The organism is Pseudomonas sp. URIL14HWK12:I6, assembly GCF_000514195.1.
GTDB classification, from domain to species: Bacteria; Pseudomonadota; Gammaproteobacteria; order Pseudomonadales; family Pseudomonadaceae; genus Aquipseudomonas; species Aquipseudomonas putida_A.
The window spans coordinates 1-57,671 of record NZ_AZVL01000022.1 but is presented as its reverse complement, the minus strand read 5'-3'; the positions used below and the strand labels follow the sequence as shown (position 1 = coordinate 57,671).

The 57,671-nt window shown below is 59.7% G+C and carries 42 protein-coding genes, 1 tRNA gene, 1 rRNA gene and 2 pseudogenes (1 of these 46 running past the window's edge); 22 read left to right on the top strand and 24 right to left on the bottom strand.

Features of this window, described 5'->3' with window-relative positions:
• The 5 genes from H043_RS0122860 to H043_RS0122840 all read left to right on the top strand — a co-directional run.
• Nucleotides 1-128: the final stretch of a 4-hydroxyproline epimerase gene (locus H043_RS0122860; protein ID WP_027613818.1), read on the top strand. 799 nt of this gene lie to the left of the window's left edge; the window shows 128 of its 927 coding nt (coding positions 800-927); its start codon lies off the left edge, out of view; it ends in the stop codon at nucleotides 126-128.
• 49 nt (nucleotides 129-177) lie between these two features.
• Nucleotides 178-1,125: a dihydrodipicolinate synthase family protein gene (locus H043_RS0122855; protein ID WP_027613817.1), complete on the top strand. Its 948-nt coding sequence runs from the start codon at nucleotides 178-180 to the stop codon at nucleotides 1,123-1,125.
• Nucleotides 1,126-1,183: 58 nt separating this feature from the next.
• Nucleotides 1,184-2,761, top strand: a complete 1,578-nt coding sequence (locus tag H043_RS0122850; protein ID WP_027613816.1) for an aldehyde dehydrogenase (NADP(+)) — start codon at nucleotides 1,184-1,186, stop codon at nucleotides 2,759-2,761.
• A gap of 2 nt (nucleotides 2,762-2,763) precedes the next feature.
• A complete protein-coding gene (locus H043_RS0122845) occupies nucleotides 2,764-4,029 on the top strand; it encodes an FAD-binding oxidoreductase (protein ID WP_027613815.1) in 1,266 nt (421 codons plus the stop codon).
• Between the two features lie 68 nt (nucleotides 4,030-4,097).
• Nucleotides 4,098-5,060, top strand: a complete 963-nt coding sequence (locus tag H043_RS0122840; protein ID WP_027613814.1) for a Dyp-type peroxidase — start codon at nucleotides 4,098-4,100, stop codon at nucleotides 5,058-5,060.
• A gap of 27 nt (nucleotides 5,061-5,087) precedes the next feature.
• Here the strand turns inward: H043_RS0122840 and H043_RS0122835 are convergent, their stop codons facing one another.
• From H043_RS0122835 to H043_RS29285, 13 genes and pseudogenes are all read right to left on the bottom strand, one after another.
• Complete coding sequence (locus H043_RS0122835; RefSeq protein WP_027613813.1) at nucleotides 5,088-7,076, bottom strand: U32 family peptidase; 1,989 nt, start codon at nucleotides 7,074-7,076, stop codon at nucleotides 5,088-5,090.
• Nucleotides 7,077-7,279: 203 nt separating this feature from the next.
• Nucleotides 7,280-7,660, bottom strand: coding sequence for a RidA family protein (locus H043_RS0122830; protein ID WP_003224376.1), 381 nt, complete (start codon nucleotides 7,658-7,660; stop codon nucleotides 7,280-7,282).
• 172 nt (nucleotides 7,661-7,832) lie between these two features.
• Nucleotides 7,833-7,907: transfer RNA gene (locus tag H043_RS0122825), tRNA-Gln, on the bottom strand.
• Nucleotides 7,908-8,044: 137 nt separating this feature from the next.
• Nucleotides 8,045-8,415, bottom strand: a pseudogene (locus H043_RS0122820) (DUF1801 domain-containing protein).
• Between the two features lie 24 nt (nucleotides 8,416-8,439).
• Nucleotides 8,440-8,835, bottom strand: coding sequence for a hypothetical protein (locus tag H043_RS0122815; RefSeq protein ID WP_027613812.1), 396 nt, complete (start codon nucleotides 8,833-8,835; stop codon nucleotides 8,440-8,442).
• A 49-nt stretch (nucleotides 8,836-8,884) separates the two neighbouring features.
• Nucleotides 8,885-9,124 (bottom strand): hypothetical protein, encoded by a 240-nt coding sequence (locus H043_RS0122810; protein ID WP_256214455.1) that lies wholly within the window; start codon nucleotides 9,122-9,124, stop codon nucleotides 8,885-8,887.
• Nucleotides 9,124-13,827: an RHS repeat-associated core domain-containing protein gene (locus H043_RS29295; protein ID WP_081730275.1), complete on the bottom strand. Its 4,704-nt coding sequence runs from the start codon at nucleotides 13,825-13,827 to the stop codon at nucleotides 9,124-9,126. The genes H043_RS0122810 and H043_RS29295 overlap by 1 nt, the downstream gene beginning before the upstream one ends.
• A 124-nt stretch (nucleotides 13,828-13,951) precedes the next feature.
• Nucleotides 13,952-14,215: a PAAR domain-containing protein gene (locus H043_RS0122800; RefSeq protein ID WP_007969244.1), complete on the bottom strand. Its 264-nt coding sequence runs from the start codon at nucleotides 14,213-14,215 to the stop codon at nucleotides 13,952-13,954.
• A 59-nt stretch (nucleotides 14,216-14,274) separates the two neighbouring features.
• The gene (locus H043_RS0122795; protein ID WP_027613810.1) at nucleotides 14,275-14,757 is read right to left on the bottom strand and encodes a DUF4265 domain-containing protein; all 483 of its coding nucleotides are present in this window, start codon (nucleotides 14,755-14,757) and stop codon (nucleotides 14,275-14,277) included.
• Entirely contained in the window at nucleotides 14,747-19,432 is a 4,686-nt protein-coding gene (locus H043_RS29290; protein WP_081730274.1) for an RHS repeat-associated core domain-containing protein, read from the bottom strand. Before H043_RS29290 ends, H043_RS0122795 begins: the two co-directional genes overlap by 11 nt.
• Nucleotides 19,429-22,335, bottom strand: coding sequence for a type VI secretion system tip protein VgrG (locus H043_RS0122785; RefSeq protein WP_027613809.1), 2,907 nt, complete (start codon nucleotides 22,333-22,335; stop codon nucleotides 19,429-19,431). The genes H043_RS29290 and H043_RS0122785 overlap by 4 nt, the downstream gene beginning before the upstream one ends.
• A gap of 127 nt (nucleotides 22,336-22,462) precedes the next feature.
• Nucleotides 22,463-22,978 carry an Hcp family type VI secretion system effector gene (locus H043_RS0122780; RefSeq protein WP_027613808.1) on the bottom strand — a complete coding sequence of 172 codons (516 nt, stop codon included), beginning with the start codon at nucleotides 22,976-22,978 and terminating at the stop codon, nucleotides 22,463-22,465.
• A gap of 314 nt (nucleotides 22,979-23,292) precedes the next feature.
• The gene (locus tag H043_RS29285) at nucleotides 23,293-24,573 is read right to left on the bottom strand and encodes a hypothetical protein (RefSeq protein ID WP_049827939.1); all 1,281 of its coding nucleotides are present in this window, start codon (nucleotides 24,571-24,573) and stop codon (nucleotides 23,293-23,295) included.
• Between the two features lie 110 nt (nucleotides 24,574-24,683).
• Here H043_RS29285 and H043_RS30565 point away from each other — a divergent pair, with 110 nt between their 5' ends.
• Nucleotides 24,684-25,814 carry a hypothetical protein gene (locus H043_RS30565; RefSeq protein WP_049827938.1) on the top strand — a complete coding sequence of 377 codons (1,131 nt, stop codon included), beginning with the start codon at nucleotides 24,684-24,686 and terminating at the stop codon, nucleotides 25,812-25,814.
• Nucleotides 25,815-25,825: 11 nt separating this feature from the next.
• Nucleotides 25,826-27,427 (top strand): hypothetical protein, encoded by a 1,602-nt coding sequence (locus H043_RS0122765; RefSeq protein ID WP_027613806.1) that lies wholly within the window; start codon nucleotides 25,826-25,828, stop codon nucleotides 27,425-27,427.
• Nucleotides 27,428-27,516: 89 nt separating this feature from the next.
• Here H043_RS0122765 and mug read toward each other — a convergent pair whose 3' ends face one another.
• Entirely contained in the window at nucleotides 27,517-28,032 is a 516-nt protein-coding gene (gene mug, locus H043_RS0122760) for a G/U mismatch-specific DNA glycosylase (protein ID WP_027613805.1), read from the bottom strand.
• An 87-nt stretch (nucleotides 28,033-28,119) separates the two neighbouring features.
• Between mug and H043_RS0122755 the strand changes: the two genes are divergently transcribed.
• The gene (locus tag H043_RS0122755; RefSeq protein WP_027613804.1) at nucleotides 28,120-29,064 is read left to right on the top strand and encodes a LysR family transcriptional regulator; all 945 of its coding nucleotides are present in this window, start codon (nucleotides 28,120-28,122) and stop codon (nucleotides 29,062-29,064) included.
• 44 nt (nucleotides 29,065-29,108) lie between these two features.
• On the opposite strand, the gene H043_RS0122750 is transcribed toward H043_RS0122755, so the two are convergent.
• The 3 genes from H043_RS0122750 to H043_RS0122740 all read right to left on the bottom strand — a co-directional run bounded on the left by H043_RS0122750 (nucleotide 29,109) and on the right by H043_RS0122740 (nucleotide 35,858).
• Nucleotides 29,109-29,360, bottom strand: coding sequence for a DUF2790 domain-containing protein (locus H043_RS0122750; protein ID WP_027613803.1), 252 nt, complete (start codon nucleotides 29,358-29,360; stop codon nucleotides 29,109-29,111).
• Between the two features lie 294 nt (nucleotides 29,361-29,654).
• Nucleotides 29,655-35,138: a trifunctional serine/threonine-protein kinase/ATP-binding protein/sensor histidine kinase gene (locus H043_RS0122745; protein WP_027613802.1), complete on the bottom strand. Its 5,484-nt coding sequence runs from the start codon at nucleotides 35,136-35,138 to the stop codon at nucleotides 29,655-29,657.
• Nucleotides 35,139-35,186: 48 nt separating this feature from the next.
• The gene (locus H043_RS0122740; protein WP_027613801.1) at nucleotides 35,187-35,858 is read right to left on the bottom strand and encodes a response regulator transcription factor; all 672 of its coding nucleotides are present in this window, start codon (nucleotides 35,856-35,858) and stop codon (nucleotides 35,187-35,189) included.
• Nucleotides 35,859-36,056: 198 nt separating this feature from the next.
• Here H043_RS0122740 and H043_RS0122735 point away from each other — a divergent pair, with 198 nt between their 5' ends.
• The 6 genes from H043_RS0122735 (at nucleotide 36,057) to H043_RS0122710 (ending at nucleotide 41,158) form a co-directional block, all read left to right on the top strand.
• The gene (locus H043_RS0122735) at nucleotides 36,057-37,076 is read left to right on the top strand and encodes a GlxA family transcriptional regulator (RefSeq protein WP_027613800.1); all 1,020 of its coding nucleotides are present in this window, start codon (nucleotides 36,057-36,059) and stop codon (nucleotides 37,074-37,076) included.
• Between the two features lie 129 nt (nucleotides 37,077-37,205).
• Nucleotides 37,206-37,577 (top strand): response regulator transcription factor, encoded by a 372-nt coding sequence (locus H043_RS0122730; protein WP_049827937.1) that lies wholly within the window; start codon nucleotides 37,206-37,208, stop codon nucleotides 37,575-37,577.
• Nucleotides 37,578-37,886: 309 nt separating this feature from the next.
• Nucleotides 37,887-39,089: an NAD(P)/FAD-dependent oxidoreductase gene (locus H043_RS0122725; RefSeq protein WP_027613798.1), complete on the top strand. Its 1,203-nt coding sequence runs from the start codon at nucleotides 37,887-37,889 to the stop codon at nucleotides 39,087-39,089.
• Nucleotides 39,090-39,130: 41 nt separating this feature from the next.
• Entirely contained in the window at nucleotides 39,131-40,060 is a 930-nt protein-coding gene (locus H043_RS0122720; RefSeq protein WP_027613797.1) for an MBL fold metallo-hydrolase, read from the top strand.
• Nucleotides 40,061-40,276: 216 nt separating this feature from the next.
• Complete coding sequence (locus tag H043_RS29980; protein WP_177325658.1) at nucleotides 40,277-40,438, top strand: hypothetical protein; 162 nt, start codon at nucleotides 40,277-40,279, stop codon at nucleotides 40,436-40,438.
• A 357-nt stretch (nucleotides 40,439-40,795) separates the two neighbouring features.
• Entirely contained in the window at nucleotides 40,796-41,158 is a 363-nt protein-coding gene (locus H043_RS0122710; protein ID WP_027613796.1) for a hypothetical protein, read from the top strand.
• 138 nt (nucleotides 41,159-41,296) lie between these two features.
• Here H043_RS0122710 and H043_RS0122705 read toward each other — a convergent pair whose 3' ends face one another.
• Nucleotides 41,297-42,043, bottom strand: a complete 747-nt coding sequence (locus H043_RS0122705; protein WP_027613795.1) for an SDR family oxidoreductase — start codon at nucleotides 42,041-42,043, stop codon at nucleotides 41,297-41,299.
• 134 nt (nucleotides 42,044-42,177) lie between these two features.
• Between H043_RS0122705 and H043_RS0122700 the strand changes: the two genes are divergently transcribed.
• On the top strand, nucleotides 42,178-43,065 hold the full coding sequence (locus tag H043_RS0122700; protein WP_027613794.1) for a LysR family transcriptional regulator: 888 nt from the start codon (nucleotides 42,178-42,180) through the stop codon (nucleotides 43,063-43,065).
• A 157-nt stretch (nucleotides 43,066-43,222) separates the two neighbouring features.
• Nucleotides 43,223-44,191, top strand: a complete 969-nt coding sequence (locus H043_RS0122695; protein ID WP_027613793.1) for an AraC family transcriptional regulator — start codon at nucleotides 43,223-43,225, stop codon at nucleotides 44,189-44,191.
• Nucleotides 44,192-44,367: 176 nt separating this feature from the next.
• Here the strand turns inward: H043_RS0122695 and H043_RS30820 are convergent.
• Both H043_RS30820 and H043_RS0122690 read right to left on the bottom strand, forming a co-directional pair.
• Nucleotides 44,368-44,478 (bottom strand): annotated as a pseudogene (locus H043_RS30820) (metal ABC transporter ATP-binding protein); the annotation flags it as partial.
• A gap of 257 nt (nucleotides 44,479-44,735) precedes the next feature.
• Entirely contained in the window at nucleotides 44,736-46,655 is a 1,920-nt protein-coding gene (locus tag H043_RS0122690) for a tyrosine-protein phosphatase (protein WP_027613792.1), read from the bottom strand.
• A gap of 377 nt (nucleotides 46,656-47,032) precedes the next feature.
• Between H043_RS0122690 and H043_RS0122680 the strand changes: the two genes are divergently transcribed.
• The gene (locus H043_RS0122680; protein ID WP_027613790.1) at nucleotides 47,033-47,509 is read left to right on the top strand and encodes a hypothetical protein; all 477 of its coding nucleotides are present in this window, start codon (nucleotides 47,033-47,035) and stop codon (nucleotides 47,507-47,509) included.
• Between the two features lie 409 nt (nucleotides 47,510-47,918).
• Here H043_RS0122680 and H043_RS0122675 read toward each other — a convergent pair whose 3' ends face one another.
• On the bottom strand, nucleotides 47,919-48,407 hold the full coding sequence (locus tag H043_RS0122675; RefSeq protein ID WP_027613789.1) for an ATP-binding protein: 489 nt from the start codon (nucleotides 48,405-48,407) through the stop codon (nucleotides 47,919-47,921).
• Between the two features lie 88 nt (nucleotides 48,408-48,495).
• Between H043_RS0122675 and H043_RS0122670 the strand changes: the two genes are divergently transcribed.
• A complete protein-coding gene (locus tag H043_RS0122670) occupies nucleotides 48,496-48,777 on the top strand; it encodes a hypothetical protein (RefSeq protein WP_027613788.1) in 282 nt (93 codons plus the stop codon).
• Nucleotides 48,778-49,284: 507 nt separating this feature from the next.
• On the opposite strand, the gene H043_RS0122660 is transcribed toward H043_RS0122670, so the two are convergent.
• Nucleotides 49,285-51,489: an OsmC domain/YcaO domain-containing protein gene (locus H043_RS0122660; protein ID WP_027613787.1), complete on the bottom strand. Its 2,205-nt coding sequence runs from the start codon at nucleotides 51,487-51,489 to the stop codon at nucleotides 49,285-49,287.
• A 239-nt stretch (nucleotides 51,490-51,728) separates the two neighbouring features.
• On the opposite strand from H043_RS0122660, the gene proP reads away from it, so the two are divergent.
• Nucleotides 51,729-53,231 carry a glycine betaine/L-proline transporter ProP gene (gene proP, locus H043_RS0122655; RefSeq protein ID WP_027613786.1) on the top strand — a complete coding sequence of 501 codons (1,503 nt, stop codon included), beginning with the start codon at nucleotides 51,729-51,731 and terminating at the stop codon, nucleotides 53,229-53,231.
• 49 nt (nucleotides 53,232-53,280) lie between these two features.
• Here proP and H043_RS0122650 read toward each other — a convergent pair whose 3' ends face one another.
• Nucleotides 53,281-54,147: a LysR substrate-binding domain-containing protein gene (locus tag H043_RS0122650; RefSeq protein ID WP_027613785.1), complete on the bottom strand. Its 867-nt coding sequence runs from the start codon at nucleotides 54,145-54,147 to the stop codon at nucleotides 53,281-53,283.
• Between the two features lie 99 nt (nucleotides 54,148-54,246).
• Between H043_RS0122650 and H043_RS29275 the strand changes: the two genes are divergently transcribed.
• Genes H043_RS29275 through H043_RS0122635 form a run of 3 tightly spaced genes read left to right on the top strand, consistent with a single transcriptional unit; the run spans nucleotide 54,247 to nucleotide 57,450 of the window.
• Nucleotides 54,247-55,179 carry a DMT family transporter gene (locus H043_RS29275; RefSeq protein ID WP_225138765.1) on the top strand — a complete coding sequence of 311 codons (933 nt, stop codon included), beginning with the start codon at nucleotides 54,247-54,249 and terminating at the stop codon, nucleotides 55,177-55,179.
• Nucleotides 55,180-55,226: 47 nt separating this feature from the next.
• On the top strand, nucleotides 55,227-56,483 hold the full coding sequence (locus tag H043_RS0122640; protein WP_027613784.1) for an MFS transporter: 1,257 nt from the start codon (nucleotides 55,227-55,229) through the stop codon (nucleotides 56,481-56,483).
• 37 nt (nucleotides 56,484-56,520) lie between these two features.
• On the top strand, nucleotides 56,521-57,450 hold the full coding sequence (locus H043_RS0122635) for an alpha/beta hydrolase fold domain-containing protein (protein WP_049827941.1): 930 nt from the start codon (nucleotides 56,521-56,523) through the stop codon (nucleotides 57,448-57,450).
• A gap of 81 nt (nucleotides 57,451-57,531) precedes the next feature.
• Here H043_RS0122635 and rrf read toward each other — a convergent pair.
• Nucleotides 57,532-57,647, bottom strand: a 5S ribosomal RNA gene (gene rrf, locus H043_RS0122630).
• Nucleotides 57,648-57,671: the final 24 nt, after the last annotated feature.

The following is a 57,671-nucleotide window of genomic DNA, read 5'->3' as shown; positions in this document are numbered from 1 at the left end:
GCCAGTTCGAAGGCCGCTTCGAATGGCATGGCGAACGCGTGCGCCCTTTCATTACCGGCCGCGCCTACATGACCGCCGACGCCACCCTGCTGATCGACGAGCAGGACCCTTTCGCCTGGGGCATCTGACTGCCCCGCTTTCTACCGATCTGAATGAATGTCCCGAGGAGCTACAACAATGAGCGATAACATCTTCACTGGCTGCATTCCCGCGCTGATGACCCCGTGCACCGCCGCGCGCAAACCTGACTTCGACGCACTGGTGGCCAAGGGTCGCGAGCTGATCGATATCGGCATGAGCGCGGTGGTTTACTGCGGCTCGATGGGCGACTGGCCGCTGCTGACCGAGGCCGAGCGTCAGGAAGGCGTGGCGCGTCTGGTTGCCGCCGGGGTGCCGACCATCGTCGGCACTGGCGCAGTCAACAGCCGTGAAGCGGTATCCCACGCCGCGCATGCCGCGAAAGTCGGCGCCCATGGCCTGATGGTGATTCCACGTGTCTTGTCCCGTGGTGCTTCGGCCACCGCGCAAAAAGCCCACTTCGCCGCGATCCTCAACGCCGCGCCGAACCTGCCGGCGGTGATCTACAACAGTCCCTACTACGGCTTCGCCACCCGCGCGGACCTGTTCTTCGAACTGCGCCGTGAACACCCGAACCTGATCGGCTTCAAGGAGTTCGGCGGTGGCGCCGACTTGCGCTACGCCGCCGAAAACATCACCTCGCAGGACGATGCCGTGACCCTGATGGTCGGTGTCGATACCCAAGTGGTGCACGGTTTCGTCAACTGCAACGCCACCGGCGCGATCACCGGCATCGGCAACGCCCTGCCGCGCGAAGTGCTGCAACTGGTGGCGCTGAGCAAGCAAGCGGCCAAGGGCGATGCCAAGGCCCGGCGTCTGGCGCGCGAACTGGAAGCGGCGCTGGCGGTACTGTCGTCGTTCGATGAAGGCTGCGATCTGGTGCTGTATTACAAGCACCTGATGGTGCTCAACGGCGACCGCGAATACGCCCTGCACTTCAACGAAACCGACGCCTTGAGCGATGCCCAGCGGCGTTACGCCGAGACCCAGTACGCGCTGTTCCGCCAGTGGTACAAAAACTGGTCTGCCGAACAGAACCTCGCCTGATCGCAGCCCCTGCCCCAGCGTGATGCCGGGGCTTCACCTCTTTTATCAAGGAAGCGTCATGACTCTGACAGGCCACATGTTGATCGGCGGCCAAGCCATTGCCGGCAGCCGTGAAGCGATCCGCGCGATCAATCCCGCCACCGACGCGGTGCTGGAACCGGCCTATGCCGGTGGCACTGCAGAACATGTCGAACAGGCCTGCGCACTGGCGTGGCAAGCGTTTGATCGTTATCGCGAGACCTCCCCGGAGGCTCGCGCCGAATTTCTCGAAACCATCGCCAATGAGATCGAAGCCCTTGGCGATGCGCTGATCGACCGTGCCGTGGCCGAAACCGGCCTGCCACGCGCCCGTATCCAGGGCGAACGCGGACGCACCTGCGGGCAACTGCGCACCTTTGCCCGCACAGTGCGTGCTGGCGAGTGGCTGGACGTTCGCGTCGATCAATCACAACCACAGCGCCAGCCGCTGCCACGTTCTGATTTGCGCCAGCGGCAGATCGCGCTGGGGCCAGTGGCCGTGTTCGGCGCCAGCAACTTTCCGCTGGCGTTCTCGGTGGCCGGCGGCGACACCGCGTCTGCACTGGCCGCCGGTTGCCCGGTAATCGTCAAGGCACACAGCGCGCATCCCGGCACCAGTGAACTGGTCGGCCAGGCGCTGGCTCGCGCGGTGAAAAAATGCGGTTTGCCTGAAGGCGTGTTTTCGCTGCTGTTCGGCTCCGGCAACGAGGTCGGCATTGCGTTGGTCAGCGATTGGCGCATCAAGGCTGTGGGCTTCACCGGCTCGCGCAGCGGCGGCCTCGCTCTGAGCCGAGCGGCGCAAGCGCGGCCAGAACCGATTCCGGTGTACGCGGAAATGAGCTCGATCAATCCGGTGCTGCTGTTTCCCGCAGCGCTAGCCGCTCGCGGTGAGGCGTTGGCGCAGGGTTTTGTCGCCTCGCTGACTCAGGGTGCCGGGCAATTCTGTACCAATCCCGGGCTGGTCATTGCGCGCCAAGGGGCAGCGCTGGACGGTTTCATCGCGGCTGCCGCCAAACTGATCCAGCGCAGTCCGGCGCAGACCATGCTTACGCCGGGGATCTTCCGAGCCTATGAAACAGGCGTCGGCGCGCTGGCCGAACATCCGCAGGCGCAACGCGTGGCGAGCGGTCTCGCGACTGAAGGGCCGAACCAGTGCCAGGCGCAATTGTTCGTCACTCAGGCGCAGGACTTCCTCGCCGACGCACGCCTGCAAGGTGAAATCTTCGGCGCCGCGTCGCTGATCGTACAGTGCGCCAACGACGATGAAATCCGTCAGATCTGCGAACACCTCGAAGGCCAGTTGACCGCCACCCTGCACCTGGATGACGCCGATCTGGATCACGCCCGGGCCTTGTTGCCGACACTGGAACGCAAGGCTGGACGTCTGCTGGTGAACGGCTGGCCGACCGGGGTCGAGGTGTGTGACGCGATGGTGCATGGCGGGCCGTTCCCGGCCACCTCGGATTCGCGCAGCACCTCGGTCGGCACGGCGGCGATCCTGCGTTTCCTGCGGCCGGTGTGTTATCAGGATTTCCCCGACAGCCTGCTGCCGCCGCCGCTGAAACAGGCAAATCCGCTGCAGCTACGACGCTTGCTCGACGGCCAGAGGGAAGCCTGAACATGCCCGACAACCTCACAACGGACAACGCCGACATCGCGGTGATCGGCGCCGGCATCATCGGCGTCGCCTGCGCTCTGCAACTCGCGCGTCAGGGTAAACGGGTGGTGGTCATCGACAAGCAGCCGCCCGGTCATGGCGCCTCGTTCGGCAACGCCGGGCATCTGGCCACCGAGCAGGTATTTCCGATTGCCGATGCGTCGATCCTCAAGCGTCTGCCAGCGATGCTGATGGACCCGATGGGGCCGCTGCGCCTGGACTGGAAGTACCTGCCGTGCGCCGTGCCGTGGTTCAGCCGCCTGCTGCTGAACCTGCGCCCAGCTCCGTTTCAGCGCACCGTGGCCGGTTTGCGCGCGCTCAACGAAAGCAGCCTCGACGCCTGGAAGCGCCTGCTGCACAGCATCGCCCGCCCCGACCTGCTCAAGGAGGACGGCTCGCTGCTGGTGTTCGAGCGCGCCGAGTCGCGGCAAGCGATCGACGCCTTGCAGACTCGCATGCGTCAGCAACAGGTGCCCGTGGACTTCTGGTCGGCCAGCGCCGTGCGGGACACCGCGCCGCAGCTCAGCGAACAGATTCAGGGCGGATTGTTCTACCCGCGCACCGGGCATTTTCTCGACCCGTATCAGGTGGTGTGCGAATTGGCGAGCGCGGCCAAAACGGCCGGCGTGCAGTTTTTCCAGCAGGAAGTTCAGGGCGGCCAGTTGCAGGCGCATGGCGTGTCGCTGATCACCGATCAGGGGCGTTTTACCGCGCGGCAGGTGCTGATCGCCTGTGGCGCGCATTCGGCGAAGCTCACCACTGCGCTGACCGGTAAACGCGTGCCGCTGGACACCGAGCGCGGCTATCACCTGATGTTGCCCCACGAGCACGAGCGACTGCCGTTCGCCGTCACGTCGCTGGAGCGCAAGTTCATCATGACGCCAATGACCGGCGGTCTGCGCCTGGCCGGTACGGTGGAGTTCGCCGGTCTGGAGCGCCCGCCGTTTATGGAGCGCGCCTGGCAGTTGCATCGCTTGAGCAAAGGTTTGTTCCGCCATGATTTGAACGCTGAAGACGCGACGCCGTGGATGGGCTTTCGTCCGTCGCTGCCGGACTCGCTGCCGGTCATCGACAAGGTCTGCGACGGCAAGGTGCTGCTCGCGTTCGGGCATCAGCATTTGGGGCTGACGCAGGCGGCGGTGACTGCCGAGATGATTGCTCAGTTGGCGTCTCCCTCGACCCATTCCGGCGTGCCGACGATGGATGCCTATCGACTGGGTCGCTTCTGAGATACCGATGAAACGTTTTTGGTTTCATACTGAGCGCCGAACTTGGCCCCGCGCATATGGAACCGACTATGACCTCATCAATGGATACCCCCGAGCCGCAAGCGATCTGCAACCCGATCACCAGCAGCGCGATCTTCATCGTCGCCACGCTGCTGCCCGGCAGCGACGCCGCCAGTCAGGTGCGCGGCTGGTGCGGCGACATCGCCGCCCTCACCCGTTCGGTTGGCAAACGCGTGCCCAGCGGTAACTTGTCGTGTGTCTGCGGGTTCAGCGCCAACGCCTGGGACGCCCTGTTCGGCAGCCCTCGCCCGGCGTCGCTGCATCCGTTCCGCGAGTTCGGCGTCGAGGGCCGTCGTGCCGTCGCAACGCCGGGCGACATCCTGCTGCACATCCGTGCCGACCAGATGGATCTGTGTTTCGAACTGGCGACCCAGTTGTGCAGCGCGCTCAATGGCGCGATCACCGTGGTGGATGAGGTGCAGGGGTTCCGCTACTTCGACATGCGCAGCATCATCGGTTTCGTCGATGGCACCGAGAACCCGGTGGGCCGCAAGGCTGACCACTTCACCCTGATCGGCAACGAAGACCCGGCATTCGAATCCGGCAGTTATGTGCTGGTGCAGAAGTACCTGCACAAGATGGAGGCGTGGAATGCGTTGAGCGTCGAGGCTCAGGAGAAGGTGATCGGCCGCACCAAGCTGGCCGACATCGAACTCGGTGAAGAGGTGAAACCGAGCAACTCCCACAGCGCCCTGACCACCATCACCAAGGACGGCCAGGAGCAGAAAATCCTGCGCGACAACATGCCGTTCGGTCGTCCGGGAGCTGGCGAGTTCGGCACCTATTTCATCGGCTACGCGCGCTCGCCGGAACCGATCGAGCAGATGCTGGAGAACATGTTTGTCGGCAAACCCGTCGGCAACTACGACCGTTTGCTGGACTTCAGCACCGCAGTCACCGGGGGGTTGTTCTTTGTGCCGTCAGCCGACCTGCTCGAAGAGCTGGCGGAGCGAGAGCCCGCGCAGGCGTGACACCGTAGCGCCACGCCCGCCCGTCACTCAGTGTGGCGCGCGCGGGATGGTTTTCAGCAGGTCTTCCGGGCTGATGTGGCCGACCACGCTGCCCGGTTGCGGCATGTTGAGGATGTGGCCTTTCATCTTGCCGATGATGTGCATCTCGCACGGCTTGCAGTCGAACTTCAGGGTCAGCACTTCGTCGCCGTGAATCAGCTGCATCGGCGCGACCTTGGTGCGCACTCCGGTCACGCCCTTGGCCTGTTTCGGGCACAGGTTGAACGAGAAACGCAGGCAGTGCTTGGTGATCATCACCGGCACTTCACCGGCCTCTTCGTGCGCCTCGTAGGCCGCATCGATCAGCTTCACGCCGTGACGGTGATAGAAGTCGCGGGCCTTCTGGTTGTAGACGTTGGCCAGGAACGACAGGTGCGACTCCGGGTACACCGGCGGCGGCGTGGTTTCGGCCTTGCGGCCGCCACGCGGGTGTGCGGCGACGCGAGCAGCGGTCAGCGCTTCGATCACTTCACGGCGCAAGGCCTTGAGCTGCGAGTTCGGGATGAAGAACGCCTGCGGCGCGTCGAGCTTGATGTCGGTGGCGTGGTACTGCGTGGTACCGAGCTGACCGAGCAGATCCTGCAATTGCTCCAGCGCCTGCTCCGGCTTGTTGGCCACACCGAACGGACCGTTGAGGGTCACACTGGCGCTGATGCCCTCTTCACTGGTCGCGGTCACTTCCAGCTGTTCTTCACGCAGACGTGCGACCCAGCTCAATGCGATACGACGCTCGGCAGAGGTCTTCTGCAGCGCCTGTTGCCAGTTGTGGTCGAGGTTGCGGTTCAGCGGATGATTCGGCCGCAGCTTGTACAGGCCTTCGGGCATTTCGTTCGGCTCGACGCGATAGCGATAGCGCTTCTCGCCGTCTTCTTCGAACTCGCCCTTTGGCTCGGCGATGTTGGCGCGGAAACCCACGACTTCACGCTTGACCAGCACGTTGAGGCCATCGCCGTTGGACAGCGGTTCCTGCGTCACCACCTGCATGTCACGCTTGCCGACTTTCTCGACGGTGCCCACTGGCAGGCCGGTGAAGGTCGGCGAGTCGAACGCGCCGATGTCGATCTTGCGATCGGTGACAAAGTAGTCGGTGCTGCCACGGTGGAAGGTCTTTTCCGGGTCCGGCAGGAAGAAGTGCGCGGTGCGGCCGCTGGAAGCGCGGGCCAGGTCCGGGCGGTCTTCGAGCACGTCGTCAAGGCGCTGGCGGTAATAGGCGGTGATGTTCTTCACATAGCCCATGTCCTTGTAGCGACCTTCGATCTTGAACGAACGCACACCGGCTTCGACCAGCGCGCGAATGTTGGCGCTCTGGTTGTTGTCCTTCATCGACAGCAGGTGTTTTTCGTAGGCGATCACCCCACCCTTTTCGTCTTTGAGGGTGTACGGCAAACGGCAGGCCTGCGAGCAATCGCCACGGTTGGCGCTGCGCCCGGTCTGCGCGTGGGAGATGTTGCACTGCCCGGAGAACGCCACGCACAGCGCGCCGTGGATGAAGAATTCGATGGCGGCATCGGTTTCGTCGGCGATGGCACGAATTTCTTTCAGGTTCAGCTCGCGGGCGAGCACCAGTTGCGAGAAACCGGCCTGATCGAGGAATTTCGCCCGCTCCAGCGTGCGGATGTCAGTCTGGGTACTGGCATGCAGCTCGATCGGCGGAATGTCCAGTTCCATCACGCCCAGATCCTGGACGATCAGCGCGTCGACACCGGCGTCGTACAACTGGTGGATCAGCTTGCGCGCCGGCTCCAGTTCGTTGTCGTGCAGGATGGTGTTGATGGTGGTGAAAATGCGCGCGTGATAACGGCGGGCAAACTCCACCAGCTCGGCAATTTCGCTCACCTCGTTGCAGGCATTGTGGCGCGCGCCGAAGCTCGGGCCACCGATGTACACGGCGTCGGCGCCGTGCAGGATCGCCTCGCGGGCAATCGCCACGTCACGGGCGGGGCTGAGCAATTCCAGATGATGCTTGGGCAAGGACATAGTTTTTTTAGTCAGGCTGTCACGGTTAAGGCGCGCATTGTAGCCGCGAAACGCCCGAGCGGCACGCCCGTGCTGCCAAGTGGCAACCGCAAACCCTGTGGGAGCTGGCTTGCCAGCGATGACGATGGTTCAGTCAACATAGATATTGGCGGTGCTGACGCCATCGCTGGCAAGCCAGCTCCCACAGTTTCTTTACCGCAGGATCAGGCCTTGGCGGCCATTGCGGTGACTTCCACACGCATGCCTTCCACCGCCAGCGACGCCACGCCCACAGCGGCGCGCACCGGCCATGGCTTGGCGAAGAAGCGCTTGTAGACTTCGTTGAAAGCCGCGCGATCAGCCATGTCGGTGAGGTAGATGGTCAGGTGCATCACGCGATCCATCGAACTGCCGGCCCGCTCCAGCGCCACTTTCAGCGCCTGCAGGGTGCATTCGCTTTGCAGGGTGATATCGCCCAGCTCCAGGCTGCCGTCGGCGCGGGTCGGGATCTGGGTCGAAACCAGAATGCCGTTGAAACCGACAACGTCGGAGGAAATCGAATCTGCATCCGGATCAGGGGTAAAGCTGAGGTCTTGATTAGCCATGAAAGTCTCTTGTCTGGAGAGATTGAGGGGCGCCGGCCAATAACCCGCCGGGACTTTCGCGCGGGCAGTTTACATCAGTCCCCCGCTCCGGCTCAGGCAACTGTCAGCCCCAGCCACAAATCGCGCGCATAAAAAAACGCCAGCCCTTTCGGAATGGCGTTTTTTCTGAATATGGCAGGGGCGGCTGGATTCGAACCAACGCATGGCAGGATCAAAACCTGCTGCCTTACCGCTTGGCGACGCCCCTGTATCTCAAGCTCTGTAACAAGCTCTGCGAGAATGGGCCGCAATTTACCAACCTTTTTTTGATCTGGGAAGCCCTGAGTGCAAAAAAATTTGTTTTAAAACAGCCAGTTATTTCTGAGCCAAAGCAAGCGCCACGATTCACTTCGACAAATTCAGCGCAATCGCCTCGCGAATCAGCGCTTGCAAGGCCTGTTCATCGATCGTGTCACCCTCATGAAAATCAATCGCCCGGCGGGTGTTGCCATCAAGGCTGGCGTTGAACAACCGCGCCGGATCGGCCAACGCTGCGCCCTTGGCGAAGGTCATTTTGACTGCCGCCTTGTAGGTCTCCCCGGTACAAATGATCCCGCCCCGTGACCACACCGGAACACCGCGCCACTTCCACTCCTCCACCACCTCGTGATCGGCCTGATGATCTCGCTGAGAATGACGCCACGCCAATCGTCCAGTTCAGCGATTCGAGCGTCGATGAGTGCCGAGGCGTCGGTGGGTGGTATTTCGGATTTCATGGCAAGTGTTCTCTTCGATGTGGTTTACAAGCCGATTTGCTTGAGCCCCTCACGCATCCCTTGATCCGCTTGCTCGCACCATTGCTTGAGGCTCAGATCCGGCGGCAGGTTGCCTTGCAGACTCTTGTATTGACCGTCGGCCAACACTTCGCCTTTGCGACCGAGACTTTCGTTCTTGTCGCCATCAGCCTTGTCGAACGCGCCCGGCATATTCGCAACGAACGCCACCATCTTGTTGGCGTTTTCCGTGCTGTCCGCTTTCAGGTAGCCCTTGTCGACGCAATGCTTGATCAGGCCCGACATGTTGCGACCGCTGTCATACATGCTTTTCAGGGTAGCGGGATCTGGCGCTTCTGCGCGGGCCAGGGCGCAGAGGCCGAAAGTGGCGGTCAGTGCAAGGATCACAGCAGTGTTTTTCATGCTCATTCCCCAGATTTCCAGTGAAACTTCTCAATTCCAAACCCGCCGCTTACCAGACTTCCAGAGCTGGCGCACAAAACCCGGTAACGATATCCATCACCTCCAGAATCCGATCCTCCAACGCTTCATCGGCATCACCGCGCATTGACCCCAACAGTTCATTAACCGATATCGCCGAAAAACCCTTATCTCGATACTTCAGCAGGATTTCCCGTATCGAAAGAAGATCATCCCCCCTCCTCAATGCGCCGGACAGTTCATCGTCCAACGGTTTATCAAGCGTTTTCATCATTGTTTCTCCCAATGCTCAGCCGTCGACCCTAGTGCCTTCTGGTAATCAGAAAGTGGCATGGCCTTACTAGGCTGAATGGTTCCGTGAGTTTTTTTGTCTTGCACGTAACGAAGACTTTCCGGAAGTGAAGCGGTATTCAATTTGCAGGCGCTGTCTTTGCCGGTTCCGCCGGGTAACGTGGAGGGGCGCCGATGATCCGGCAGGTTTTGCGGAGTATCCGGCGCTACGGACATCCCACCGGTATTGGGATGAACGTTCCCATCTTTATCAACTGGAATATCGACAGGACGTACCCCTAGGCCACGCGCGGTCGAGTCAGCAATGGGCTTTCCTTTTTCGTCGGTTTTCATGGCCCGATAGACATCGACCCCCGTCAGGCCCATCGGATCCACCCACCCTGTAGGGTTCGGACCATAGGTGTAGAAATTCAGACCGCCCGCATAACCGATCGGATCCTGGCTGACGAATCGCCCCACCGCCGGGTCATAGTAGCGATGCCGGTTGTAATGCAGCCCGGTCTCATGATCATGGTACTGCCCCGGAAATCTTATAGGATTTCTCACATCACTTTGTCGGGCCGATTGCGATTGCTGCTCCGATATCGCCCCCCATGCCTTGTACTGAGCCGTCCAGACCAACTGCCCCTCAGAGTCGGTCAGTTCCTGAGGCGTACCCAGGTGATCGCACTGATACCAGAGCAAAACGTCAATTGGCTGAACCGTGACCTTGCGATTCCACAACGGATCGTCATCCAGGCTGTACTCTCCCTGATACTCAGGCTGATTCGTCAGTGTAATCGGGGCATGTCGTATGGCCTGTGCTACAGGAACGAAACTACCGGGCTCGAAAATGTAGTGCACCGTGCGTCCGGCACCGCCATCCAGTTGCGCGGCACTGCTTTCCCAGGCAAGTCGGTTACCGTCCCAGCCGTAGAGCGTGAAGCCACAGCCGTACTCTCGCTGTATGCGTGCATGCTCGTTCCGGTTCCAGTGCGACCCCGCCTCGGGACGCCCCTTGGAATGGGCGACAGAGTTTTTGTGAAGACGACGTCCAAGAGCGTCATAGGCGAATTCAACCGACAAGCGTTGATCTTCAAATCGCACCAAACGGTCAAACAGATCCCATTGCAGGAAGCTCCGCTGATTGTTTTGCAGACGCTCGACCAGGTTGCCGCGCTCATCGTATGTGAACTGATTACCTTCGTACTCGTGTAGCAGGTTGTCTACCTGCCTCTCCTGGCGCGGAGACCGGTCCAGTGGTCGTCGAATTTCACTCGCCTTTTCATCAAGCAGATTACTGGCCGGGTCAAAGGTGAATGTTTCAACCACCTGTCGTGTCGCTGCTTCCAACAGTCGACCGAGAGGATCGTAACGGTATGAAATCGCGCCTCTTCGGGTATCGTTGATCGCAGTCAGTTGACCAGCGGCATCGTATTGATATGTCCGTTTGACAAGCGTCGCACCGTCCTCACTGCGCCCCAGCACCTGCTCCTGCAAACGACCGGCAGAATCCCACTTTTGCGTCTGCTGCAGGTGGTTGCCCTGATGCCGGACAATCTCACGATGAAGGTCGTCGCGCTCCAGGCCAATCAACTCGTGCTCGTCCAGGCGTAGCCCCAACAAATGACCGCTGCCATAGGTGAGCCAGCTGACACGGTGCCCGTCCGGACGAACTGTCGCGACCCGATTGTTGAGCACATCGTACTCGTGCTGCCACACGCCAACTACCGGGGGCTGGTCCAGCCCAAGGTAATGCTGATGCTCGCGCAGCACATTGCCGGCCAGGTCGTGAAACCACTGTAAACGACTGTCTGCGTTGGCGGCTTCAATCAGGTTACCGTTGCCGTCATAAATGAAGCGCTCGCTTTGCGATTTCTCACCTTGACTGGCGCGCCGCTCAATCAGGCGTCCCATGGCATCAAAGCTCACGCAAATCACACGCTCGCCGTTGACGATATGACTCAAATGGCCCGTATCAGAATCATACCGATAGCGGGTGATACGACCATCAAAGCTCTTTTCTTCCAGCAGGCGACCTATCGGGTCGTAGAGGAAATGCGCCCGGCTCTCGTTTTCGTTGTCCAGCGCCTGCAAGCGCCCGAGACGATCCCAGCGGTAGACCAATGTATGCTCATCAGCATCGATGCGCTCGGCTACAAGACCGGCAGCTGTATATTTCCAGGTAGTGCAGCGGCCAAGACGATCCGTGTGCGCGAGCAACCGGGCTTCAGCGTCTCGTTCAAAATACTCCTCGGTCTTGTCCGGGTGCCTGATCCAGGCCAGCTGGCCCAGTCGATACCCGTACTCGGTACTCTGGCCGGCCGCGTCGGTAGAACAGATCATCTGTCCGAGTTCGTTGTACTCCCAGGCCCTGGTCTTTCCTGAGCAGTCGACATACTCGATCAGTTGACCGGCATCGTTGTAGTCGAGCTTCTTCTCATTGCCGGCGGCGTCTTTGATCGCTGTCGGCAACCCTGCCACGCTGTAGGCAAACTCCGTTACGTTACCAAGGGGGTCGACTGCTTCCACAAGGTTGCCATGATCGTCATAAGCACGCTGCCACTGCCCCCCTTCTGCATCGCTGGTCTTGATCAGTTGATCCAGATCGTCGTAGGCAAAATGCAGCACGCTGTCGTCGGCACGCAAATGTTCGACGACGTTGCCACGCGCATCGTAGATGAAGCGATCAGTTGTGCCGTCAGCATGTACGTGTCGAATCAGGTTTTTCGCTTCGTCACGGAACAACCATTCGGAACGTTCATCCGGATGGCGAATGCGGTACGTATAACCAAGAATGTCGTAGTAGTGCCAGGTTTCGTTACCGTACGCATCGGTGACATAGGTCAGGCGAATATTCTCGTCCCACTCAAGGCGCGTGTCGAAACTGCCGTCGTCCGCCCACTCGCGAACGGCCCGCGCATCAGCGCCTGTGCCCTGCCATTCCAGATTCATGCCCCGTCCGGTCCGATCGGTGTAACGACGGATCAGATGATGCTGGTACTCATAGCTCCACGCCGCCCCGTTCTCATCCTGAGCCTGAATCAAATCACCGACACTGTCGTAGTGATAGGCACACAGTTGACGCTGAGGAACACCGTCGCTGATCAGCCAAAGCCCCTTTACGCGACCGCGCTCATCAAGCAGGGTGCCGAGGTGATATCTGACGTCGGCCATATCACCCTGATAGGTAATCAGGTCGGACAGCACCGGCATTCCTTCGTGGCGATGCTCGTAGTGCAGCATGATTCCCGCACCGTTGCGCAAAACCACGCCGACCAGCACGAAACGTTGTCCACGACGCAGATAGGTTTCCTTGCGTTCAAACCCTCTGCACAACAGAAGCTGGTCATCGGTCACCCGTACCAGCGTCATGTTTTCAATGGCATCGTAGTGAGTCTGCCCTGTCTCGGGCAGCACATAGTCGTGGCTGCGACCATCAGCGTCATGGAACACCAGACTCCCGCCAACACAGTCAAAACGGGTAGTCAACGACGTAATCCAGCGGGCGCCCATCTCGCTGGCGTCATACGCATCCAGACGCGAACAGTAGGTGCGTGTCCACTCGAGAGGGAATGCACCAGGCAGGTTGAAATCCGTATGGCTCAGCGATTCAGAGCCCAGGGCAAAACTGATGCTATGCACCGTGCCCGGCATGACGCCGTTTTTACATGTTTTGCAGTTATGCGTCGCTGGCGCTTGTTGGCTGCTGGCTTCAAGCCGCCCCTCTCCAGCCCTGTGCTGAGTCTTTGAAGTAGTATCCGGCTTGACGCTGGCCCCTTGACCATGTGCTCGACGCTTGCGCCAGCTCATGACAGAACCTGCCAGCATCTGCAGCAGCCAACCGATTGAATGCTGAACAGCCGGATCACCCAGCTTGTTCATTTGAGTGCGCAACTCCACACCCATAGTACGAAGCATGCCGGTATTGCTCAGCACCAAAGCCTTGGCACTGTCCGGCAACAGGTTCTTTGCCGCGCTGTTGGCAACACCTTTACCGGCAGCCTTGTAGGCGCTGAAGGCTGCGCCGAAAATATTACTGATGGCTGCCTTGGGGTCATGCAACAACTGACCTCCGGCCGCACTCATCTTGGCACTCGCCGACTTCATGTCGCCTTTTGCATCAAGCTTGCCGTTGACGACCGTTTCCAGGCCCTTGGCGATTTCGTTGACCGCGTTCTGGCCAAGCTTGCCGCCGTTGTCGAGTATTTCAGCCAGCTTCGGCTTGGCCTGCTCTACAAAGTCATCGATCGTACCGACAATGGTGGCATTCAAATGTCCGATCAGGACTTCGATCAGCGAATCGCCCAGCAGCATCTTGGCGCTGTTACGAAGTTCTTGACGCACCAGTGACAAGGTCGGACGCAAGGTCATACGCGCCGAGGCCATTGTGGGTGGGGCCGGTAAAACACCGATCAGATTGATACCCAGGCTGACCCAGTCCAGAATCTGGCGTTGCTTGCTTTTGGCAAGGACAACAATGTCTCCGAGCGCATCCACCAAGGCCATGATGTTGCCCACCACCGGCAACGCTCCGGCAACGTTCTTGACGCGCTCAAGAGTGACTACTCCACCACTGATCGATTGCAGCCAGGCATCGAATCTGGCTGCACCGCGTCCGACATCCTTGATGTCAATGGTGTTGAGCGGAACGATCGCCACTTGAGGTTCACGTACTTTCGCGACAGGCGTTTCAGTCGTCATGACTGCATCTCATCCGTAAGATAGTTCGAGACTTTAAAGAAATGATTGATGGCCTGGGCCTGCCAACACTCATGCAACAAACATCAGGTGATGCCCGGCATATGCCGATGCGGTACATGTTGATTCAACTGATCACAGCCCCTTTCGGGCCGCTTGCAATCAGCGCAGCGCCGCAAGCGGTTTTCATACCGTCCAGAGCGATGGGCGTGCCATCAACGGTGTAGGTGCTGCTGCCCTCTGCAATCGGGAAAACCCCTTTGCACAGTGGACAGCTGACCTTGTGACCGACTCCGGCAACAGGCTTGCCGTTGAGATCGGTTTGGGAGAAGGCTTCGAGCACCTTGCCACCGTGAGTGGTGGAGTCGCCCAAGCGAATGGCGTCTTTCATGTTGTCACTCCTTTGACTTGATCCTGGTCTCGCGACCCTGCCGTCCGCTGGCCTGTCAGTCAGCTCTGCAGCCACCAATTGAGCAGCGTTTCATCATCTTCATCATCAATGTTTTTATAGATATTGGCGTAATACCATTCGAGTCCGGTTTTCTCGCGGAACCGATCAAAAAACGCATTGATGCTGTCCATGCCATTGCTTGACGGCACAGCCAGTGACAGGTTGCCTTCGAAAACGCCATCCAGCGTTCCACCCAGTTCATTGCCAACATCAGTTTCCAGTTGTGCAATGACGTCCTCGGGGATGTAGTCGGCGTAAATATGAATACAAAAATTTCCTCCGCGCTTCAGGACTTCAGCGTGAGTGTTTTTGTTTTTTATCGAGATGATGTCACCTCGAGCCAAATTCAACGCAAGACCAGGTGAGGACAGCAGCTGATAAGTATCCTGCCCCATCGCGATTGCAGGGAGCTCCTCGAATACAGGGCCATCGTCATCTGATACAAACACCTCAATCAGAACAGGCAATTCTTTATCGTCCATATGGCGCTCCACAACTTCCACGTTCGACACACGACATCCCTTCTTTCACGTAACCGCTATTTCCCGCACTCAGGTTACACGAAGCGCCCTCAAGATCTACGTTGACATCGGCCAGGTTGCCGCCATTCGAGGTCGCCACATTTTTATGCCCCAAGTGCATGTCATCAGGATTGCTAGAGGTATGCCCGCACCGCCAGCACTTGTACACACCCACCGGTTTGCTTTTGGCAATAAGTTTTTTGCGACATGCCGCTTGTCCTTTCCGACTACCTCCGCCGACCTTGCTCGCAGCGATGTCTTTGGCGGAGGCTCCAGCACCGTCCTTCAGCGCGCGCTTGGATGGCGGTTTTCTGACCAGACCTAAAGGATCCACCCACTGCGTCGGGTTAGGCGCGTATTGATGAAGGTTGATACCGCCCATCAGACCTATCGGGTCTTTCGAGATGAAGCGACCTACATGGGGGTCGTAGTACCTGTAGCGGTTGTAGTGCAAGTCTGTTTCGTGATCGTGGTACTGACCCTGGAAACGAATGGGATTAGTCAGCCCGCGCCGCACTGCCGAGGCTGATGTCTGTTCTTTCACCTGCCCCCACGCTTTGTATTGAGCGCTCCAGGCGATCTCACCGTCTTGATCGGTAAGTTCCAATGGTGTGCCTAAATGGTCACACTGATACCAGGCCAGGGCATCGAACGGTTGTGCTTCAGGAGCGTGACTCCACAGCGGATCATCTTCAAGATTGTCGCCGCCGACATATTCAGGCTGACTCAACAGATCAATCGAGGCGTGTGTGAGGGCTTGAACCACCGGTACGAATGTGCCGGGTTCATAAACGTAATGGACGGTGCGACCTGTCCCCCCATCAATAGGGGCTGGACTGCTTTCCCAGGAAAGGTTGTCCCCGTCCCACCCGTACAAGGTCAAGCCACAGCCAAGCAAGCGCTGAATGCGCCCCTGCTCATTTTTATTCCAGTGCGAACCTGCTTCAGGACGGTTCACATAATGGGCTGTCGAGTGCTTATACAACCGGCGACCCAAGGCATCGTAGGCGTATCTGACCGAAAGACGATCATCCTCAAAATGCACCAATCTATCGAACAGGTCCCATTGCAATCGACTGCGTTGACCATTGTGCCAACGCAATGTCTGGTTGCCACGATCGTCGTACTCGTAATGAGTACCGACGTATTCACGTAAAAGATTGTCTACCAACCGACTACGTGCCGGGGCCTGATCAAGAGGCCGGCGCACTTCTGTCACCTTCTCGTCCAGCAGGTTGCTGGCAGGATCGAACGCGAAGTTTTCAACGCCGAGGCGACTTGCTGCGCTGATCAGTCGCCCGACCGGATCATAACGGTAGGTAAGCGGTCCGCGACGCGTATCGTTCAGCTCGGTCAACTGGCCGACCGCATCATATTGGTACTGGCGTTTGAGCAACGTCGAATTGTCGTCGCTTCGACCGAGCAGTTGCTCCTGTAGCCGCCCTGCCGGATCCCACTTTTGCGTCTGGCGCAGGCGATTCCCTTGATAACGAGCGACTTCGCGATGTAAATCATCTCGCTCATAGCCGACCAGTTCGTGATCATCCAGTTTTAACGCGAGCAAATGCCCACTGCCGTACGTCAACCAACTCACCCGATGGCCATCCGGACGAGTCGTGGCGACACACTGATTGAGGGCATCGTACTCATGCCTCCAGATGGCAACGAGCGGTGCATCCAGATCCTGATAATGCTGGTGCTCTCTGATCAGATTACCGGCCGAATCATAGAACCACAGCAACCGGCTCTGGTCGTTCGTGGCCAAAACCATGTTGCCATTACCGTCATACGCAAAGGATTCGCTTTGAGTCGCATTGCCCAGGCTCGCATGGCGTTCAACAAGCCGCCCCATTGGGTCAAACGCCATCGAAATGATGCGCTCACCGCTGATGGCGCTCGCCAACCGCCCGCTCTCAGCGTCGTATTGATAGCGTGTGGCAAGGCCGTCGAAGCCTTTTTCCTCAAGCAATCTTCCGACAGGATCATAGTGAAACTGGGTGCGCTGCTCGTTTTCGTTTTCGAGTGCTATCAAACGGCCTAGCAGGTCCCAACGGTAACGAAGCGTTTGCTCGCAGGCGTCTACTCGCTCGGCAACCAGACCGGCCGCGTTATAGCTCCACGTCGTACAGCGATCCAGACCGTCAACATGAGCGAGCAGACGCCCTTCGGCATCACGCTCGAATCGCTCCTCGGTTTTATCCGGATGCGTTATCAAGGCGACATGCCCGGCCTTGTACTGATACTCGGTGCTTTGCCCCGCTGCATCGGTAAAGCAGATCATCTGACCGCGATCGTTGTATTCCCACTCGCTGGTCTTGCCAGAGCAATCGGTATATTTGAGAAACTGACCGGCAACGTTGTACTCAAGCGTTTTCTCGTTGCCAATTGCATCCTTGATAGCGATCAACTGACCTGCTTTGTCATAGGCGTACTCAGTCTTGTTCCCAAGCGGATCGACTGACTCCACCAGATTGCCGGCATCATCGTAAGCTCGTTGCCACTGACCGCCTTCTGCATCACTGACCTTGATCAGTTGGTTGAGATCATCGTAGGCGTAGTGAGCGACACTGCCGTCGGGGCTGATGTGCTCGAGCAAATTACCGCGCTCGTCATAGCTGTAGCGATCAGTGGTGCCATCTGTATGAACGTGACGAATCACGTTCTTCGCATCATCGCGAAAGAACCACTCTGAACGTTCATCGGCATAGCGAATCCGGTAGGTATAGCCCTTGATGTCGTAGTAATGCCAAGTCTCGTTGCCATGGGCATCAGTCACGTAAGTCAGGCGGATATTTTCGTCCCATTCAAGGCGAGTATCGAAACTGCCGTCATCCGCCCACTCGCGCACAGCCCTGGCGTGCGATGTGTGACCATCCCACTGCAGATTCAACCCGCGGCCGGTGCGATCGGTATACCTAGTCAGGAGGTGATGCTGATACTGATAACTCCAGGCCGCACCGTTTTCATCCTGCGCCTGGATCAAGTCGCCATGGAGGTCGTATTGGTAACGACACAATTGCCGCACAGGCGCGCCGTCACGAATCTCCCAGAGACCGGTCAAGCGTCCTTGATCATCAAGCAGCGTTCCGATGTGCAAGTGAACTTGCGTGACGTCACCTTGATAGGTGATCAGGTCGGATAATACGAGGGCGTCCCCATGACGATGCTCGTAATGCAGCATCAGCCCGGCACCACTGCGCATTTTGACATCCGTCAGCCAAAAGGAACGACCACGACGGACATAGGTTTCCTTGCGCTCGAAACCGAAGCAAACGAGCAGTTGATCCTGAGCGGAACGAACCAGCGTGAGATTTTCAACGGGGTCATAGTGAAAGAGGCCTGGCTTGGGCAGGGGGAAATCGATGCTACGACCATCGGCTCCAAAAAAAACCAGTCCATCGTCCTTGCAGTCGAATCGGGTCGTGAACTCTGTTACCCACCGTGCCCCTAATTCGCCATTGTCAAAAGCATCGAACCGGGAGCTGTAGGTGCGCACCCACTCGATAGGAAATGGACCCGGCAGGCTGAAATCGGTATGGCTCAGTGACTCGGATCCCAACGCAAAACTGATGCTGTTGCAAGTACCCGCACAAGCACCATTTTTTTTGCCATTGGCGTTGGCGTTCGCAGGAGCCTGATGGCTGCTGGCCTCGAGTCGTCCTTCACCTGCCTTGTTCTGAGCCTTACTGGTGGCGTTGGGTTTAACGCTGGCACTCTGTCCATGCCCACGACGCTTGCGCCACGTCAACACAGCACCGCTGAGCATTTGCAACAACCAACCAATCGTGTGACGCGTTCCCGGGTCACCCAACTTGCTCAATTGGGTTTTGATCTCAGGCCCCATCGCTCTCAATGAGCCGGTGTGCGTCATCACCAGTTTTTTGGCCTGATCCGGCAGAAGATTCTTCGCCGCGCTGTTGGCAACCCCTTTACCCACGGCTTTGTAGGCACTGAATGCCGCCCCGAAGATATTACTGATCGCCGCTTTGGGATCGCTGAGCAGTTGATTGCCCGCCGCCGTGATCTTTTGTCCAGCCGCGCGCGCATCGCCTTTTGAATCAAGCTTGCCATTTACAACGGCCTCAAGACCCTTGGCAATTTCGGTGACTGCGCTTTCGCCGAGTTTTCCTGCATCGGCGAGAATGCCCGAGAGTTTGCCTTGAGCCTGTTTCACGAAGTCATCGATCGTGCCGACGATAGTCGCGTTCAAATGCCCGACCAGCACTTCGATCATTGAATCGCCCAACAGCATCTTGACGCTGTTACGCAATTCCTGACGTACCAGAAACAAGGTCGGACGCAAACTCATACGAGCAGCCGCCATGGTCGGAGGCGCAGGTAAAACACCGATCAGGTTGATCCCCAGGCTGACCCAATCAAGCAACTCCCGCTGCTTGCTTCTGGTAAGCGTGACGATATCGCCCAGCGCATCGACCAGCGCCATGATGTTGCCGACAACCGGCAGCGACCCGGCAACTCCTTTGATTCGATCGAGCGTGACGACACCACCGCTGATGGATCGCAGCCAGGCATCAAACCGGGCAGCACCACGACCTACGTCCTGCACGTCCAGCGTGTTGAGCGGAACGATAGCGACCTGCGGCTCGCGCTTCTTGGCAACGGCTGTCTCAGTCATGAGAGCACCTCCCCATTCAGCAGGCCAGGCGTCTTGAGCGATGGTTTGGGCAAGGACGGGGCCGGGAGGCTTGGCAGTTTCCCTGCCTTGCTCGCCGCCCCCAATATCCCCGAAGCACTCGGCAACGCCGCGCTAGCAAGTTTCGGCAACCCGGCCGCCCCACCCTGCACAGCCCCTTTCACCTGCTGCGCCGTTTGCATCGCGCTTTGTGCGGTCTGCATGGCGCCCATGCCGCTCTGCGCCAGTTCCTTGCCCTTCTCCAGCATGTCCCAGTGCTTGTTCGGCAGAACCTGCGCAACCATCGCCTGCACCTGGCTCGGCACGTCTTCTGCGGCTGGCGGCTTCAGCGGCCATTCCGCTTTGCCGATGTAGCTGCCCTCACTCCAGGTGTCCGCCGGATCCTTGCCGAACACCACTCGCGCGGGGCCTGGGGCGGCGCCGGCGACGCTGGCGAAACCCTTGGCGTCGAGCTTGCCCTTGATGCTTTTGCCGAGGGCGTCGATGACTTCGTAGTCGCCTTCCTTGATGCCCTGACGCCCGGCGTACTGGTTGAACAGTTCCAGATTGCCCTTGCCCGGTTTTGGCGGTTCCGGGAACACCCCGGCCAGACTTTTCGCGCCGGTGTAGGCGAAGTTCGCCGCGTGCGCGGTGTACGGGCCGGTGGTGGCGTGGGTGATGCCGCCGGCGTTGTAGGTGGTCGCGCTGCCGCCGCCCTGGATCACCAGTTCGGTCTTGGCGGTGATGGTGATGCGGTCGGCGTTGGCAGTGATGTTGAGTTTGGCCAGCAGGTTGATACTGTCCTTGAGGGCCTTGACGTCGATGTCGCCGGACGCCGCGACCAGACGCCAGCCCATGCTTTGCACGAACAGACGCATGCCACGGCTGGCACTGGCCAGCAGGCGTTTGCCAATGGAAAAACTGGTGTGCCCGGTGCTGCTCAGCGCCAGGTGTTCGCCGGTGGCGATGTGGCTGGAGCGCGGCGTGGTCAGGGCGATACCGGCGGGGCTGGCGAGCACCAGATGCGGCTCGGTGAATTCCGGAAATTCATTGGCGGTCATATTCGCCGGGCCACTGCCGAGCACGCCTTGATGCTGCGCGTGCAAGGCCTTGGCCACGTCGTCCTGATCGCCCGCCTCCTGCGCTTGAAGCTCTTTGGCCTGGGTGGCGAAACCGTCCTGCTGATCGCTCGCGGTGGCGAGGCGCTCGGCGGTTTCCGGCAGGTCTTTGTGGTGCTTCGATTCGTTCGGGCGCGGCTCGGTGGTGATCAACAGACCGGCGCCAGCACGCACCGCGCCATGGCGGTCGGTGCGCAACTCGAAACCTTCGCCACGCGGCTGCCCGCCGCTCGGGCGCGGGTGTGTCAGGTAGCCGAGGTTGATCGCACTGGCGCCGTGATCACTGCGCAGCGCAATACTGATCTCACTGGTGGTGTCGTCGATGCGCAGTTCGTTGGCGCGGCTGCCCTTGTATTCCTTGCTCTTGACCGTGGCCAGGGTCTTGAAGTCCGGCAGTTTGTACGGCGGCAGATTCGCGCCGTGGTACAGGCAACCGGTGATCAGCGGCTGATCGGGATCGCCTTCGAGGAAGGTGATCAACACCTCCATGCCGACCCGCGGAATGTTGATCGCGCCAAAGGTTTCCGCGGCCCAGTTCGAGGCCACACGCATCCAGCAACTGGTCTTGTCGTCGTGCTCGCCTTCGCGGTCCCAGAAGAACTGCACCTTCACCCGACCGTACTGGTCGCAGTAGATCTCTTCGCCCTCGGGGCCGCAGACCACGGCGCTCTGGGTGCCGAGGACTTTCGGTTTCGGGTGATCGAGCGGCGGCCGGTACGGCACGTCCCACGGGATCGCGTTGAAGCGGTTGCGGTAGCCCTGGTGGAAATCGTCCTTGTTGTCGGTGGTGTCGCTGGTCACCGACTCTTCGAGCACTTGCGGCTGCTTGCCTTCGTGGAAGATCTCGGTCAACAGCCACAGATCGTTCCAGGTCGGGTTGGCATGTTCGGTGAGGGCGAGGAAATGCCCGCTGACCAGAATCGGCTGATCGCTGTTGCCCTCGGCCAGACGATAGTCGCTGCGATGGCGCTCCAGTGCGCGATTGGCCAGGTGCTTGCCGCGCTCGCGATCTACGAAACGCCCCGGGTAATCGTAATCCTCCAGATCCGGCTGAGCGCTGCTCTTGGCATCGCTTTCGAGCTCGATCTTCGGTTTGACGAAGTCGTAATCACGTCGTGTGGTGCGGCTGGTGCGGGTCGCCAGACGCAGGCCGAAACGCTTGACCACTGGTTGATCGGCGACCAGTCCGGAGTCCTGCTGATAAGCCACTGGCGCCAGTTTCGGGAACACCGTCTGATCATCGCCGAACATCAGTTTGTGGCCGCTGGCGGTGTGCTGGAAGTGGTAGTGAATCCCCTCCTCCTCGCACAGGCGCTGGACGAAATGCAAATCGCTTTCGTCGTACTGCACGCAGTAGATGCGCTCCGGGTAAATCGCGCTCAGTTGGAAGTGATAGTCACTGGCGAGAATGCCGTGTTCTTCCAGCACCTTGCTGATGATCTGTTGCACGGTCATCTGCTGGAAGATGCGCTGGTTGACCCGATGCGCGAGGTACGCCAGCTGCGGGCGCAGGGAGATTTTATAGCGGGTCAGGCGCTTGCCGGCCTCGCCCTGGGCGATGCTGTAGATCAGCCCGTGAATCCCCGTGCCGCTGGGCGACAGCTGCAGGAACACAAGTTTGTGCAGCAGGCTTTCGAGGTTGATCGAGGCTTTCTCACTGACCAGTTCCAGCTCAAACTCGAAGGGGGTGTTGAGCGCCTCTTTCCCGGTGAACGACAGCACCTGGAAATCGCTGTCCGCGCCATCGATGGTCAGATTGAAATGAGGCTGATTGGCCGGTGAGAACATCCCTTGTTCCTCGCGCAATGCTGCGACTGACGCCATTCCATGAAGCGTGGCGCACGCAAAAAATACTTTAGATCAAAGCCGCCCCGGCCAGCCGCACTGGCCAGGGCAGTACAACCATCAGTCGCGATTAAACGACTGGAGCACGCCAGTCATCGGAACCCGAAGTACCGGAGACTTCGTGGGTCCAGGTGATTTTGCGGTAGGTGAACTGCACTTCTTCCAGGTGGGTGAAGTGGGCGTTCGACGGGTCCTGGCAGTTGTGCATCTTGTTGTTGATGGCGACGATGATCGCGTCTTCCAGTTTGGTGGTGTAGTAGTGCTCTTGAGTACCTTGAGCAGAAGTGCGGTACCACTGGATAACGATTTCGCTCATGCGCTCGCCGGAAGTCAGCGCCGCTTGCAGCAGAGGCGAAGCCTTGTCGTAGACCTTGGTGATGACCACTGGTTTGTGTACGCGCTGACCGGTTGGCTGACCGGATTGCGGATCACGCGGGATGATCACGTCGTGGGTGAAGGCCTGAACCATGACCTGGTCTTCGTGACCTTCCTGGAAGGTGTTGCCCACGGAGTCGGCGGTGAACGCGCCGGCAGTGATCAGACCTTGTTTTTCGCCAGTGACGGACATGTACGCTGGTGTTGCCATGGGATGCTCTCCTTGCTCGAAAATACACAACCGACAGGCACCATTGCCTGCCCGGGTGCCTACTCGGATATCAAGTTCCGTGCCAGCCATCATCTAGCCATTACAGATCAAGGGGTTGGCGGCAACACCTTCGCGTTCCGGCGTTTTAAACTTCGATAAACAGAAAAAAGTGCGCAAAAAGTTGCGCAGTACTGTGCAACTTCTTGCGCACTTGGCTGGAGGGCTTGGTTTAGAGAGGCTTGAAGGGAATTCTCGGGTGAAATTGGCGAAGCAACTGCGCAACTTTTTGCGCAGTTGCAAAATCAACTCAATGTTTAGGTTTTCAAGGGCCTGCCAAGTTTCTGTGCTTTCAGTTCCATCAGCCGAAGCCGATCCTGCGCCAGAACTCTCTGTACATTTTCCACACTCCTGAAATCGGCGCGGTGATTGAAAGCCTCTTCCTGAAGATTTTCAGCAAAGGCGGCCATGCGCCTGTGGCCGATCAACCCTGCCAGCCAGCCGGTCAACTCACTATTGAAGAACGGATAGGCTCTATGGGAACCGAGGTGAACGGCGACAGCGCGCAACTCCGTCAGGCGCATAATATCCGCGAGGTCCTCATCGAAGGTGATCAACCGATCCAGGCAGAAATCAGCTCCCTTCAATCGTTGGGGATTAGCCAACGATTCCATGATTCTGAGTATGTACAGATCCCAGGCGCAATTATTGATAAAGAGCAACGGGTCTTTTTTGTCCAGAACCGAATTGAGCTTCCTGGACAGTGAGGTTTTTTGGGTATGAAAGAGAATATCCGCGCAAACAATCAGCTCACGCAGCATGAAGATGCGCAGTTCATCGTGCATGAATTTGAGCAACGCCTCCATCTTCGCTTCTGGCGATGCGGTTGAGCTGTTTTCCAGAATTTTCGCTCGCAGAATCATGCACTCGGCCGCAGCAACTTGCTGAGTCAGGGCAACATCCAGCCCCCCCTCCCGAGTCTGTTCAAAACCTGCGATCCAGTTCTCCGCCCAGGTTTCGGCCTGATCTTGGTATCGATTACGATAACGCGTCCCCCAGCCTTCACTTAGCGGGGCCTCATCAAGCGAGAGAGCGTATACAGCGGCGATCGTTTCCTTGCAGCGCTGGCGGGTTTTCGGTATCCATTTTTTCTGTGCTTCGCACAGGTAAATGTAAGAGTTCAACCGCGCGAGATCGTCTGCGCAGAATGTGCGTTGCAAGTCTGCACGAATGGCCTCGAGCTCCTCGGAAACAGACTCGACATATGACAGCTTCCGGATATAACTGGCCGTGTTTGAATCCATGAACAGCGAACTGACCAACATGTAGTTCACCCGCGTCTCGGACAATGCAGAAGTCTTGTCGATGATCCAGACGGATTTGCCACGCAGCATGGTAGAAACGAATCCCTGGCCACTGAATTGCTCTCGCTCCAATGCAAACGGCCCGCCTGATTCAGCCGATGCATACATGATGCGCCAGTCACCGAGCAACTCGACTTCCTCTTTGAAGCGCTCCAGTGCTTGCGTGTGACTTTCGGCCGAGCATACGTAATGCAGTGCCCGTTGAACTTCGTACTCCGCGTACTCTTTCGTCATCGATTCCTTCCCTTGAAATTGCAATAGACCATTACCCAATAGGCATATTGACATCAAACAGCCATCATGGAGAATCTCCTCTCTCTTTTTCCACCATGGATGGCTTACCTGTGTATCGACGCAATTTCCTGCAATCCGGCCAAGGCTACGGCGCCAACGTTCTGAGTCAGGATCGCGCACAGATGCCACGCGATGCGCTAGGCACTACCTGGATTTTCTCGAGCATCGGTGACGCCTTGTCCAAGGCGTACAACTCGACAAAAGAAACTGTCAGCGAAGTCGCTGACAAGGTCGTCGATACCGTATCCGATGCTTACGAGTCCACCAGCCGCACCGCGTCACATGCCGCTGATGTGCTCAGTGATGCCTACGACACAACGCGCGAGTCAGTCGGCAACGTTGCGGAGCTTGTCGCCGACGTCGTTTCCGAAACCGCTTCCAACGCCTATGAGGCCACCGTTGAAACGCTGTCCCAGGCAGCAGAAACCGTCGGGGACGCGGTCTTCGATGCCTATGACACAACACGTGAAACCGTGACAAAAGGCTTTGATGCCACCTGCGATTACGTCGATGACGTCGCGTCTGGCGAAAAGGAACTCAATTACTGGAAGGTGCTCGGTGGTGCGGCCATCGGCGTCGGTGCCGTCGCTGCTGCCCCGTTTACAGGGGGAGGTTCGCTCTTGGGTGCCGCGTCATTGGCTGGTTCCCTTGCAGGAGCAGGCACCCTTGCTGCCGCAGTGGGTGTCGGTGTCGCCGGTGCGATGGTTGGGGCAAACCTCGATGGTGACGCCCAGTTGCGCAAGGCGAGCTACGAGGAGGGTCGCAAAGACGCCAAAGCCGAGCACGTGGCAGAAGTGAGCGTACTTCAGGAAAATCTGGCCAGCGCCCTTGAGAGTCTCAAGGCGGCCGGCAAGCATTTCAACGCCATTATCGCCTTGCATGCCGTAGCCGTCGCAACCGCCCACTGCGACGGAGGCATCGGTGATGATGAGCGCGAAGGCATTGAACTGTTCATTGCCGGGCTTGCTTCGGGCACCACGCCGCCGGTCGTGCTTGAACGCATCGAATCGCTCTACCGCGAGCCTCCCACCGTCAGTGAAGCCTATGCCCTGGCGCAAGACTCAGGGGTAGATATTGCGATTTTCGACGAAATCATCAACCTCGTCGTGCACGCCGACTCCACCGTACATCCTCAGGAAGCTGCGTTCATGCAGGCCTGGAACGAACTGAAAAGCGCCTGAGGAACACGCCAGTGAGTAAACTCGAACAGTTTAAAAAGCAGCAAGCCTTGCGCACGCGACTTGCAAACCGCCCATTGATCCACGTCGCAGCAGCGCCCGAAGACGTGGCCGCTCTCCTCGCTGCCGAAGGTAACGCTTCGCGCTTCGCCAGCCTCGACTACCACGCGTCGCTGTCCGTCTCGATAAAATCAGCCCCTGATGAGGCACGCTTACTGCTCGAACAACTCGAGCAGCATTTCGAAAGTGCCCGGGTTGATGCCCTTCTGACCAAGGCGCAGAGGGATATCGTGGGTGCCATCGCCGGGCCGCTCGGTCTGGGTAAAGTACTGTCGGTGTACGACAAACAAGGCGGCAACGTGACGACCATTCACAATGCCCGGCAAGGCATTTATGCCCGTACCGATGACGAGTACAACCGCAAGGACTACACCCACACCAAGAACTCCCAAGAGAAGCAATTCGCCGGAAAATCGAAGCAATCCGTGGGCGCAACGTTCACCAAGGATCAGTTGGGTAAAGACGAAAATCAGTCAGACACTTACAACAAACTGGTTGATGGATATACCGGTGAAACGGTCCTTGGCAGCGAGACCAGCCCCGACCACATCGTGCCGTTGCACACCTATCACAAGGACGGCGGCTTCATGCAATCGAAGACCCGGCGCGCCGACTTTGCGACCGATACCGAAAACCTGATCTCGACCCGGCGCAGCATCAACCAATCCATGAGCGATGTCGAAAAGCAGGAATGGGCCAATAGGAAAGCCAATGGCCGCGATGAAACCAACGAAAAGCACTACGGCATCCAGGAAGACAACCTCAAGAAAGCCGTAGAGCGCGGTGAAGCGACCGCCGAGAAACACCAACCCACCACCGGCGAAAAAGCCGCTTTCTACACTACGCATGCCGCACAGACCGGCGTCACCGAAGGGTTGAAAATGGGCGCCCAGCAGGCTTTTGGCATGCTCATGGTCGAGCTTTTCAGCAGTGCCTTGGACGAGATCAAGGATCTTTACCGTAACGGTCGTCAGAACGAAACCCTGTTCGCCGACTTAGGTGAGCGACTGAAACGCGTCGGCGCGACTGTCTCTGCAAAATGGGAGCAAATGCTCGATAGCTTCAGCGGCGGTTTTGTCTCGGGTTTCGTTTCCAATGCGGTAACGGTGCTGATCAACCTTTTCGTCACCACCGGCAAGCGTGCCGTGCGAATGATCCGTGAAGGCATTTTCTCTCTGCTCAAGGCGCTGAAGACGTTCCTGTTTCCTCCCAAGGAACTGAGTTTTTCGCAGGCTGCGCATGAAGCGTTAAAGCTGCTCGCGGCAGGCGGTGTCGTCGTGGGAGGTGTAGCGCTTGAAGAAGCGGTCGAGAAGCTCATCCTGAGCGTGCCCTTGTTCACCCCCATCGCCGGGATGCTTACGGCCATACTCGTCGGCGCAGCCACCGCACTGAGTATGACGTTCGTCTGTTATCTGCTGGACAAGCTGGATCTGTTTGGTGCCATCCGTGCCGAGAGAGACAAGCAGATTATTGGAGAGTTGGATACACGGATCAGCGCACAACGGGCCGTATCGATGAGCGTTATCGACGAATTGGACAAATACCTGCTGGTATAGCTGCACCGGGCTGAGTCGCAAACCTTGCACTTGTACGGAACCGATTCATGCCCGGCCTCGCGAGCCGGGCCTGAATCCCGATCGCGCAGTTATTGGTGCTCTACCACCCTACGCAACTGCCGATAATCCACCACCAATTGTTCAAGCGTAAACGCGCGGTTCCGGCCGCTGGGATTGGGCAACACCCACACGTGCGCGCCGCCGAAGGTCCTTGCCTGCGCCCCCCACGTCACCACCTTCTGCCCCGATAACGCCGCATACGCAGCCTTGCCAAGAAAAGCCACATAACGCGGCGCATAGCGGAAGATCTTCTGTTCAAAGCCTAGGGCCGCTGCGGCGAATTCCTCCACCGCCAACTGATCCGCCCGCGCCGTCGGCCGCTCGACCACCGCCGTCAAACCGCAGTCAAATTGCAGGAGACTTCGATCGTCCTCCACCCGCACTTCATGCGGCGTGAACCCGGCCAAGTGCAAGGTGCGCCAGAAGCGATTACTGCGCCCGGCGAAATGATGCCCCTGCGCCGCCGCGAGCAATCCCGGATTGATCCCGCAGAACACCACCGACAGCCCCGGCGCCAGAATGTCTTCAAGCCCTTCACCCGCCATGCGCCCGCCCCTCATTCGCAAACATTTGCAACACCACCCACGGCAAACCCTAGAATGGCCATCCCAGCCACAGAGCCAACCACAACGATGGACGTTATTCAGACCCTGCGCTGCTTCGTCGCCGTCGCCCAGAGCGGCAGCTTCACCGCTGCGGCCGATGTGCTCGACACCACCACGACCAACGTCTCCAAAGCCGTCTCCAGCCTCGAAGCCCGGCTGCACACGCGCCTGATCAACCGCACCACCCGCCGCCTCGCCCTGACCGAAGCCGGCGTGCGTTATTTGCAGCGCGCCGAAAAAATCCTCGATGACCTGCGCGAGGCCGATGACGAAGCCGGCACCGCGCAGACCTTGCCGGTCGGGCGTCTGAAGATCCACGCCATGGCCGCCATCGGCAACCACTATGTGATCAATGCGATCGCCCGCTACCGCGAAATTCACCCCACGGTGATGTTCGACCTGACCCTGAGCAATCGCCTGCCCGATCTGCTCGAAGAAAGCTACGACATGTCGATCGTCCTCGCCCGCGACCTGCCGGATTCCGGTTTCGTCGCGCAACGCCTGGGCACCACCTACAGCATCCTCTGCGCCTCGCCGTCGTACCTGGCCAAACGCGGCCACCCCGCCACACCCGCCGACCTCGCCGCGCACGACTGCCTGCGCATCGTCAACACGGTGATGCCTGCAGAAAACTGGGTGTTCGAAGGCCCACAAGGCATGGAAACGCAGAATATCCCCGACTCCCCCTTCCACATCAACACCGCCGACGGCATGGCCACGGCGATCAGAAATGGCATGGGCATCGGCATTCAGCCGCTGGCATCAGCCGTCGAAGGATTGGTCGGAGGCACGCTGGTGCGGGTACTGCCGCAGTACCGCCTGGAGGAATACAACCTGTTCGCGATCTACCCTTCGCGCAAATTCGTCGATGCCAAAATCAAGACCTGGGTGGAGTTCCTGAAAACCGCCATCCCGCAACTGCTGGCGTCCGATGAAGACATGGCCGCGGCCAAAGAACTCGCCAACGCTTAGTGCCGCAGACCTGGAGTGTCGACCCTCCAGCGCCTGCACCGACATCAACCGTTGGAACAACCGCTGCCCATCACCTGGTATTGCACGACATGCCGTGCACCGGTCGAGTCGTCATAAGTCATCTGCACCGGCACCGCGCCGCACTGATTGGCCGCTTCGGAGATCGACACCACGTGGGCGATGTCTGCTTGAGCGGCGGCGTTGTAGGCCTCGACTTGCGCGGTCTCGTCAGCTGCAAACGCTTGCGCGCCGATACCACCGAAGACCAGAAGAAGAGCGATTTTTGCCAGTTTCATGATGTTCACCGTCTCGTGGGGGAACCGTGTTTGTTCACGGAGTGGAGACGATGTTAGGGGTTCAAGCGCACGGCAAAAATCGGTCGGTTGGACAAACACTGTGTCCAGAATGGTGATGAATAAATCCACACACCGTGGATGCCCTTTTCGCGAGCAAGCCCGCTCCCACAGGTTTTGCGTCCGCCACACTATTCGCGAACACCGCCCCCCCTGTGGGAGCGAGCTTGCTCGCGAAGAGGCCAGCCCAGTCAACAAAGATCCCGAGACGACCGTCACCTGCCTCCCCGGCTATGACTACTGGAGAGTTGCGGCGCTCTTGCACGCAGCCAGCGTAAATAACACTCGCGCACCCAACGGCAAATTGGCCTCCGCCCACAAGCGTCCACCATGGGCTTCGATGATGCTGCGGCAAATCGACAGGCCCATGCCCAGACCGGCCGATTTGGTGGTGTAGAACGCGGTGAACACTTCCTCCGCACGCTCGCAGGCGAATCCCGGCCCGGAGTCGCTAACCATGATCCGAACGTCATCTGCAACGGATTCGCTGGTAATCAGCAGTCTGCGCTCGCCCGCCTCCATCACCTCCATTGCTTCCAGGGCATTGATGATCAGGTTGAGCAGGACCTGCTGCAATTCGACCCGGTCGGCCAATACCGCAGGCAAATCGCTGGCCAATTGTTTGCTCACCACGGCCCCGCATCGCGCCGCCTCACCGCGCGTGAATCCGACCATTTCACCCACGACCGCGTTGAGGTTCAGCGCCTGGCGTTGCGGTGGCGTCTTGCGGATCAGTGCGCGGATGCGTCCGAGCACCTCGGCTGCGCGGTTGCCATCGTTGATGATACGTCTGAGGCCCTGCTTGACCTCGTCGATGTTCGCCGGTTGCGCACCGAGCCAGCGCAACGCGGCGTTGGCATTGGTCACGGTGGCGGCGATCGGCTGGTTGACTTCGTGGGCGATGGACGCCGCCAACTGGCCCATGGTCGCCACGCGATTGGCGTGGGACAGTTCCGCCTGGACCTGGCGATATCGGCGTTCGCTCTCGCGCACTTGTTCTTCAGCCTGTTTACGTTCGCTCAGGTCGAGGACAAACGCCACTCCCTGCTGCTGACTGGCTTCGAACGCGGCCAGACCGACGATCACCGACAGGCGGCTGCCGTCCTTGCGGATGTATTCCTTTTCGAACGGCTGGGCACGCCCGGTGCGGATCGCGGTCACCAGCGCAACTTCACTTTCCGCGCGCGATGGCGGCGGGGTCATGTCCCGCCAGTGCACCTTGCGCGAGAGCAAATCTTCGCGTTCGTAACCGACCATGCGCAGAAACGCGTCGTTGGCTTCAATAATCTCCCCTTCAATATTCCAGACGATGATGCCGATGATGTTGGCGTCGACCAGTCGACGAATCTTCGCCTCACGCTCGGCGACGTCGCGATACAGCCGCGCGTTGTCCAGCGAGATCGCCGCCTGTGAAGCCACCAGTCGCAGCACGGCAAAACGCGCCGGGCTGAATACACCGGCAGACAGGTTGTTTTCCAGGTACAGCGCCCCGGCAATCCGCCCCTGATTCATCAATGGCAGGCACAGGATCGAACGCGCGCCGCGCTGATGAATGTACAGGTCAGCGGCGAAGGCCGGATCGGTGACGGCGTCGTCCAGGCACAGACTTTCGCCGGTGCGCAGGGTCTGATAGAGCACCGACTCGGCCAACGCTGTGGTGCTCACCGGCTCATTGCACAATTGCGTGCTGTCGTCGCCGACGCTGGTGCGTGCAGCGATATAGGGCGTCTCACCGTCAGTCAAAATCAGCAGGCCGTGCTCGGCGCCGGCCTGCTCGATGGCGGTGCGCATGACCATTTCGATCAGTCGATCCAGGACAATTTCGCCTGAAACGGCTTGGGACACCTTGAGCACCGTGGCCAGATCCAGATGCTCGACCGGGGTGATGATGGTCGCGGTCGGGCTGGGTGACGCCTCTTCATTGCGCAAATAGCGGTGGCATCGCTCCAGATGTCGCACCTTACCCTCGGCGCCCCAACGCCGATAACCGTAGCGCGCGTCCTGCATGTACAGGTGGGCGATCTTGTCCAGACCACGGGCGCTGTAGAAGTGCGCGGCGAGTTCGTTGGCCAAGGCTTCGACATGCACAAAACCGCTGTCCTGGGCCAGTTGAATCGCCTGCTCGTACAACGACTGTGCTTCGATCAACTGCCCTGCAACCCGAGCGATTTCAGCAGCGACCAGCGCCGTCTGACTGGCAAAAGTCTGCGCAGACTGTTGCGCCCAGACTTGCAGTTGATCGAGATGTTCACTCAGGCGTTGCCGTTGATCAGGGTCTGATTCGGCGGCAGCGGCCAGAGTCAAGGCGGCGTAAAAGTGATATTCGGCCTCTTCAAAAAACGAGGAAATCACCCACAACAGCGCCTGTGCCTGCGCTGCGCAGACGGCCGCCGCCGGATAATCCCCGGCCAGATAGCGCGCCTGCAGTTTGCGCACCCAATATTTGCCGCGAGCCAGTGCCAGATCCGGGGCAGCAAGGTTCGTCTCAAAACTTGCCTCGTCAAAGTGCTCGTCGTTGAAACAGCCAAACTGCGGCGTCTGCCCGCGCAGCATGCGAATCAGCGCGCGTTGGCAACTGATGAAGCTCACCACCAGACCGAAGCGAATCTTCTGCGCATAGGCCAGCCCCGTCTCGGCCTGATCCTGCACTTGCGCCAGCGGCTCGCCAATAAACAACAGATCGGAAATCAGGCTGTTGCCAGCATAGGCCGCATAAGGCAAATCGCCGATGCGGTTGCCGGCGCTGAGTGCTCGGCGCAGCAATTCGCGGCACTCACGCACCGGTCGCATCCAGCGCACCACAAAAATCGAGAAGCACAGGTAGGTACGCGCTTCGTATCGCGTCAGTCCACGGCGGTCGACCAGATCGCAGCCCAAACGGCCAAAGCGGTAACCGGCGGCATAGTCGCCGAAGCGCGGGCCGGCGACTCGCATCACGTTGGCGTAGAGCATGCAGGAGGCATCGCAGTTGCCGTGTTGCAGACTCAGACTGACGGCCTTGCAGATGGTCAGGCAGGCCAGATTGGCATCCGACTGCAACGCCGGTGCGAAGAGTTTGCTCAACGCATCCAGCGTGACCAGCGCGGCCGGGTCTTCCATCAGTGGCAGGTCGATCAACTGCTCGATGCTGCGCTCACCCAGTTGCGTCCAGATCTGTTCGTACTCGAAACGCACTTGCTGATCGTCCGGATGCGCCGTCCAGTCGATGCCAACCTGACGCAAATACGCCAGGCACACGCTAACTGCGCGATCACTGCGATCGAGCAGCAAGTAGACATCCATCTGCAAACAGGTGACTGCCGCCCGTTCCACGGTGGTTATGGCGCGCTCGGCCAGCGCGGTCAAACGCGCCTCGGCCAGCGGCAGTTGCCCGGTGAGGAACTCGCACTCGGCGCGGTTCAGCGCCAGGGCAAACCCCAGTTCATGGCGACTGTCAGCGTCCTGCTCGCCGAGCATCGCCGCGCCCGCGCCCAGGTAAGTCAGCGCTGACGTGTAAGCGGTCGACGCCTTGGCGCGCTGGCCGGCGAGCAGGTTGAATTCGGCCAACTGTTCGCGTTCGGCGCGGGCGCTGATCAGGCTGGCGCCGCGATTGAGTTGACCGACGATTTCGAAGATTGCCTCTTCGCGCCCTTCGCGCTGCGTTTGCAAAGCGAGCAACCGGCCGATGCGCAGATGGCGTTGCGCGCGTTCGACGTCAGCGATCAGCGAGTACGCGGCCTCGTGAATGCGGTCATGGGCGAAGGCACAGGTGCCTTCGTGCAACTCGATCAGTTCCTGACGCACCGCCGGCCACAGCACCGCGCGTACGCGCACCGTCGACAGGTCGAGCACGGTCGCCAACGTGTCGATCCGCGCCACGTTGCCCAGGCAGGCCAGTTGTTGCAGCGCCTGACGAGTGTCCAGCGGCAGGCGCGCCAGTTTGCCGAGCATCAGATCGACTACGTTATCGGTGTAGCCCTTGGCGTTGATGAGTGACAGATCCCAGCGCCAGCGGCTGAACTGATGGTCGTAAACCAGCAACTGCTCCTCGAACAGGGCGTGCAGAAACTGGATGACGAAAAAGGGATTGCCATAGGTCTTGTCCAGCACCAGCCGCGCCAATGCAACGATGCTTGCGGGAGGACAGCGCAGGGACTCGGCAATCAGTTGCTCGATGTGCACACCGGCGAGCGACGCCAGGCGGATCTCATCGATGTGCACGCCGGCAGTGCGCATGGCCTGGAGCTTGCCATTGAGCGGGTGATCGGCATCGACCTCGTTATCGCGGTAAGCCCCCACCAGCAACAAGTGCCCAAGGTCCGAGCGAGTCAGCAGGTCTTCCAGCAGATCGAGCGTCGCCGCATCCAGCCATTGCAGGTCATCAAGGAACAGCGCCAGCGGGTGCTCGGGCCGGGCGAACACGCCTATGAAACGTTGCAACACCGCCATGAAACGCTGCTGCGCTTGCTGCGGCTCAAGTTCTGGCACCGGCGGTGGTTCGCCAATGATCAGTTTGAGTTCCGGGATCAGTTCGGTCATCAATCGCGCATTCGGCGACAGTGCCTGCAACAGCGCCGCGCGCCAGTCAGCCAGCACCTCACGACGCTTGCCCAGCAGCGTGCGCACCAGTCCCTGAAAAGCCTGAACCAGCGTCGCATAGGGGATGTCGCGCTGGTATTGGTCGAACTTGCCGGCAGCAAACAGTCCCCGCGATGGCACCAACACTTTGTGCAATTCATTGACCACCGAGGACTTGCCGATGCCGGAATAACCCGACACCAGCACCAGTCTCGGCGAAGAAGTCTTTACCACTTGGGCAAAGGCGTCGATCAGCGTTTGCACTTCGCGCTCACGCCCGTAGAGCTTCTCCGGGATCAGCAAGCGATCGATCGCGCCCTGCTCGTTCAGCGTGAACACCTGGATCTGCCGCGTCCGCCGCCACTCGTCCAGACAACGGCGCAGATCATGTTCGACGCCGGCGGCCGTTTGATAGCGTGCTTCGGCCGTCTTGGCGAGCAGCTTCATGACCACACGCGACAACATCACCGGTACCGTGGCCACCCGTTCACAGGCCGGCATCGGCAGCCGCGCAATGTGGCAATGCACCCACTCCATCGGGTCATTGGCGCTGAACGGCAACGAGCCGGTGAGCATCTGATACAACGTCACGCCGAAGGCATACAAATCGCTGCGTGAGTCGATCGAGCGATTCATTCGCCCGGTCTGTTCGGGCGCCATGTAGGCCAGTGTGCCGGCGATGGTTTCCGGCGGCGCAGGCGCCTGACGTTCGCGCGGCAGACGCGAGGCCAGGCCGAAGCCAGTCAGACGCGCCTGACCGTCGTGGCAATTGACCAGAATATGCTGCGGCTTGAGATCCTTGTGCACCAGCCCGCACTGATGCACATGGCCGAGCGCGACGGCGATGTTGATCGCGTGCAACAGGCAGGTTTCCGTGTCCAGCGGTGCGACCAGCAAGCGTGACAGTGGCTCGCCGCCGGGGTCGTCGAACACCAGGCGCGTTGTCCCGCCGGCACGCTCCAGGGTTTGCGGCGGCAACGCCCATTGATCGCCGAGAAAATCCCTGAGGCTGTATTCGTGTGCCAGTCGGTCGAGGGTGGCAGGTAACGGCTGATCAAGGGTCGGGCGCATCACCAGCACACTGGGACTGCCCTCGTCCTTACCGCGCTCGCGGGAAAACACCCGCTCGCCGTCGTTCCACAAAATCTGCTGTTTGCTGGCCATCCGAGTCGACACCGTGAAAGGAGTTTGTGCCACGCGATGAAATTCAGCTCACCTTGTCCGCCGCGCCGGTTCGATGCCCAACGCCTCGGCGATACGCACCAGATCGGCCACCGAACGTGCAGCGAGTTTCCTCATGACCTGGCCGCGATGGACTTTAACCGTCACTTCGCTGAGGTTGAGTTGCGCGGCAATCTGCTTGTTCATCAGCCCGCCGATGACGAAACCGAGCACCTCGCGCTCACGCCCGGTCAATGTCTCGTAGGCCAGGCGCAGGGCCGCGCCGGATTGTTCGGCGACCAGTCGCGCGCTGTCACGGGCCAGCGCGCTGGCTACGGCGTCGAGCATGTCCTGATCACGAAAAGGCTTGGCCAGAAAATCCACCGCCCCGGCCTTCATCGCCTTGACCGTCATGGCAATGTCGCCGTGGCCGGTCATAAACACGACGGGAATGCGCAGACCGTTTTTCTCCATCTGTTCCTGAACGATCAGGCCGCTTTCACCGCGCAAACGCACATCAAGCACCAGGCAGCCGGGCGCGTCACGTCTGGCCGACGTGAGGAAGTCCCGGGAGGTTTCGAAGGTCTGCACCTGCAGCCCGATCGAGCGCAGCAAACCGTCGAGGGCCTGACGCATGGACGCGTCGTCGTCGACCACATAAACCACCGGCTCCCCCAACGCGGGCGGGGTTGCGCTGGGGCTGGAATGCGACCACAGGGTCATCGTGAGTCCTCGGCGAGATCGCAACGCGTGCGATGTGCAGGTGAATAAATCTAGTCCATGATGGCGAACGCAGCCAGAGGCCAGCCAAACGGTCGCGCAACAGGCTAGCAGCCGTAACGCATTGCCGACAGACCAGAAACCCCTGAAAATCGGCCACGCCGCCGCCCCTCTGCCACCGTTTGAACAGGCCCGATTTCCATGTCCAGCGTTTCTCTGCAAACCCTCACCCGGCCCAAATCCGAGCCGCGCGACGTGGTGTTTATTGCCTATCCGCGAATGAGTCTGCTCGACCTCAGTGGCGCGCAAACCGTGTTCTGGGCGGCGAGCAAAGCCTTGGCCGAACGCGGCCAACCCGGTTATCAACTGCACACCGCCAGCCTTGAAGGCGGCCTGGTCAACACCATCGAAGGCCTGGCCGTGGACACCCGGGCGCTGCGCCAGCTCGACATGGCCGCGCTGGACACCCTGGTCGTGCCCGGCGCGCCCGATATTTGCCAGACCCTCGACGATCACGCCGGACTCACCGCGTGGCTACGGCATGAAAGCCAGGCCGCGCGACGTGTGGTTTCGGTGTGCAGCGGCGCCTTTCTGCTGGCTCAGGCCGGTTTGCTCGACGGTCGCCGCGCCGCCACGCACTGGGCCATGTGCGACACGTTGCGCGAGCGCTTTGCGGCGGTCGAGGTGGATGCCGATGCGATCTTCATTCAACAGGGCGCGGTCTGGACATCGGCCGGGGTCACGGCAGGAATCGATCTGTCTCTGGCGCTGGTCGAGGCAGATTGTGGCCGTGAAGTGGCGTTGCAGGTAGCCCGCGAATTGGTGGTGTACCTCAAGCGTCCCGGTGGTCAGGCGCAATACAGCACCTTGCTGCAATCGCAGATACACGGCAGCCCGCAGTTCGATTCGCTGCACCTGTGGCTGATGGATCACTCAAGCGATCCGAAACTGACGGTGGAACGCCTCGCCGAACAGGCCAAAATGAGCCTGCGCAATTTCACCCGGGTCTACAAACAGAGCACCGGTCACACGCCCTCCAGGGCCATCGAGCTGTTTCGCCTCGAAGCAGCCAGGCGTTTGCTGGAGACCTCGACGCACAACATCGACCAAGTCGCGCGTCTCAGTGGCTTCGGCGACGAAGAGCGTTTGCGCACCTGCTTCCAGCGTCATCTGTCGATTTCACCGCGTGACTATCGCAGCCGCTTCAGCCGCGAAGGCTGACGCCGTCAGCACTGACTGGCAAAGGGGCTGGCCGCGCTATACCTAGGTATAGTTTTGCGCCGCTGCCGACGGCGTATGGTGCAAGAACGACAGGAGTCGCCATGCGTGCCCATCCGGCCAGGGAGCCCTATGCAGCATAAAGTTGTCATTGCCGTGGTTGACGACGACGAGGCCATTCGCCGTGCGCTGGAAAGCCTGTTGCGCGCCAGTGATTATCAAGTGCTTGGCTATTCGGGAGGTCAGGCTTTCCTTGAGTCGGAAGGTCCGGCGCAGACGCACTGTCTGATTTCCGATATCCAGATGCCAGGCATGAATGGCCTCCAATTGCACGAAACGTTATGCGCACAAGGCTGGCGCATTCCGGTGATTTTTGTCACCGCCCGTCCCGATGAAATGAAGAATTCCCCCCCCGGCGTCATCGCCTGCCTGACCAAACCCTTCCGCGCCGAAGACCTGCTCAGGCACATTGACATCGCCCTGCACCGTACACCTCCCCTGTAGGAGCTGCCGAAGGCTGCGATCTTTTGACTTTGATCTTTAAAAACAAGATCAAAAGATCGCAGCCCTCGGCTGCTCCTACAGTTTGGCGTACCTGCCCGATACCTTCGTATAACCCCCTTCGACCCATGCGTAACCCGCACACACCGATGGACAACTGCGCCCGCAGCTTCTGCGCCATAGCATTGCTTTCGACAGCGGGCGATTAAGCGCCATGCAGTACGGCAAGCAGTTTGCGGCGGCCGGTGATCGTCACGCCAGAGTCGCAATCACGACTCGGTTTATCCATCCATCTGCGTCAGGGAGCACATTATGAAACAGCAATTATTGGTGATCGGTGCAGGGTTCGGCGGGCTGTGGAGCACGTTGAGCGCCGCGCGCTTGCTGGATATGCATGACCGCCACGATGTGCAGATCACACTGCTCGCACCGCAAGCCGAACTGCGCATTCGTCCGCGCTTCTACGAGCCCGATGTTCAGAGCATGTACGCGCCGCTGGATGCGCTGCTCGATGCCGTGGGCGTGCGCTTCGTCAAAGGCAGCGCCGAAAGCGTCGACAGCCAGGCGCGGCGTGTCGGGTATCGCGATAAGGCCGGCCGCCCCGGTGAACTGACGTATGATCGCCTGGTGCTGGCCAGCGGCAGCCAACTGGCCCGTCCACCGGTCCCCGGCCTGAAAGAGCATGCGTTCGACGTCGACCAGATCGAATCGGCGGACCGCCTCGAGCGCCACCTCCACTCGCTGGCCAAGCAACCTGTCAGCGCTGCGCGTAACACCGTGGTAATCGCCGGTGGGGGCTTCACCGGTATCGAAACCGCGACCGAAATGCCCAGCCGTCTGCGTGCCATTCTTGGTACGGAGCAAGACGTTCGGGTGATCATCGTTGATCGCAGCAAAGACATCGCCGCAACCATGGGCGACGGTATTCGTCCGTCCATCATCGAGGCGTCAAAAGACCTGGGCATCGAATGGATCGTCGACGCGACGGTCGCCGCCGTGGATGCCAACGGCGTCACACTCGCTGACGGTCGCTACATCGAAAGCAACACCGTGATCTGGACCGTGGGTTTCCGCGCCAGCCCGCTGACCGAACAACTCGACGCCGAGCGCGATGGCCAAGGGCGTCTGCACGTCGATGGCAACCTCAAAGTACAAGGTCTCGATCACGTATTCGCGGCCGGCGATGTCGCCCGCGCCGCCACCGACGACGTCGGCAACTTCTCGGTCATGTCCTGCCAGCACGCCATCAGCCTCGGTCGGCATGCCGGCAACAATGCCGTCGCCGATCTGCTCGGTGTGGCGCCAACCACTTACCGTCAGCCCAAGTACGTGACCTGCCTGGATCTGGGTGCCTGGGGCGCGGTGTACACCGAAGGTTGGGATCGCCAACTGAAACTGGTGCGAGCCGAAGCCAAGGAACTGAAGACGCAAATCAACAGCGTGTGGATCTACCCGCCAGCCGCTGACCGGCGCACCGCCCTCGCCGCTGCCGACCCGATGATCCCGGTGGCCTGATCGCCCCCCGGATTACCTTGCCTGATAAAAAGGAGAACACCATGACCTTGCCTCTGGATTCCTTCACCGCCAACAACGCAACCCTGCAAACCCCGACCGAAGAACTGGTGCCGTCGCGCTATGCACTGCGCCTCGGTGACATCGACGTCATGGTCATCAGCGACGGCGTGCTGCCGCTGCCGACCCAGACCATGTCGACCAACGCCGATCCCGCCGACCGCGCCGCGTGGTTCAAAGAGATGTACCTGGGCCCCGACGCGTTCGACTGGGCACTCAACGTGCTGGTGGTGCGCAGCGGCGAGCAGGTCATCCTCGTCGACGCCGGCCTCGGCGGCCAGTTCCCCGGCTTCCCGCGCGCCGGGCAGTTTCCCAAACGCCTCGCGGCGGCCGGGATCGACCTCGCGGATGTCACCGATATCGTGATCACCCACATGCACATGGACCACATCGGCGGCCTGCTCGTCGATGCGGTGAAAACCCGTCTGCGCGACGATGTGCGTATCCACGTCACCGCCACCGAAGTCGACTTCTGGACCTCGCCGGACTTCACCTATACCGACATGCCCGCGCCGGTGCCGGACGTCCTGCGCTCCACCGCCAACGCGTTCATCGACCAGTACCAGAGCAAGCTGCGTATCTTCGAAGACCAATACCAAGTGGCCCCCGGCGTGGTCGCCAGACTTACCGGCGGCCACACCCCGGGTCATTGTGTGGTCTACGTGACGTCCGGCGCCGAACGCCTTACCTTTGCCGGCGACGCTCTGTTCCCGGTAGCCTTCGACCACCCGGACTGGCACAACGGCTTCGAGCACGACCCCGAAGAAGCGGTGCGCGTGCGCGTACGGCTGCTGCAGGAAGCCGCCGCCAGCGGCGAACTGTTTGTCGCCACGCACCTGCCCTTCCCTTCGGTTGGCCGTGTCTCCGTCAACGGCGAAGCATTCCGCTGGATTCCGGCAATCTGGGATTACTGATCGCGATGGCCCAAAGCATCTTCGCCCGGCGTCCGCCGAGCGAAGATGCAATCCCACTCACTTCAACCCAAGCCCCGCACGCCCCAGCGAGTTCAGACCCTCCACCGGAAAACGCTCCACCCACGACCGCTCATAATCCTCACGTGGAAAATCATCCGGCGAAGCACCCTGCTCGAATGCCCTGAACACATCCCGCGCATAAGCAGCGAGGCCCCCATGCAAACCCCGAGACAACGCGCCGCCGAAGTCAGTGTCGTCAACGAACAACACATCACCGTGCTCGAAGCCATCACCATCAGCGTCCTGGCCGGCGCAACCGAACGCGAATACATGAGACAACTGCTCGCCGAGGGCGCCCCTGGCAACGGCGCGCGATGAAGCGTTTAAACAGTGTTGTTTATACGACACCCGGTGTTACGCCCCCGAGGCTACAACGCCTTGCGCCATTGCCTACGACTACGCCAGAATCCGCCGGCTTGTGCGCCTAGAGTGCGGGTTCTATCGTGGGTCGGTCGCTGGAAAGCAGCGATCGGGTTTGGTAGCCCGGTTTCACACATGGCGCAAAACGTCACCGCACGCAGATGCCTTCCGGCGCCTGTCTTATGGTGGCCATGCGCAGGGCGCTTTCGAGCGCGCCGGTTTTCCATGTGTCCGGTCTACCAACCTTCGTAATGGCCACAACCCTCGTTTGGTAGCGAATGTGATGGTTCCCCTAGCTACATATGGAGCGTCACTATGTTCAAAGTCACACCGAACCCGCCCGAAACCGAAACGGTCTCCCCCTACGAATCCCCCGATTCCCGAAAACTCAGCGAAGCCGCCGAACGCGCCCTCGATCACTACCTGAATCCCGCCAGCCAAATCATGGCCACGCCCTACACACCCAACGCCATGTTTCTAGCCAACCCAAAAATCGCCACCGAGGAATTGCTGGCGAACGCCAGTGAATCACTGGGTTCGGCGACGGTGATGTTGGGGGATGTCGCGGCGCTGGTTGAGGGGCCGATTCGCAAGACGCTGCTGGGCATTGCGCAGGTGGTGATGCTCGGGGAACTGGCGGTGAATCAGGCGTTGGATAATGTTGTGCCGATGCAGTAACTCGTAAGGCCTCTGTGGCCGCTAGCTAGCCTGGTGCCACGGAGGGTATTGCCTAATGGACATCAACACTGTCATTTCGACAACTCCCGCTTCCGGGCAGGAAGCGGGATGTACAGACTCGAAGACGCGCCTATTTCGTTAAAGCGCGCGACCACCATCAACAATAATTTCCGTTCCCACCGTCCAGCGAGACTCGTCCGACGCGAGGTACAGCACCGCCTTGGCTACTTCTTCAGGCGTGCCAAAACGGCCAAATGGGATAGTCGCGACAATCTCCTTATTGACCTGCTCGCGGTAGGCATCGGGTATACCCGCCTTGTCGTACAGCGGCGTGTCGATCGGACCAGGGCTGACCGCATTGACTCGAACACCACGCGGTAGAAGCTCGCCAGAGAGCGTTTTCGACATATTCAGGAAGGCAGCCTTGGTTGCGGCGTAAACGGATGAGTTCGCGGCGCCCAGATGTGCACTGATCGAGGTGTTAAGAACCACCGACGCAGGGTTAGAGAAAGTCGGCAGCAGTGCTTGCAGAAGGAAGTAAGGGCCTTTGACATTGATGTCGAAGGAGCGATCAAACATCTCCTCGTTCCAGTCTTCGATTGGCCTCCAGACGGATACGCCAGCATTGAGGAAGGCAACGTCCAGCTGCCCGTAATGAGACTGAACGGCCTGCGCCAGCTCCTTCTGGGCTGCGACGCTAGCTGAGTCGGCGCGCAACACCAGGACTTCGCTACCTAAAATTGCTTGAGCATTTGCCATGGACTCAGGATTGACACCGGTGACGATCACACGTGCGCCTTCGGCGAGAAATTGCTTCGCGGTCTCTAGACCGATGCCGCTTGTACCGCCAGTGATGAGGGTACGCTTGCCGTGTAAACGGGACATCTGAATTTCCTCTCTTTTTGGGCCGCCAAATGGACGACTGGCCCTCTGAGAGCAACTATGTATTCATGCCAGTGCACTGATAAGATGGGCAAATAGAATAGATCTCATGCGAAATTCGCATGAATTGGGGTGTGATGGACCGGTTGTTACTGATGAGCTGTTTTGTGCGCGCTGTCGAGACAGGCAGTTTTTCTGCTGCGGGACGTGATCTGGGACTAGGACAACCGAGCGTCAGTCGTTACGTCGCTGCGCTTGAAGACCATTTGCAAACCAGGCTGCTTCACCGATCCACACGAAAGCTGATGCTCACGCCCGAGGGTGAACGGTACTACGCAGATGCGCGGCGTATCCTGGACTCAGTGGAACAGTCCGAGTCCTCACTGAGAGGAAACGTAGCGCCGTCCGGGTTGCTGCGCGTCGCTTGCCCGACCGCATTGGCTCACACCTTCATCGTACCGCACGTCGCGAGTTTTCTAAGCCGCTACCCCGAACTGTCGCTCGATCTTCAAATCAATGATCGCTACGTCAATTTGGTCGACGAGGGGGTAGAACTCGCGATTCGTATCGGTCACCTGGAGGACAGTGCAATGCGAGCCCGGCCACTGGCTTGGTTCGAGCGTGTGTGCGTTGCCAGCCGTGCGTATTTGGAAAAACGTGGCACTCCCTCTTCGCCTGATGACCTGAAGAAACACGACTGCCTCATTTATACCCTTCTATCCACTGGAACCAACTGGCGGTTCAGGGATACGGATGTCCCGATCTCCGGACGACTGCGTGTCAACTCGCCTGAGGCGATCCGTGAGTACGTCAATGCAGGGTTGGGCATCGCGCAGGGGCCGCAATGGCTTTATGAGGAAGGGCTGAGAAGTGGCAATCTTCAATTGCTGCTTAACGAATACGTGGCGCCACCCGTCCCGATCCAAATCGTATACCTGGCTAATCGGCTGCTGCCTCGGCGAGCCATCGTTTTCATGGATTTCATGGCGGATGTTTTTGCTGAATTCCATGAGCGCCCTGAATAGATTTTTAGACCACGGCCAAGTTGCGAACGAAGCAGCATCAGCATGCGGCCCCTCCCTCAACTCAATTCCCGTCACAGACCTGTCACCCCAAACTGCTAACCTCCCCTGCGACTAGCAATCCCCCTATCCAAGAGCCCCAACCAAAGGTGCCCTCAAGGTGTCCCCAAACCCCCGCCAAAAAATCATCCTCCGCTCCGAAAACCTCCACTGCGAAGACTTCGGCGCCCTCTTCTCCCGGCTCTTCGGCAATCGCTACGCCGACACCCCGCCGATCCCCTCCAACATCATCATCGGCGGCGTCTACGGCAGACACGATGGCGTCAGTTTCCGGCGCATGCATTACCACGGCGATTTCACCGTGACCTTCCCCGACCCGCAGGACGAGATAACTTTTGTGATTCCCACGGCGGGCAAGATTGTGTTCAACCACCGCACCGAGTCCGTCGGTGTGGCGCAAGTGGGGTTGGCGATTGATAAGGCGGATATCCGTTCGATGCGGTTTCTCGACAATCACGCGCAGCACGGGATTTCGGTGAATCGGGGGCAGTTGACGGAGCGGTTGGCGGCGTTGTTGGGGCGGCCGGTTGTGCAGAAGATTGTGTTTGAGCCGGTGGTGGATCTGCACACGGCGGCGTTTGGCGGGATCAAGGCGTTGATTGATTTGGCGACAGGGACGGAGTTTGATCTGTTGCTCAATAGCGGCACGCTGATGCCGTCGCGGTTGCGCGAGATGTTGATCGATGCGGTGCTGGAGGCGTGGCCGCACAATTTTACCGAGGCGTTGCGCCAGCCGGCGCCGAGGGTGGCGCCGCGGCATGTGAAGTTGGCGGTGGAGTTTATTCAGGCGCATCCCGAGCAGTTGGTGAGTGGGGTTGAGTTGGCGCGGTTGAGCAATGTCAGTCAGCGCGCGTTGCAGGAGGGCTTTCGGCGGTTTGTCGGGATGTCGATTGTGGCGTATCAGCGGCAGGTGCGATTGGAGCGCGCTTTCGAGGCGCTGGGACAGCAGCATTCGGCGTCGGTGACGGAGGTGGCTTTGCGCTTTGGCTTCAGTAATGTCGGGCGGTTTTGTCAGTATTTTCAGCAGGCGTATGGGGTGAGTCCGGCGCAGTTGAGGGGGCGGGGTTGATTGGTTTATCGGCGGGAATGCTGGTGGGTCAGTTGATGGTGATGTTGGCTGACATGACGCCTTCGCGAGCAAGCCCGCTCCCACAGGGTTAGTTGGTGGACTCAAGATCGGCGGCTGGTCGGTGCCATGGGGTTATGTGGCGGACTCAGGATTGACGGCTGGCCGGAATCCAAATGTGGGAGCGGGCTTGCTCGCGAATGCGGTGGGTCAGTTGATGGTGATGTTGGCTGACATGGCGCCTTCGCGAGCAAGCCCGCTCCCACAGGGTTAGTTGGTGGACTCAAGATTGGCGGCTGGTCGGTGCCATGGGGTTATGTGGCGGACTCAGGATTGACGGCTGGCGGGGATCCAAATGTGGGAGCGGGCTTGCTCGCGAATGCGGCGGGTCAAGCGAGGTGATGGTGACTGACACGGCCTCTTCGCGAGCAAGCCCGCTCCCACAGGTTTTTGCGGTGACTCAGAGTTGGCCGTTCCCTGCTCCACCATATTTTGCTGGTGCTTTGTCAATGGTGGTCATCCTTGACCTTGCGCGGTTGTCCCTGCTTCAGAACGCGTAACTGGCCTTCAGACTGCCACTGAAACCGTGGCTGTCACCGCCGCCGCTGGCACCGACTTCTGCGCCGACGCTGACCGCGCCGAGGCTGGCCATCAGGTTGACGCCGCCGCTGAACTGGTCGCGGTTGTCGAAGGCGGCGCGTTGTTCGATGTCGAGGCCCAGCAGGTGGCCCTGGCTGTTGACGTCGTTGTTGCCCAGGGTGCGTTCATAGCCGACTCGTACGCCCGGCACCAGTTGCCAGGCGCCCATCGCCACTGGGGCAAACGCCACGTTGAGGTTGGCGACGGCACTGCGGCGGGTGGCGGTGTTGTCGTCGACGTCGAGTGCCAGTTCGCTGCCCTTCTCTTGGAAGCCTTTGAGGTCGAGGTGGCTGATGCGCAAGCCGAGGCTGGGTTCGAGGATCATGCCGTTGACCGGTGCGCGGTAACCCAGCGCCAACGTCGCGCCGGTGAGGTTGCCGTGAGTGTCGCCCTTGGCCGCTCCGAGGCCGCCACCGAGTTTGCGTTTGCTGTCGTAATCGATGTAGCCGGCGCTGGCGTTGGCGTCGACGAACAGGCCACGTTCCAGGCTAGTGAAGCCGTAGCGCGCGCCGAGGTTGAAGAAGGTGAAATCGGTATCGGCCTCGCCGCCCGCGCCGCCGACGGTGCCTTTGCTGTAGCCGAAGCCGCCGCGCGCGCTGAGTTGTTCGGAGAAGCGCTGGGTGAGGCCGACCATCAGGCCCTGACTGTGTTCGTTGCTGCTCTCGGCGTGGGACGAGCCGTCGGTGCCGAGGTAACCGGCGAGCGCGGTGGTCCACAAACGGTATTGGCCGACTTTCAGATCGGTGCCGCTGGCGTACGGTGCGGCGGCTTGTTCGATCAACGCGTTCTGCCGCAGCAGGTAGCTGGCGGCGTCGGCGTGAACCTGGCCGCCGACCTGGGACTCGACACCGCCGAGGGTGCCGGCGTCGATCGCCGATTGCAGGTAGTAGTTGTAGGCGCTGTAGGTGCCGGACAGGTTGCTGTTCTGCAATTGACGCAGCAATTCGGCACCGGCAGCAGCGTTGCCGATCAACCCCGCCTGACCCGGCAGGCTGTTGTACTCGACCAGTTTGCCGCGCAACACGTAGATGGTTTCCTGCGACAGGCCGAGGCCTTGTTTGAGGTAGTTGTCCATGCTGCCGTATTCGGCGGTGACCTCATCCAGACCGGCCTGGAGGTAACTGGCCTGCACGCCGAGCAGCGGCGCGTAGACCGAGGCCATGCTTGGCGGCATCGCTTTAAGAGTCGCGGCGACGCGGGCGGCGGTGTAGTCGTTGGTAGCGAGGTAGTTGGCCATGATGGTCGCATTGTCGACCCCGGCGATGCTCTGCAGCACGGCGGCGGTCCAGCCGGTGCGGTCCTTGCCGGCGGTGCAATGGAACAATTGTGCGCCGTCGGTGGTAGCCAGTTCGTTGAACAGCTTGCCGAATTGACCGCGCATCCCCGCGTCGCTGACGAAGGCGCGGTTGGTCTGCTCCATCATGGCGATGGCGTCGGCGGCGCTTTTGAACGACACGCTGGTGATGTTCGCGCCCGAGGTGGTGCTGCCGATGATGTCGATGTTCTGGTAGGTCGCACCGGCCAGCATCGTATCCGGCGTGCCGGCGATTTCGCTCGGCGTGCGCAGGTCGTAGACAGCTTTGATGCCGAGGCTGTTGAGTGTCGCCAGATCCGCTGCCGACGGCGTGATCGCGTTGGAGCGGTAGAACACGCCGCCGCGCATGGTGCCGTCGTGGATGGTGGAATACGCGGTGGTGAGGCCGGCGACATCACGGAAGTTGTCGATGCTCTGCAGGCGCGGCGTGTCGAGCACCACAGGCTCGGCAGCGTGGGCAGCGGCGATGGACAGGCTCAGAACGGACAGCGAACACACAAGACGTTGAAACACAGTGCAGCCTCATTGGAATTAGCGTTGGGCTGGCTACTATCTGCAATCAATTGATACCGAATATGACAGAACGACTGCGCAAGGAAATGGTTGCGCGATCGGGCCGTGGGCTGCGTTTTTTGTCCGTCAGGGATCAGTTTGTTTCGCAAATTCCGGGAGCAACAGATAACCCTGTGGGAGCTGGCTTGCCAGCGATGGCGGTGGATCAGTCGGGAAGGATGGAGACTGACACGGCCCCATCGCTGGCAAGCCAGCTCCCACAGTTGTTTGTGTTGGCCACAGGAATGATGTCTGGCGGTGATGAGTCTGGGGTTTTCGGTTAAAGGAGATTCCGTCCATAATCTCTCCCCCAAATGGACTGACACAGGAAATGTGAAATGGACACCACTCAATGGCTCGGTTTGTTCGAGCGCGCCTTTCAAGGCATGGAGAAGAATCTTGAGCAAGTGCTGCAACTCAACAGTTGCCGCGAGCATTGGATTCAAGCCCAGATCAGTCTGCAAGCCTGGTTCGAAGATGAGATCGAGATCTGGACGGATCTGCCGATAGGCGACCGACGCAAAGCGGACCTGTACTCATTGGACGACAACGGCGCGCCGAGGATGGTCGCCGAAATCAAATGCCTGGGCGATGTCTCGCAGGCCAAGTGCCTGGAAGGCGATTGGTCGGTGCGGGCCGATGTTGACCGGTTGCGCTCTTTCGAGTGTCCGACCCGCCTGTTCGTCCTGGTCATCGCCAAAGGCGAGCGCGAAACCAATACCGGACGGCGCCTTCGCGAAGATGAATGGGTGGATGGCCGGACATGCGTCACTGTGGATCTGCAATTTGCCCTGGTTCGGATGTGGGCGTTGTAGGTCAAGTTCTTCATCCACTTCTGCACGCGACGTGGGCCGACATCGCGGCTCGCTCGGGAGCGCCGTTGCTCAACATCGAAGTGATTTGCTCGGATCGACGTGAGCATCGTCGTCGGGTTGAGCAGCGGCAATCAGACATCACGGGGCTGACATCACCGATGTTGGTTTTCTGTTGTGAATCACGAATATGAGGCCTGGACGCAGCCGATTCTGTGCCTCGACACCGCGAATGTCAGCGTGGATCAGGCGGTGGATATCATTGTGGGAGCTAGCCTGCTGGCGATTGGGGCGAGCCTGCCAAAGTGATGGCCACTGACACGGCCCCATCGCTGGCAAGCCAGCTCCCACAGTTTTTTGCGTTGAGCTCAGGGTTGGCGGCTGCCAGAGATCCAAAGTGGGAGCTAGCCTGCTAGCGATTTCCGTGCATGACGATCTCCAGCCCCTCGCCCACTTCCGGCACCTGAAAGTAGCTGGAGATCAAATCAAACTCCGCATCCGACGCCGCAAACTCATGTTCGGCCAGCGCATTGCGTGCATGTAGCCGGACGCGGCAAGTATCGTCATCCACCGCGAGATAGTGCAGGCAATGCGGCACTTTTGCAGTATCCGCCAGCCCTCGCAGCCACTGCCGATCCGCCACGGTATTGGCCGGAAAATCCAGCACCACACTCACCCCCGCGCTAAGCACATCGATCACCAACGGCCCCAGCACGCCGCGAATCTGCCGCGCACATCGAAGGTAATCCGCCACGGATTGGATCTGCTCCGGATACAGCCGCGACAGCCACTGATCCTCACTGAGCACCAGCGCGCGGTGCTCCTCAGTCAGTGATTTGGCCAGTGTCGATTTGCCCGAGGCGATCTTGCCGCACATCAGGTGTAGTGTGGGTGCACGCATTGGGGACGCTTCCTTATGTCGATTGCTGGATAATGCCCAACGCCTGTCGGCGAGGCAATTGAGGCGCATGACCCAACGAGGAACCCAGATGACCACAATCACCGCACGCCAATGCTCGTCCTGGGTGCTACTTACCCTGCTCGCCACCACCCTGGCGCTGACAGTCGGCTGTTCGAGCAAGCGCTACGCCACCAACGGCTCGAACTGCTACGCCAAAGCCGTGCCCACTTCCGGCGAAGGGGGTCTGGCCTGGGGCGATACTTTGAGCATGGCGCGCAAGAAGTCGATGAATAACTGCATGCGTTATGCGAGCCGCTCCGGAGGGACGCCGAACACTTGCCAGGTGGTGCAGGCGCAGTGCAAGCGCTGACGGCACCGATAATGATGTTGGCTGAAACGGCCCTATCGCTGGCAAGCCAGCTCCCACAGGGTTATTGGGTGGACTCAGGATTGGCGGCTGCCAGAAATCCAATGTGGGAGCGAGCCTGCTCGCGAATGCGATCTGTCAGCCAAAGCGATGGCGACTGACACGCCCTCTTCGCGAGCAGGCTCGCTCCCACATGGGGTTGTGCAGTGGACTCAGAATTAGCGGCGGGTTCCCGCAGGTTTTGCGGCGGAGACGGGATTGGCGTCCAGTGTGCCGTCCTGATCCATGCGGTTCATGGCGTTCGCGCTCAAGTACACAGCAGTATTCGTGAGAGTCATTTTGCCGACTCCATGTCCCCACAATACTCACTTGTGGTGAGGGGATTTATCCCCGATGGACTGCGTAGCAGGCCCGCTTCTTTATTGGTTGAAGAAGCCGGGCCCGCTTCACGCGCCATCGGGGATGAATCCCCTCACTACAGGTTTACTCAGCAGAAGTGACCGTCTGCTATTAGCGCTTCAACGCCGCCGCATTAGCCCGCGCGGTGTGCAGCTTTTTATAACTGTCGATCAGACGCAGGTGACGATCCAGCCCTTCGAGCTTCATGCTGGTCGGTGTCAGACCGTAGAAACGCACACTGCCGTTGACCGAACCGATCGCCGCGTCCATGCGCTCGTCGCCGAACATGCGGCGGAAGTTGGCCTCGTAGTCGGCGAGTTCCAGGTCTTCGTCCAGCTCCATTTCCAGACACACGTTCACCGCCTGATAGAACAAGCCGCGCTCGACGGTGTTGTCGTTGTATTGCAGGAAGGCTTCGACCAGATCCTTGGCCTGCTCGAATTTCTGCAGGGCGAGGTAGATCAGCAGGCGCAGTTCCAGAATGGTCAGCTTGCCCCACGGCGTGTTGTCGTCGAACTCGATGCCGATCAGCGTGGTGATGTCGGTGTAATCATCCAGCTCGCTGTTTTCCAGGCCCTGGGCCAGGTTGCGCAGACCGACCTTGCTCAGGCTGTGCAGATTGAGGATGTCGGCGCGGAATTGCAGGGCCTTGTTGGTGTTGTCCCAGATCAGGTCGTCCACCGGATAGATTTCCGAGTAGTCCGGCACCAGGATCCGGCAGGCATTGGCGCCGAGGTCGTCGTAGACCGCCATGTAGGCTTCTTTGCCCATGTCTTCAAGGATGCCGAACAGGGTTGCGGCTTCTTCGGCGTTGGAGTTTTCGCCTTGACCTGAGAAGTCCCATTCGACGAATTCGAAGTCAGACTTGGCGCTGAAGAAGCGCCACGACACCACCCCGCTGGAGTCGATAAAGTGCTCGACGAAGTTGTTCGGTTCGGTCACGGCCTGGCCCGAGAAAGTCGGCTGCGGCAGATCGTTCAAGCCTTCGAAACTGCGGCCCTGCAGCAGTTCGGTCAGGCTGCGTTCCAGCGCCACTTCCAGGCTTGGGTGCGCGCCGAACGAGGCGAACACGCCGCCAGTGCGCGGGTTCATCAGGGTCACGCACATCACCGGGAATTCACCGCCCAGCGACGCGTCCTTGACCAGCACCGGGAAGCCCTGCTCTTCCAGGCCTTTGATCCCGGCGAGAATGCTTGGGTACTTCTCCAGCACTTCCTGCGGCACGTCGGGCAAAGCCATCTCGCCTTCGAGAATTTCGCGTTTGACCGCGCGCTCGAAGATCTCCGACAGACATTGCACCTGGGCTTCAGCCAGGGTGTTGCCAGCGCTCATGCCGTTGCTCAGGAACAGGTTTTCGATCAGGTTCGACGGGAAGTACACCACCTCGCCATCCGACTGGCGCACGAACGGCAGCGAGCAGATGCCGCGCTGGGTGTTGCCGGAGTTGGTGTCGTACAGATGCGAGCCTTTGAGCTCGCCGTCGCGGTTGTAAATGTCCAGGCAGTATGGGTCGAGAATCTCTGGCGGCAGCTCGTCTTTCGGACCCGGTTTGAACCAGCGCTCGTTCGGGTAATGCACGAACTCGGCGGTGGCGATGTCCTCGCCCCAGAACTGGTCGTTATAGAAGAAGTTGCAGTTCAGGCGCTCGATGAACTCGCCCAGTGCCGAGGCCAGTGCGCCCTCTTTGGTCGCGCCCTTGCCGTTGGTGAAACACATCGGCGAATGCGCATCGCGGATGTGCAGAGACCAGACGTTGGGCACGATGTTGCGCCACGAGGCGATTTCGATCTTCATCCCCAGATCGGCGAGAATCCCCGACATGTTGGCGATGGTCTGCTCCAGCGGCAGATCTTTGCCGGCGATGTAGGTGCCCGCTTCAGAGGTCGAATGCGGCATCAGCAAGGCCTGCGCATCGGCGTCGAGGTTCTCGACTTCTTCGATCACGAACTCGGGGCCGGTCTGCACGACTTTCTTCACCGTGCAGCGATCAATCGAACGCAGGATGCCCAGACGATCCTTCTCGGAAATGTCTGCCGGCAATTCGACCTGGATCTTGAAGATCTGGTTGTAGCGGTTTTCCGGGTCGACGATGTTGTTCTGCGACAGGCGAATATTCTCGGTCGGGATGTTGCGGGTTTCGCAGTACAGCTTCACGAAATAAGCCGCGCACAAGGCCGACGACGCCAGGAAGTAGTCGAACGGCCCCGGTGCCGAGCCATCGCCCTTGTAGCGAATGGGCTGATCGGCGATCACCGTGAAGTCGTCGAACTTGGCTTCAAGTCGAAGGTTGTCGAGAAAGTTGACCTTGATTTCCATGCGGGTTTACCAGAGAGCAAAAACGAATTGGCGGCCATTATCCGGGTTTTCGGCCTGACGTCTTGTGCTTTTGCGTAATCGCCGCCGGGTGGGAGCCGCTGCTTGCGCCATGCATCTGCACGGGCAAACGACAAAAATGCCCTGAGCAGTGAATTTTTTCGTGTCTTCTTGTATCTGACGGAAAGAACCCATGCCAGCAAAACAATGGCATCGAATCCGTTCAGCTATGAGTGACCCGCATGAAATCAAGGAAAAACAAGGTCAATCCCATCGGATTGAAAGACATCACGATTGTCGACGACGCCAAGATGCGTAAGGCGATCACCGCCGCCGCACTGGGCAACGCCATGGAATGGTTCGACTTCGGGGTTTATGGCTTCGTCGCCTATGCACTGGGCAAGATCTTCTTCCCCGGCGCCGATCCTGGCGTGCAGATGATTGCTGCATTGGCGACCTTCTCGGTGCCGTTCCTGATTCGTCCGTTGGGCGGGCTGTTCTTCGGTGCGCTGGGCGACAAATACGGGCGACAGAAAGTGCTGGCCGCGACCATCGTGATCATGTCGCTGAGTACCTTCGCCATCGGCCTGATACCGTCCTATGAGTCAATCGGCATCTGGGCGCCGATCCTGCTGTTGCTGGCGAAAATGGCCCAGGGTTTCTCGGTCGGCGGTGAGTACACCGGCGCCTCGATCTTCGTCGCCGAATACGCGCCCGATCGCAAACGCGGCTTCCTCGGCAGTTGGCTGGACTTCGGCTCGATTGCCGGCTTCGTCCTCGGCGCCGGTGTGGTGGTGCTGATTTCGACGATCATCGGCGAAGAGAAATTCCTTGAATGGGGCTGGCGTCTGCCGTTCTTCCTCGCCCTGCCGCTGGGCATGATCGGCCTCTATCTGCGGCATGCGCTGGAAGAAACGCCGGCGTTTCAACAGCACGTCGAGAAACTCGAAGAAGGCGACCGTGAAGGTCTGGCGGGCGGGCCGAAGGTCTCGTTCAAGGAAGTCGCGACCAAACACTGGCGCAGCCTGATGACCTGCATTGGCGTGGTGGCGGTGACTAACGTCACCTATTACATGCTGCTGACCTACATGCCGAGCTACCTGTCGCACAACCTGCACTACAGCGAAAACCGTGGCGTGCTGATCATCATCGCGATCATGGTCGGCATGCTGTTCGTACAACCGGCGATCGGTTTTATCAGCGACAAGATCGGCCGCAAGCCCTTCATTGTGGTTGGTAGCATCGGTCTGTTCCTGCTGGCGATCCCCGCGTTCATGCTGATCAACAGCGGCAAGATCGGCCTGATCTTCTCCGGCTTGCTGATCCTCGCGGTATTGCTCAACTTCTTCATCGGCGTCATGGCCTCGACCCTGCCGGCAATGTTCCCCACGCACATCCGCTACAGCGCACTGGCCGCCGCGTTCAACGTCTCGGTGCTGATTGCCGGCCTGACCCCGACTGCCGTGGCCTGGCTGGTAGAAAGCACCAACAACCTGTACATGCCGGCCTACTACTTGATGGTGATTGCCGTGGTCGGCCTGATCACCGGCGTGACCATGAAAGAGACCGCCAACAAACCGCTGCGCGGTGCCGCGCCGGCGGCGTCGGATCTTGAGGAAGCCAAGGAACTGCTCAAGGAGCACCACGACAACATCGAGCAGAAAATCGAAGACATCGACGCCGAAATCGCCGAGCTGGAAGCCAAGCGCAAGGAGTTGGTGCAGCAGCATCCGCGGATCAACTGATGTAATGACTGACGGCGGCCCTGCCCGGAGGCCGCCGTCGCTCAACGCGTCACAACACGAAGCCGTCACCGATCAAGCGCACCAGAACCTCCCCCGCCTCACTCAATTCACCCGGTGCCTGCATCAGGCGCAACTCGTGCAGCGGCAACTCGGGTAATCCCTCCTCACTGCTCAACACGCGCATGCCGGGGCGCACTTGCGCACGATCAACAATGCCCACCGTCAATCCGGCCTCGATGGCTGTTTCCAGCGCGCTGGCACCGGCGCTGACAATCACTGCGCGCCACCGGCGTCCCTGCTCGCTCAATGCATCCACGGCAACGCTGCGATAGGGACAACCCTTGCCGTGCAAGGCCAGCGGTACCGGCCGGGTGAGATCCTGCGTGTAATTGTGCGCGGCGACCCACACTGGCTGGGTCAGGCCCAGCATCCTTACGCAACGCGACGATGGCGGCGCATTGGCGACGACCACCAGCAACGCCAGATCCAGTTGCCCGCGTTCCAGACGCGCACTCAAACGACCGCTGGCACCTGTTTCGACTTCCAACTCGATGTGCGGAAAATCTGCCGACAGGTGCGGCAACGTACAGCCCAGGACCGCGCCGGCGTATTCCTCGGAAATCCCCAGGCGAACCCGCCCGCTGGCCAGCGGCGTGCTGAAACTCGCCAGCAATTCATCGTGGTGGCGTAGCAAATCGGCGCTCTGCAGGGCGAAGCGTCGCCCCAGTGGCGTGAGGTTGACCGTCTGGTTGTCGCGCTCCAGCAAGCGCCCGCCCGCCAGCGCTTCCAGACGCCGCACATGCAGGCTGACCGCTGACGGGCTCTTGTTGAGGAAACTCGCGGCGGCGAGAAATTGCCCGAAGCGCACGATTGCCTGAAAGGTGCGCAACAGTTCGATATCAAGGGCTTCGGCCATGCTTGAGAATTCCTGCATCAGTGGTGCGGATCGTATCGTTTGAATGCATCAGTGCTTGATTCATATCATCGAACTCATTCCTCTGTCAGGTGCCATGCGATGAACGTCATGCCTGTTCGTTTTTTACTGCTGATGGCAATGGTGGTCAGCTGGAGTTCGGGGTTCATTGGCTATCGCTACGTCGCCGATCAGGGCAGCGTATACCTGGCCTCGTTGTGGCGTTTTGTATTGGCGGCATTGCTGTTGCTGCCGTTCGCCTGGCCCGGCTTGCGTGGTTTACGCGGCAAGGACATGTGGCATCAGGCACTGCTTGGGCTATTCGCGATGGGTGGCTACATCGGACCGATAGCCGCCTCGATTCAACTTGGCGTCACGCCTGGCACTGCGTCACTGTTTGCCAATCTGTTGCCGCTGACGATCGTGCTGCTGGCCGGCAGCGTCCCAGGCCAGCGCACACGTGGCTGGCAATGGCTGGGTGTGGCGCTGTGCGTGATCGGCATGCTGCTGGCCAGCGCCGCGAGTGTCGAATGGGCCGGTGCGGGGTTGTGGGCCTACAGCTTACCGTTACTGGCGGTATTGTCGCTGGCGGCGGCCACCTTGTTTGAAAAAGCCCGGCCGGGCATTGCAATACCGGCCACCACGGCGCTGTTCATTCAGGTATGCGCGGTGATTCCTGTATTTGCGCTGCTGGCTGGCCTTGAGGGTGAATTGCGCCCGCCCATCACTGCGGATTTCGTCAGTGGCGTGCTGTGGCTGGTGATCTTCTCGACGTTTGGTGGCTACGGATTTTATTGGCTGTGCTTGCAACAATTCAGCATACAGCGCATCAGTGGCGCGCTGTTTCTGACGCCACCGGTGACACTGTTGTGGGCGTGGATGCAGTTCGACGATCCGCTGAGTGCCAGCGCGCTACTCGGTATCGGTCTGACCTTGGTCGGTTTGCCATTGCTGGGGCGAGCGCCGAGCGAAAAAGTGTGTGCCGTCGGCATCCGCCAGGAAACTAAATCCGCAGGCGACAAGTCACTGACTTAGCGGAGGTTGAGGCATTTCGCCGAACCTCGTTTATTGAAGATGCCAGCGTGGTCACTCATACCAATCGTCGCAACAACCTCTCGCTGGACAGCCTGAATTTCTTCCTCGCCGATGTGCGCGATGGTCTCGGGCCGTATCTGGCCATTTACTTGCTGGCCGTTCATCACTGGGAGCCGGCCAGCATCGGGCTGGTGATGACCCTCGCTGGCATTGCCGCCCTTGTCACCCAGACGCCCGCCGGTGCCCTGGTCGACAACACACGCAGTAAACGAGCAGTGATCGCGATTGCCGCGTTACTGGTGACCGGCAGTTGCGTGGTATTGCCCTTCGTGACGTCCTTCAGTCTGGTAGCGATCACCCAAGCGCTGAGCGCCGCCGCGGCATCGGTGTTCGCTCCGGCCATTTCGGCGATCACCCTGGGCATCACCGGGCCGCGCGCGTTCACCCGACGCACCGGACGCAACGAGACCTTCAACCATGCCGGCAACGCCTGCGCGGCGCTGCTGGCCGGTGGATTCGCATACCTGTTCGGGCCGGTGGCGGTGTTCTATCTGATGGCGGTCATGGCGCTGTGCAGTGTAATCGCCGTGAGCTTCGTCGATGCCAATGCGATCAACCATGATCTGGCCCGGGGCCTTGACCCCAGCGACGCTACACACAGTAAAGCGCCCTCGGGATTGGCGGTGTTGCTGACCAACAAGGCGCTGCTGATGTTCGCCATCTGCTGCGCCCTCTTTCACCTGGCCAACGCAGCGATGCTGCCACTGGTGAGCCAGAAACTGGCGCAGGTCAACTTGCAGATGGCGACGCCACTGACCTCGGCCTGTATCGTTGCCGCACAACTGGTCATGGTGCCGGTCGCCTTGCTGGTCGGGGCCAAAGCCGATGTTTGGGGACGCAAGCCGCTGCTACTCGCAGGCTTCCTGATTCTGCCGCTGCGTGGCGTGCTTTATACGTTATCCGCAGACCCTTACTGGTTGGTAGCGGTGCAGATGCTCGACGGCGTCGGCGCGGGGATCTTCGGTGCGCTGTTCCCGGTGGTAGTGAAAGACCTGACGCTGGGCACTGGACACTTCAACATCAGCCTCGGCGCTCTCTCGACGGTGTTTGGTCTGGGCGCAGCATTGAGTGCCAGCGTGGCGGGCATTGTGCTGCAGGAGGCCGGTTACAACGCGGCATTTCTGACCCTGGCGGTGATTGCCGGAGTGGCGTTTGTGCTGTTGTGGCTGGCGGTGCCTGAGACATTGCCGCAGGTGGGGAATATTGAGCCGGCGCTGCAACCTGAGGAGGAAGGATTTGGCTAAGAATGTGCTTGAGTTCAGCGATAGTGATCTGGCGCAGATGCAACGCTTCAATCGCAAGCTCGCCTGGCTGCCGCGTTTTCGCATCCGCAATCGGCTGACGCCGCGTTTGATCCAGGCATTGCTGCGTGCCAGTCAGATTGTCAGCGCGGATAAAACGCTCAAGCATGATCTTCATGCGCAGAACATTGTGGTCCACTCACAAGGCACTTCAGTACCCGTCCGAATCATCCGCCCGCAAGGAAAGGCTCAAGGTGTGGTACTGGATTACCACGGTGGCGGCTGGGTGATCGGCAATGCACGGATGAACGACGACCTTAATATCGGCATGGTCAAGGCATGCAACGTGGCGGTGGTATCGGTCGACTATCGGTTGGCAGTCAATACGCCAGTTGAGGATCTCATGCAGGATTGTCTGTGCGCTGCACGCTGGCTGTTGAACGATGATTGCACGGAGTTCGTCGGCCTGCCGGTAATCGTTGTCGGCGAATCGGCAGGCGCGCATCTGGCAGCTGCCACCCTGTTAGCGCTCAAAGCATCATCCGATCTGCTGCAGCGGGTCAGCGGCGCCCTGCTCTATTACGGCGTTTACGATCTCGCCGGCACCCCAAGCGTGCACGCAGCACCTGCTGAAACGCTGGTACTCGACGGCCCGGGAATGGTCGAGGCGCTACGCTTGTTGACTCCAGGATTGAGCGATGATGAACGCCGGCAGGCGCCACTGTCTCCGCTATACGGCGACTTGAGCGGATTGCCACCGGCGTTGATGTTCACCGGTGAACTGGATCCGCTGCGCGATGACACGCTGGAACTGGCTGAGCGCTGGCAACGATCAGCACCGGTTGAAATCCATCTACTGCCCTCGTCCGCTCATGGCTTTATCCATTTTCCGACCACCATGGCTAGTCGTGTTTTGGCCTACAGTCGGGCTTGGATTTCGCGTCAGATCAGGGCAAAAACAAGCAGTTAGGGCTTGTATTGGCAGGAAAACACTTTCCTGCGGGCAAAACAAAACCCCAACTGCTTTCGCAATTGGGGTTTCGGAATTTAATCTTGACGATGACCTACTCTCACATGGGGAAACCCCACACTACCATCGGCGATGCATCGTTTCACTTCTGAGTTCGGGATGGGATCAGGTGGTTCCAACGCTCTATGGTCGTCAAGAAATTCGGGTACTGACTCGTGACC

What these genes read in the sequence shown, in the direction of transcription:
- H043_RS0122855 (WP_027613817.1), top strand. Translation starts at nt 178, where the DNA reads ATGAGCGATAACATCTTCACTGGCTGCATTCCCGCGCTGATGACCCCG.
- H043_RS0122850 (WP_027613816.1), top strand. Translation starts at nt 1,184, where the DNA reads ATGACTCTGACAGGCCACATGTTGATCGGCGGCCAAGCCATTGCCGGC.
- H043_RS0122845 (WP_027613815.1), top strand. Translation starts at nt 2,764, where the DNA reads ATGCCCGACAACCTCACAACGGACAACGCCGACATCGCGGTGATCGGC.
- H043_RS0122840 (WP_027613814.1), top strand. Translation starts at nt 4,098, where the DNA reads ATGACCTCATCAATGGATACCCCCGAGCCGCAAGCGATCTGCAACCCG.
- H043_RS0122835 (WP_027613813.1), bottom strand. Translation starts at nt 7,076, where the DNA reads ATGTCCTTGCCCAAGCATCATCTGGAATTGCTCAGCCCCGCCCGTGAC.
- H043_RS0122830 (WP_003224376.1), bottom strand. Translation starts at nt 7,660, where the DNA reads ATGGCTAATCAAGACCTCAGCTTTACCCCTGATCCGGATGCAGATTCG.
- H043_RS0122815 (WP_027613812.1), bottom strand. Translation starts at nt 8,835, where the DNA reads ATGAAAAACACTGCTGTGATCCTTGCACTGACCGCCACTTTCGGCCTC.
- H043_RS0122810 (WP_256214455.1), bottom strand. Translation starts at nt 9,124, where the DNA reads ATGAAAACGCTTGATAAACCGTTGGACGATGAACTGTCCGGCGCATTG.
- H043_RS29295 (WP_081730275.1), bottom strand. Translation starts at nt 13,827, where the DNA reads ATGACGACTGAAACGCCTGTCGCGAAAGTACGTGAACCTCAAGTGGCG.
- H043_RS0122800 (WP_007969244.1), bottom strand. Translation starts at nt 14,215, where the DNA reads ATGAAAGACGCCATTCGCTTGGGCGACTCCACCACTCACGGTGGCAAG.
- H043_RS0122795 (WP_027613810.1), bottom strand. Translation starts at nt 14,757, where the DNA reads ATGGACGATAAAGAATTGCCTGTTCTGATTGAGGTGTTTGTATCAGAT.
- H043_RS29290 (WP_081730274.1), bottom strand. Translation starts at nt 19,432, where the DNA reads ATGACTGAGACAGCCGTTGCCAAGAAGCGCGAGCCGCAGGTCGCTATC.
- H043_RS0122785 (WP_027613809.1), bottom strand. Translation starts at nt 22,335, where the DNA reads ATGTTCTCACCGGCCAATCAGCCTCATTTCAATCTGACCATCGATGGC.
- H043_RS0122780 (WP_027613808.1), bottom strand. Translation starts at nt 22,978, where the DNA reads ATGGCAACACCAGCGTACATGTCCGTCACTGGCGAAAAACAAGGTCTG.
- H043_RS29285 (WP_049827939.1), bottom strand. Translation starts at nt 24,573, where the DNA reads ATGACGAAAGAGTACGCGGAGTACGAAGTTCAACGGGCACTGCATTAC.
- mug (WP_027613805.1), bottom strand. Translation starts at nt 28,032, where the DNA reads ATGGCGGGTGAAGGGCTTGAAGACATTCTGGCGCCGGGGCTGTCGGTG.
- H043_RS0122755 (WP_027613804.1), top strand. Translation starts at nt 28,120, where the DNA reads ATGGACGTTATTCAGACCCTGCGCTGCTTCGTCGCCGTCGCCCAGAGC.
- H043_RS0122750 (WP_027613803.1), bottom strand. Translation starts at nt 29,360, where the DNA reads ATGAAACTGGCAAAAATCGCTCTTCTTCTGGTCTTCGGTGGTATCGGC.
- H043_RS0122745 (WP_027613802.1), bottom strand. Translation starts at nt 35,138, where the DNA reads ATGGCCAGCAAACAGCAGATTTTGTGGAACGACGGCGAGCGGGTGTTT.
- H043_RS0122740 (WP_027613801.1), bottom strand. Translation starts at nt 35,858, where the DNA reads ATGACCCTGTGGTCGCATTCCAGCCCCAGCGCAACCCCGCCCGCGTTG.
- H043_RS0122735 (WP_027613800.1), top strand. Translation starts at nt 36,057, where the DNA reads ATGTCCAGCGTTTCTCTGCAAACCCTCACCCGGCCCAAATCCGAGCCG.
- H043_RS0122730 (WP_049827937.1), top strand. Translation starts at nt 37,206, where the DNA reads ATGCAGCATAAAGTTGTCATTGCCGTGGTTGACGACGACGAGGCCATT.
- H043_RS0122725 (WP_027613798.1), top strand. Translation starts at nt 37,887, where the DNA reads ATGAAACAGCAATTATTGGTGATCGGTGCAGGGTTCGGCGGGCTGTGG.
- H043_RS0122720 (WP_027613797.1), top strand. Translation starts at nt 39,131, where the DNA reads ATGACCTTGCCTCTGGATTCCTTCACCGCCAACAACGCAACCCTGCAA.
- H043_RS29980 (WP_177325658.1), top strand. Translation starts at nt 40,277, where the DNA reads ATGCAAACCCCGAGACAACGCGCCGCCGAAGTCAGTGTCGTCAACGAA.
- H043_RS0122710 (WP_027613796.1), top strand. Translation starts at nt 40,796, where the DNA reads ATGTTCAAAGTCACACCGAACCCGCCCGAAACCGAAACGGTCTCCCCC.
- H043_RS0122705 (WP_027613795.1), bottom strand. Translation starts at nt 42,043, where the DNA reads ATGTCCCGTTTACACGGCAAGCGTACCCTCATCACTGGCGGTACAAGC.
- H043_RS0122700 (WP_027613794.1), top strand. Translation starts at nt 42,178, where the DNA reads ATGGACCGGTTGTTACTGATGAGCTGTTTTGTGCGCGCTGTCGAGACA.
- H043_RS0122680 (WP_027613790.1), top strand. Translation starts at nt 47,033, where the DNA reads ATGGACACCACTCAATGGCTCGGTTTGTTCGAGCGCGCCTTTCAAGGC.
- H043_RS0122675 (WP_027613789.1), bottom strand. Translation starts at nt 48,407, where the DNA reads ATGCGTGCACCCACACTACACCTGATGTGCGGCAAGATCGCCTCGGGC.
- H043_RS0122670 (WP_027613788.1), top strand. Translation starts at nt 48,496, where the DNA reads ATGACCACAATCACCGCACGCCAATGCTCGTCCTGGGTGCTACTTACC.
- H043_RS0122660 (WP_027613787.1), bottom strand. Translation starts at nt 51,489, where the DNA reads ATGGAAATCAAGGTCAACTTTCTCGACAACCTTCGACTTGAAGCCAAG.
- proP (WP_027613786.1), top strand. Translation starts at nt 51,729, where the DNA reads ATGAAATCAAGGAAAAACAAGGTCAATCCCATCGGATTGAAAGACATC.
- H043_RS0122650 (WP_027613785.1), bottom strand. Translation starts at nt 54,147, where the DNA reads ATGGCCGAAGCCCTTGATATCGAACTGTTGCGCACCTTTCAGGCAATC.
- H043_RS29275 (WP_225138765.1), top strand. Translation starts at nt 54,247, where the DNA reads ATGAACGTCATGCCTGTTCGTTTTTTACTGCTGATGGCAATGGTGGTC.
- H043_RS0122635 (WP_049827941.1), top strand. Translation starts at nt 56,521, where the DNA reads ATGCAACGCTTCAATCGCAAGCTCGCCTGGCTGCCGCGTTTTCGCATC.